This is a genomic window from Faecalibacterium intestinale, from assembly GCF_040096575.1.
Taxonomy (GTDB): Bacteria; Bacillota; Clostridia; order Oscillospirales; family Ruminococcaceae; genus Faecalibacterium; species Faecalibacterium intestinale.
The window spans coordinates 1-55736 of record NZ_JBBMEN010000008.1 but is presented as its reverse complement, the minus strand read 5'-3'; the positions used below and the strand labels follow the sequence as shown (position 1 = coordinate 55736).

Sequence of the window (55736 nt, the reverse complement as noted above, 5' to 3'; positions counted from 1 at the left end):
CAAGGCCTACCAGAACCTGATGGTGGACGTGCAGCAGACCAACGAAAAGCTGCACACCCGCGCCGAGAACATCGTCATCGACGCCACTGGCGTGGAGCGGGAAAAAGCCCGCGCCGCCATTGATGCAGCGGGCGGCAGCGTAAAGACTGCCATTACCATGCTGCTGGCAGACTGCGATGCCGCAGAAGCCGCCCGGCGGCTGGAACGGGCACACGGCCATGTGCGGGAAGCTATCCGGCTGGAAGTGCTGTAAGGCACATTTGCACACCCAAGTTCCTTAGCGGCACAGGCCGCATCGGATATACACCTGTTTTAAAGGAGGACCCACTTATGACGAATGAAGAACTGGTCCGCGCGGCGCTGGAGAAAGTCGGCGGAAAGAGCAACGTTCTCACCGCAACCAACTGCATGACCCGTCTGCGGGTGCGCGTTAAAGATGACGCCAAGATCGACGACGAGGGCCTGAAGGCCATCGAGGGCGTAATGGGCATCGTGCATGACCGTACCGGCTATGTAGAGATCGTGGTCGGCCCCGGCAAGTGCCGCAAGTGCGCAGATATCTGCCGCGACATGGGCATCCCGGCGGACGCCGCCGCTTCCACCGCCAACGACTGGCAGACCAACAAGGCCGCAGTCAAGGCCGGGCAGAAGCAGAGCAAGGTCAAGGAGCTGTTCAAGACCTTTGGCGATATCTTTATCCCCCTGATCCCGGGCGTTGTGGCTTCCGGTCTGTGCGCCGGCATCAACTCCCTGATCGGTCAGGTGGTGCCGAACTACGCCGACATCCCCGCACTGGCCCTTATCAGCACCCTGCTGGGCCTGATGAACACCTGCTTCCTTGGCTACCTGACCGCATGGGTCGGCTACCGCGCAGCCGAAAAGTTCGGCGGCACCCCCATTCTGGGCGGTATGCTGGGCATGATCACCGGTCTGGAGGGCATCAACAAGATCTCTTCCATTCTGGGTCTCTTCAACGAGGCTGTGCCGCTGGATTCCATCCTGCGTGCAGGCCGCGGCGGCGTGCTGGCCGTTGTGCTGGGCGCATGGTGCCTTGTCAAGATCGAGCGCTGGGTGCGCAAGTGGATGCCCGAATCTCTGGACATCGTGTTCACCCCGCTGATCACCATGATCCTGTGCCTTGTGCCTTATATCCTGATCATCATGCCCGCTACCGGCTATGTTTCCACCGCGCTGTGCTGGGTGGTTGAAAAGCTGTGCATGAGCGATATCCTGATCGTGCGCATCATTGCCGGTTATGTTTCCACCGCTCTGTTCCTGCCCATGGTCGCTATGGGTATGCACCACGGTCTGGTCGCTCTGTACTCCGTGCAGCTGGAGAGCTTTGGCTACGTTACCCTGTACCCCGCTCTGGCTATGGCCGGTGCAGGTCAGGTTGGCGCTGCTGTCGCTATCTACTTCAAGGCTAAGAAGTGCGGCAACACCCGCCTGAAGAACGTTATCACCGGCGCACTGCCCGCAGGTCTGCTGGGCATCGGCGAGCCGCTGATCTACGGCGTCACCCTGCCCATGGGCAAGCCCTTCATCAGTGCCGGTCTGGGCGCTGGTTTCGGCGGTGCCTTCGTCATGGCCATGCAGGTGGCTGCTACCGCTTGGGGCCCCTCCGGTCTGCTGGCTCTGTTCGTCATGACCGCCGGCCCTCACGGTGTGGCTGCTTCCGTTGGCTGCTACGCAGTGGGTCTGGTCATCTGCTACATCATGGGCTTTATCGTGACCAATGCAATGGTCTCTGTTGAGGACGTTGCCAATGCTTAAAACACTCGGACGGTCAGTGTATCTGACGCAGTTTGAGGAACAGCGTGCGTCGCTTTCCGCTTTTGCGGCAGGCGGCGCGCCTGTTTTTATCTCACTGCATATCAGCGAAGAATTTGATGCCGCTTACTGCGCCCGCGTGCAGGAAATGTGCGACTTTCTGGCGGCACAGGGCTGGCGCATTCTGGCAGACGTGTCGGAAAAGACCATCCGGCAGTTCGGCTGCGCCGACCTGACCGCGCTGGCAAAGCGGCTGCACCTGTGGGGTCTGCGGCTGGACTACGGCTTCTCGCTGGAGCGGATGTGCGCCCTTGCGCAGCAGCTGCCCGTTGCCGTCAACGCTTCTACCACCACCCCGGAGGTGGCACGGCAGCTGGCGGCAGGCGGCGGCACGGTCATCGCCATGCACAACTTCTACCCCCGCCCGGAGACCGGCCTTGACCCGGAATTTCTGCGCGAGAGCACCGCAGCTTTGCAGGCAGAGGGTTTGCAGGTGTACGGCTTTATCCCCGGCGACGCCCTGCTGCGCGGCCCGCTGTACAAGGGTCTGCCTACGCTGGAAGCCCACCGCACCGCCGCCCCCTCGGCGGCCTTTGCGGACTTGGCGCTGAACTACGGGCTGGATGGCATTTTTGCGGGCGACCCGGAGGTCAGCACCCGGGAGCAGGAGTATATCCGCCACTTCTGCACAACCGGCGAGCTCTGCCTGCCGGTCGCCCTGCGCCCCGGCTACGAGACGCTGTACGACCGCACCTTTACCTGCCGCCCGGATTCGCCCAAAACGCTTGTGCGGTATCAGGAATCCCGGCTCTACTCCTGCTTTGGCAGCACCGTGCAGCCGGACAACTGCACAGAGCGCCGCCGCCGCTGCGTGACCATGGATAACATCGGCTACGGGCGCTACTCCGGCGAGATTCAGCTCATGCGCACCGACCTGCCCGCAGACGAAAAGGTAAACGTCATCGGTGAAGTGCCCGCAGAGTACGACCTGCTGCTGGACTGCATTAAGCGCGGAAAGACCTTCCGCATGGTAAAAACATCATAAAAACAAGCACCGGAGCGTCTGCGGACGCTCCGGTGCTTGCGTTTGGGGGAAGGAACTCCCCCAGTCATCTCGCTGCGCTCGATGACAGCCCCCTCTGGGATGGGGCCTTTGGCATGGCGGTACGGTTTCCGGCTAAAGTGCAAAGTGTCCGGGCGCGCCAGAGGCTCCCTCTCCGAGGGAGCTGGCTTTGCGAAGCAAAGACTGAGGGAGTTCGTTCCAAACCTCTTCTGTGAAAAAAGGGGTTCTGAAAAGTCCGCAGACTTTTCAGAACCCCAAAATTCAAAATATATTTTCCGCTGAATATGCGCAAAGCGAACGCGGCGCGCATTCAGATGGTTTTCTTTCTCGGATACACAAAGGCATCGCGGCGGTACACTGCCACAAGATACGCCGCCATGAAGCACCAGATGATGGGCTCGCACAGGATAACGGCGTTGTAGGCGTAGCGCGGGATGAACACCAGCACAAAGATCACCTTGCCCACTAACTCGATGACGCTGGAAAACAGCGGCAGCACCTTCTGCCCAAGGCTCTGCAAAGCGTACCGGGTGCACAGCAGCACCCCCAGCACCGCGTAGAACGGCGCGTTCCACATCAGATACCGTGCGCCGTTTTCCAGCACGAGGGGCGCGGTGGAACCGGAGATCAGCTGCACCAGCTGCCGGGCAAAAAGCTGCATCAGCACGATGTCTGCCGCCATGATGACCACCGAGCACAGGTACATGGTGCGCATTCCCTTGCGCACCCGCTCCGGCTGAGCGGCGCCCCGGTTCTGGGAGACGAAGGTAGAACCGGCGTTTGCCATGGAGATCAGCGGCATACTGGTAAAGGAGAACAGCTTGCGCGCGGCGGTGTGCCCCGCAATGGTCAGCGTGCCCAGCCCGTTGATGCCGTATTGCAGCACCACCGACCCCGCCGACACGATGCTGCTCATCAGCCCCATGGAGATGCTTTGGCTGAACAGCTCCCAGTACAAATGCTGTCCCACCGCCCAGTGCTTGCGGGCGGGCAGCAGCAGCGGCACGCGGCGCATCACATACAGAATGCACAGCACCACCGAGATGCCCTGCGCAATGACGGTAGCCACCGCCGCGCCCTGCACGCCCATGCCCAGCCCGGCAATGAACCACAGATCCAGTGCCACGTTCAGCCCCGAGCTGATGAGCAAAAACACCAGCGGCATCACGCTATTGCCGATAGCGCGCAGCAGCCCGGCGCACAGGTTATAAAGGAACATCACTAAAACGCCCAAATCGATGACGATGATATACCGGTAGGCGTCCTCTAAAATTTCGGCGGGGGTGTCCAGCAGCTGCAACAGCGGCCGCAGGCCGAAAAAGCCCGCCGCAGTAATGACAAAGCTTGCGCAAAGCCCGATGACCAGCGACCCGGCCACCGTTTTTTTGAGCAGATCCTCGTCCTGCGCCCCGTAGGAACGCGCAGCCACGATGGAAAGCCCGTTGCCGATGCCGATGCCAAAGCCCACCAGCAGCTCGTAGATGGACCCGCAGGAGCCGATGGCGGCAAGTGCGCTATCGCCCAGCACGTTGCCCACGATCATGGTATCCACGGTATTGTACAGCTGCTGGAATAAATTGGACACCAGAATGGGCAGCATGAACAGAAAAAGGTTCTTGAAAATAGGCCCGTGCAGCAGGTCTGCATTCCGGTTGAAGAGGTTTGTTTTCAGGGGTCGCGTCTGGGTCATAGGGTTCCTCCGATTGGTGTTTTACCGCAAAAATTAGCCACAAGGGCGTTGTTTATGCGGGCAGCTGGCTCGCCCTCTCAGTCACCTGCGGTGACAGATTCCCCCTTTTGTCGCTGCGCGACATCTTCCCCCGGAGCGGGGGAAGTCTTTCCTCAAAGGGAGAGCCTCTGGCGAAACCGGAAACTTTGCCGTTATGCCAAGGCCTCTCCCTTTGGGAGAGGTGGATTTGCGAAGCAAAGACGGAGAGGGCGAGGTCGTGTGTCTTTTTGGAGACGGCTGTATGGTTTTAGCTTTTCTCGTGAAAATGCGGTTGGAGCAGCTTGCAGGCCGTTCCAACCGCATTTTTTTATTTTTATAGGGGCTGCTCTTCAAACCCGTTGACAGTCAGCACGGTCAGGGCGGTAAAGCCGGCGGCCTTGATGGCGGCGGCGGCTTCGTCAAAGCCGAAGGTCAGCGCGGCGGTGTCGTGGGCGTCGGCGGTGATGAGCACCCTGCCGCCCAGCTTGTTCCACTCGCCCAGCAGCCATGCGCCGGGGTAGAAGTCCTTGCGGTAGCCCCGGTATACGCCGCCGGTGTTCACTTCCAGAATGCAGTCGTTCTCCCGGGCGGCTTGCAGCGCCCTGAGCGCTGCGGCCTTGTAGCGGGGGGATTCCTCATCAAAGAAGCTGCCGTCCGCGTTCAGCTTTTTGACAAGGTCGATATGTCCCAGAATGTCCGGCTTTTTGGCGGCGATCTTCTCCACCTCGGCAAAATAGGCTTCTACCGCTGCCAGCGGGTCGCCGTCAAAATCGTTGTTGATGCAGTCCCGCAGATCCTCGGGGCGGAAATCGATCTCGTAGTATCTGCCGGTATTTTTGCCGTACAGGTGGTGTGCGCTGCCGATCCAGTAATCAAAGCCGGTGGGCGTGCCCTCGCTCAGCAGGTCCCACTCGATGCCGCACAGGATATCCACCTTGCCCCGGTACTCGTTTTTCAGCTTGGCGATGGTGGCGCGGTACTGCGCGGTGCGGCCGGGGGTCATGCAGTATTCGCGGTCGGGCTTTGTGTAGCTGTGGCCGCTGAAACCAAGGGTGGTCAGCCCCTGCGCACAGGCGGCACCCGCCATCTGCTGCAAGGTGTTCTTGCCGTCACACAGGGTAGAGTGGCAATGTACGCTGGATTTTCTGTAATCTGCCATAGGCTTCTCACTGCATCCTTTCCTGCTTGACCTTGTGGTCGATGACATGGCGCTTTTCCAGCTCCCGGGTCACATCCTCTACGGTGATGCCCGCGCTGACCATCAGCACCAGCACATGATAGGCAAGGTCGCTGATCTCGTAGACCGTCTCGGCCTTGTCCTCTTTTTCGCCCGCAATGATGACCTCGGTGCACTCCTCGCCCACCTTTTTCAGGATCTTCTCCTTGCCCTTTTCAAACAGGTAGGTGGTGTAGCTGCCTGCGGTGGGGGTATCCTTGCGGCCTTTAATAAGCTCGTACAGCCCCTGCCAGCTGAACTGCTTCAGCTCCGGGGAGACATATACCTTGTTAAAAAAGCAGCTTTCAGCTCCGGTGTGGCAGGCGGGGCCGTCCTTTACCACCTCTACCACCAGTGCGTCGGCGTCACAGTCGGCGGTAATGGACACCACCCGCTGCACATTGCCGCTGGTCTCGCCCTTGCGCCAGATCTCCTGACGGCTGCGGCTCCAGAATACGGTGCGCCCCTCGGCAATGGTCAGCGCCAGCGTTTCGGCGTTCATGTAGGCAAGGGTGAGCACCTGCTTTGTGTAGTGATCCTGCACGATGGCGGGGATCAGGCCTTTTTCATCAAATTTCAGTTCCATGACGGTTCTCCCTCCCCGGATGGGGATACTGTGTATTTTATCGTATTCAAGACAAAAATGCAAGGTGTTTTTGTGCTTTTTATAGCCGCATCTCCACGCCGTTGGCGTTCAGGTACTCTTTCAGCTCCCGGATGCCCAGCAGCTTCTGGTGGAAGATGCCCGCCGCCAGCCCGGCATCGATGCCCTTGTGGTGGAACAGCTCCAGAAAATCCTCTTTTTTGCCCGCGCCGCCGCTGGCAATGATGGGGATATTTACCCGGGCAGCCACCGCGTCCAGCATTTCAAGGTCGAAGCCGTTACGCACGCCGTCGGTGTCGATGCTGTTCAGGCATATTTCGCCCGCGCCGTGGGCAGCGCACCAGCTGATCCAGTCCAGCGCATCCCGGCCGGTATCCTCGCGCCCGCCCTTGGCGAACACCCGGAACTGTCCGTTCACCCGCTTCACGTCTGCGGAAAGCACCACGCACTGGTCGCCGTAGCGCTGCGCGGCGGCGGGGATCAGCCCGGGGTCCTTCAGCGCACCGGAGTTGACGCTTACCTTATCCGCGCCGCATTTCAGCACCCGGTCAAAATCCTCCAGTGTGTTGATGCCGCCGCCCACGGTCAGGGGAATAAAAATCTCTCCCGCCACCCGGGTCAGGATGTCGGTAAAGAGGGCGCGTCCCTCAAAGCTGGCGGTGATATCGTAAAACACCAGCTCGTCCGCCCCGGCGGCGTTGTACAGCCGTGCCATCTCCACCGGGTCGGCCACGTCCTTGATGCCCTCAAAGTTCGTGCCCTTGACCACCCGGCCGTTGCGCACGTCCAGACAGGGGATGATGCGTTTGGTTATCATAAAGCTCCCTCTTTCTCAGTCCTGCACCAGCTGCACGCAGCGGGCAAGATCCAGCGCACCGGTGTACAGGCTTTTGCCCAGAATCGCCGCTGCCGTGCCCATCTGCTGCAATTCCAGCAGCTCTGCCTCGGAGGAGATGCCGCCGCTGGCGGTAAAGGCTACCCCGGGCACCTCTGCCGCAAGCTGACGGTAAAGGCTCAGGTTTGTGCCCTGCATCGCGCCGTCACAGGCAATGTCGGTGTAGATGATGGCGGTGCAGCCGGCCTCTGCCAGCCGCTTGCAGAAGGCAACGCCCGGCTCGGCGCTGACCTCCTTCCAGCCGTGGATGGCCACATAGCCGTCCTTGGCATCCACGCCCACGGCAATTTTGTCGCCGTATTTTTGCAGCATCCGGGCGGTAAAGGCAAAATCTGTCACCGCCACGCTGCCCAGAATGCAGCGCCCCACCCCGAGGGAAAGGTATTTTTCAATGCGCTCCTCGGTGCGGATGCCGCCGCCTACCTCGATGTACAAACCGCCCTGCTTTGCCAGCGCGGCAATGGTGTCGTAGTTGGAAAGGGTGCCGTCCTTGGCACCGTCCAAGTCCACCACATGAAGATTTTTTGCCCCGGCGGCCACAAAGCTGCGTGCCTGTGCGCAGGGGTCCTGCCCGTAAACGGTCATGCGGTCGTAGTCGCCCTGTGTCAGGCGCACCACCTGCCCGCCGCGCAGGTCAATGGCTGGAAATAGCTGCATACATTATGACCCCTCTCGTGAAAATGCGTTTGGAGCGGCCCGCAGGCCGCGACAAACGCGAAATTAAAAATAATTTTTCCGCTGAATATGCCCAGAGTGCAACAACGATGACCGCCGCCAGTGGCGGAAGCAGGGAGGAGTTGTTGGGGCAGCGGCCAGCAAGACGCAAGTGCCGCCCAAGGCACGATGCGGATGCTGGGTGCCGCAACCCGATAGCGGAGGGCATTTAAAATCGTTTTGCTCGGTGCCTGAGAGGGCGTGCCCGCTCACAATTCGCTGAACGCCTTGAGGATCCGCAGACCGGTGTCGCCGCTCTTTTCCGGGTGGAACTGGGTGCCGTACACCCGCCCCGCCCGCACTGCGCCGGTGACCGGGATGGAATAATCGCTGACGGCAAGGGTGCTTTCGGCGCAGTTTTTGCCGTAGTAGCTGTGGACGTAGTACACATACTCGCCCTCGCGGATGTAGCGGAACAGCGGGTCATCCTTTACGATGTGCAAAGCGTTCCAGCCCATCTGCGGCACCTTCAGCCCTTTGTCCGTAAGGTCGGGCCCCAGCGGGCAGACCTTGCCTTTGATAAAGCCCAGCCCGGCGTGCTCGCCGTATTCGTAGCTTTTTTCAAACAGCAGCTGCATCCCAAGACAGATGCCCAGCAGGGGCTTTTCTTCTGCCTGCTCCTTCAGCACCGGCACAAGGCCGGTGGCGGTAAGCTTTGCCATGGCATCCCCGAATGCGCCTACCCCCGGCAGGATAAGCCGGTCGGCGGCGCGGATGGCATCGGCATCGGCGGTGACCACCGCCTGCAGCCCCAGCTGCTGCAAGCTGGAGCGCAGGCTGAACAGGTTGCCCACCCCGTAATCAAGAATGGCGATCATACCAGCAGTCCTTTCGTGGAGGGGATCTCGTCCCGGTGTGCCGCGTCGATGCGCACAGCTTCGGCCAGCGCGTGGCCCGCGCCCTTGAAGCAGGCTTCCAGAATGTGGTGGGTGTTCTCGCCCGCAAACTGCACAAAATGGACGGTGGCGGGCACGCTGCGGGCAAAGCCGTACCAGAACTCCTTGGCGCACTCCACGTCAAAATCGCCCACCTTTTCGGTCTGGCAGCGGATGTCCCAGTTCAGGGTGCATCGGCCGGAAAGATCCACCGCGCACAGCACCAGCGCTTCGTCCATGGGCAGGTAGAAGCTGCCGTAGCGGCAGATGCCGCGCATCTCGCCCAGCGCCCGGGCAAAGGCCTGTCCCAGCGCAATGCCTACATCCTCGGTGGTGTGGTGGTAGTCCACCTGCACATCGCCGTGGCAGGTGAGCACCAGATCAAACCGTCCGTGCCGGGCAAACAGTTCCAGCATATGGTTCAGAAAGCCGCATCCGGTGTCGATCTCGTAGCGGCCGGTGCCGTCCAGATCAAGGGTCAGCTCGATCTGGGTCTCGTTGGTGCTGCGTTCCAGCGTTACCATGCGCTCTGCCATTGTCACACCTCCAGTATCTTGTCCACGGCGTCCATCAGCGCCTGCATCTGCTCCGGCGTGCCGATGGTGATGCGCAGCCAGTTTTCAATGCGCGGCGCATCAAAATGCCGCACCAGAATGCCGTTTTCCTTTAACTTTTTGTATAGTATGCCGCCACTTATCCGTTCTGTGCTGGCAAATACAAAGTTTGCGCGGCTGTCCAGTACGGTAAAGCCCCGGTCAGTCAGCTGCTGCATCGTCCATGCGCGGGTGTCCATAATGGCGGCGCGGGTCTTATCAAAGTAGGCGGTATCTTCCAGCGCAGCCTGCCCGGCCTTCAAAGTCAGGCGGTTGATGTTGTAGGGGTTCAGGCTGAACTTGACCCGGTTCAGGTCAGCGATCAGCGCCGCGCTGCCCATGGCAAGCCCCAGCCGCGCACCCGCCAGCTGCCGGGATTTGGAGAAGGTCTGCACCACCAGCAGGTTGTCGTATTGGTCAATTAAAGGCACACAGCTCTCGCCGCCAAAGTCCACATAGGCTTCGTCCACAATGACCACGCTGTCCGGGTTCGATTGCAAAATGCCCTCGATGGCATCCCGGGGCAGGCACAGTCCGGTGGGGGCGTTGGGGTTTGCGATGACGATGGTCTCGTGCAGACCGTGGTAATCGGCGGGGTCAAGGGTGAAGTCCTCTTTTAACGGGATGATATGGGTGGGGATATGCAGCAGGCCGCACCACACGCCGTAGCAGCCGTAGGTGATATCCGCAAAGGCCAGCGGGTGATTTTCGTCACAGAAGGCCCGCAGCGCAAAGAACAGGTTCTCGTCGCTGCCGTTGCCGGGCATGACCTGGGAAGGCTGCAAGCCGAAATGCGCCGCCGCCGTGCGCAGCAGCTGGGCACAGGCGGGGTCGGAGTAAAGGCGCAGCTTTTCCACCTCGGCTTCGCTTACGGCTGCCACCACCCGGGGCGACGGCAGATAGGGACTTTCGTTGGTGTTTAGTTTGATGTATTGCTGATCCTGCGGCTGTTCTCCCGGCGTATAAGGGGTGACAGTGGACAGGGCAGGGGAAAGAAAACGGCTCATAATGGTTTCCTCTTACTTCTCATACCGGATGGTCACGCTGCGGGCGTGGGCGTGCAGACCCTCGCGCTCGGCAAAGTCTGCAATGCGGGGCGCAACGGCTTCCAACGCGTCCCGGGTGTAGTAGATGAAGCTGGACTTCTTGACGAAATCGTCCACGCCCAGCGGGCTGGAAAAGCGTGCGGTGCCGCTGGTGGGCAGGGTGTGGTTGGGGCCCGCAAAGTAATCGCCCAGCGCTTCCGGCACGTTGCGGCCAAGGAAGATGCTGCCCGCGTTGCGGATCTCGTTCAGCACCCCGAAGGGGTCCTCCACGCACACCTCCAAGTGCTCCGGTGCGATGATGTTGCAGGCTTCAATGGCCTTGTGCAGGTCGGTGCAGAGGATGATCTTGCCGTTGTCGTCCACGCTGGCGCGGGCAATGGCGGCGCGGGGCAGCTGCGGGATCTGTACTTCCAGCTCTGCCTGTACCGCCTTGGCAAGGGCTTCGCTGTCGGTGACAAGCACCGGGCTTGCCAGCCTGTCGTGCTCGGCCTGACTCAACAGGTCTGCCGCCACCCACGCGGGGTTGCAGCTGCCGTCTGCCAGCACCAGAATTTCGCTGGGGCCTGCGATCATATCAATGCCCACCTTGCCGAACACCTTGCGCTTGGCGGTGGCAACGTAGATGTTGCCGGGGCCAACGATCTTATCTACCGCCGGGATGCTCTGGGTGCCGTAGGCCAGTGCCGCCACAGCCTGTGCGCCGCCGGTCTTGAAAATTTTAGTTACTCCGGCGGTGGCGGCAGCGGCCAGAATGACCGGGTTCACCTTGCCGTCCTTCCCGGCGGGGGTGGTCATGACGATCTCGGACACCCCTGCCACCTTGGCGGGGATGACGTCCATGAGCACGGTGGAAGGGTACGCCGCCGTGCCGCCGGGCACATAGACACCGGCCTTTTCAATGGGAGTATATTTCTGCCCCAGTACAATGCCGGGGCGGTCATTCATCACAAAATTCTTGTGCACCTGCTGGCGGTGGAACTGCTCGATGTTCTCCGCCGCATGCCGCAGGGTCTCGAGGAAATAGGGGTCCATGCCCGCAAAGGCTTCGTCGATCTCCGCCTGCGTCACCTGTAAATTTTCGATAGTTGCACCGTCAAATTTCAGGGCGTAGTCCTTCAGGGCGTCGTCGCCCCGGGCGCGCACGTCCGCAATGATGGCGTCCACCACGTCCTCTACGTTCTTTTCGGCGCGGATGTCCCGGTTCAGAATCTCTTCCGGCTTCAGCTCGTCAAAATTATACAGCTTGATCATTTCTCTTCCTCCTGCTTGTGCAAGGTGTCGCGCAGCTTTTCCAGCATGGTGTCCATCTGCCGGTGCTTGAACTGGTAGCTGGCCTTGTTGGCGATGAACCGCGCCGAGATGGGCATGAACTCGGTGACCACCTGCAGGCCGTTCTCCCGCAGGGTGGTGCCGGTCTCCACGATGTCCACAATGACATCCGAAAGCCCAAGGATGGGTGCCAGCTCAATAGAGCCGTTCAGCTTGATGATATCGATATCCCGCCCCATGGAGGCGTAGTAGCGCTTTGCAATGTTGACGAACTTGGTGGCCACCCGCACCGGGCGGCTGGGGTCGTCCCGGTAGCCCGCCGGTGCGGCTACGCACATCCGGCAGCGGCCAAGGCCGGTGTCCAGCAGCTCGTACACATCGGCGGCGGCTTCGGTCAGGATATCCTTGCCCACGATGCCTACATCGGCAGCGCCGTGCTCCACATAGATAGCCACATCACTGGGCTTGACCAGAAAATACCGGATGCCCGCCGCAGGGTTCTCCACCACCAGCTTGCGGGTGGCGTTGTAGTCCTCCGGGCAGCCGTAGCCGATGCCCGCCAGCAAATTGTAGACCTTGTCGCCCAGCCGCCCCTTGGGCAGCGCCACGTTCAGCATCACCTTGCCGGTGTCCTGATGCTGTACCGGCGGCATCGCGTTCAGCCGGTCCAACTCGTCCAGATACACCGCAAAGCCGATAGCACCCGCCCCGGGGGTGAACTTTTGCAGCAGTAAATCGTACCGTCCGCCCTTCAGCAGCGGGCGGGGCAAAGCCTTGAGATAGCCCTGAAACACAAGGCCGTTGTAGTATTCCATCTCACCGGCTAAGGTCAAGTCCAGCCGGATGCTGCCGCCCGCCTTTCCCAGCGTGGGCGCCAGGGCGGTCAGCTCTGCCACAGCGGCGGTCATGGCGGGGTTGCGGCAGAGCGCCGCCGCCTTGGAAAGGGTAGCAGCGTAGCCGCCGGAAAGTTCCAGCACCCCGCACAAGGCGTCCGCCGCTGTTTCGGAAAGCCCCGCAGAAAGCGCGGCGGCACGCAGCTCGTGGGCATTTTTCTGCCGCAGCTTTTCCAGCAGCTGCGCCCGGGCGGCTTCCGGTACGCCCAGCGCATCGAACAGGCCGAACAGGTAGCCCATGTGGCTGACTTCCAGCACCCACTCTGCGCCCAGCGCCGCCAGCGACTGCGCCGCCAGACACACCGCCTGCTGCACCTCGGCTTCGCCCACAGCGCCCAGCAGCTCCAGCCCCATCTGGGAGATCTCTTTAAAGGTGTGGCTTTCGGCAGAGGGACGGTAGACGTTCTCGTGGTAGTAGTACCGCAGCGTCTCGCCCGGCACGGGCTGCGCCGTCTTGGCGATGGACAGGGTCACATCCGGCTTGAGCGCCAGCAGACGGCCGTCCAAATCGGTAAAGGTGATGACCTGCTCCGACGACAGAAAGCTGCGGTTCTCCTGATACAGGCTGTACTCCTCGAACCGTCCCATGTGGTACTTGCGGCAGCCTGCCGTCTCGTACAGGCTGCGCAGCGCAAAGGAGGCGTGCTCCTTTGGCTGCAGATGCTCCAGACTGAACTCCATCCTGCTCCCTCGTTTCTTTCCTTTTCCCGTGTTTCTTTCCCTGCACCGGCACAATTCCGGCGTCTCTATACACAAAAACATCCGGCGCGGCATCCTCCGCGCCCATAGTATGAAAGGCTTCTGTCCTTATTTTACTTTATCTAGGTAAAGTTGTAAAGCGTGAAAGTGAACGTCTTTTCCATTCTTATCCTACAATTTTTCAGTGCGTTTGTACAGAAAGGCGAAAATTTTTCACCCCACCATACGCACAGGTGATGGAAGGAAAAAACAAAAGGGGGATACAAACCCCTTCTGTGAAAAAAATAGTTCCGAAACGCCCACAGGCGTTTCGGAACTGCAAATAAAACTATTTTCTGCTCACCCCAGCTGGCTCTGGGTCAGGGACATCCGCTGGTAGGCAATGCGCGGCGTGCCGTCCGCCACATGAATGATGCCGCAGCGGGTAAAGCCCTCACTTTCCAGCAGATGCTGCATCACCTTGTTGTCGGCGTGGGTATCGGCGCGCAGGCTCTCGCAGTGCTCCAGACACCACTCCACCACTGCTTTGCCCACGCCCTTGCTCTCGCCCGCCGAAGCCAGCCGGTGCAGTGTGCCATAGGGCAGGGTGTCGTTGAGCCACTGTCCGTCCTCGATGGTCTGATAGGTGGGGTCCTCGCCAAGGACAAAGGCAAACACCGCCTGCATCCGGCCATTGATCATGTACACGAACAGCCGGTTGGTGTCGATATCCTCCTCCAGCAGCTCCGGGGTAGGGTAGTTGTCCCCCCACTGGGTGGGGTTGCCGTTTTTCGCCATGAAATCCCGCGCACGGGCATAGACTTCAAGGATCTTTGCCATATCCGCTCTTACTGCTCCGCGAAACATATCCACTCATCCTCTCTTGCCCGCGCCCTGCCGCGCGGGGTGCATTTTATTCAGTATAACACAATTTTCCATAAAGCACCAGATTTTTCTCCATTTTGCGGCAAAGACAGACCGCCGTGCGCGGGGCGGCAGCACGGCGGTCGGGGGCAGCAAACCAAGAGGGGATTCATGCGCTGGGGCGGCGGGGAGCAGTGCCGGTGCGCACCATACGGTACTCCCGGGGGCTCAGGCCGTAGCGCTCGTGGAACAGGCGGTAGAAGTAGCTGGTGTTCTCGTACCCCACCTGCGCAATGATCTGCTGGATATTCAGGTCGCTGCGGCGCAGCAGCCGCGCGGCAGTCTCCATGCGGTGCTTTTGCAGCAGCTCTTTGTAGGTGCGCCCGGTCTGGGCGCGCACGCACTCGCTGACATACGCCAGCGAAACACCATAAGCCCTTGCCACGTTGGAAAGGCTGGCCTCACGATAATTTTGGGTGATCTCCTGCAGCGCCGCCTGCACCAGTGCATCGCGGCTCACGGCCTCCATGCGGGCGGGCTGCGTGGAGCGTTCAAGCTTTGCCATCATTGTATCTGTCCTCCGTAACGGTGCGGCTGGCGGGGGACTGGGGGGAAGCCGGACCACCCGCCGCACGATAACTGCGGAGCCCTTTCCGGGCTCTTATACCCTGAATACGAATCACCCGCCGCAAACATTGCAGAAAAGATAAAAATTTTTTAGTCAATTTTCGTTGTAGAGAGGGCGGACGATTTGGAATGCGCTCCGCGTTCGCTTTGCGCATCTTCAGCGGAAGAATTATTTTAAATTTCGCGTTTGTCGCGCTCTGCGGAGCGCTCCAAACGCATTTTCACGGGAGGGGTCGTAACGGCAAGCGGCATTTGCAGCGCCGCTTTCTGCGAAAGCGCGGCGCTGCGGGAAAGCTTCCTCGCCCTCTCAGGCGCTAACGCGCCAGATTCCCCTTTTTGTCGCTGCGCGACATCTTCCCCCGGCGCGGGGGAAGTCTTTCCTCAAGGGGAGAGCCCTTGGCATGGCGGTACAGTTTCCGGCTAAAGTGCAAAGTATACGGTCTCGCCAGAGCCTCTCCCTTTGGGAGAGGTGGCACGGCGTAAGCCGTGACGGAGAGGGCGAGCCCGTTTGAAAATTTTCCCACAGAAAAAGGCTGCCTGCCGGGTGGCAGACAGCCTTTTCCAGAAGAAAATAAGGAAAACACGCGCCCAAAAGGGCAGAGTGAGTATCAGAACATACTTTCGTCCTTGTAGCGCCCGGTGCGCACGAACTGCACCCACTCGGCCACGTTCACGGCGTGGTCGCCGATGCGCTCCAGATACTTGATGACCATCAAAAGATCCAGCGCGGCGTCCACCTTGGCGGGGTCGGCGGCGATCTCCTGTGCCAGCGTATGCTTGATGGCGTTGAAGTCGTAGTCCACGGCGTCGTCTGCGGCGATGACGCGGCGGGCGGCGATCTCGTCCTCGGCGGTCAGGGCGTCCATGGCGTCTATGATCATCTGGTAGGCCTTGCGTCCCATGGCAATAGCCTGACTGACGGCGGGGTCTCTCTCCTTACGCACGGTGACGAGATGTGGGATGATCTCGGCGATATCCGAAGCGTGGTCGCCCATGCGCTCGATATCGGTGACCACCTTCATGGCGGTGGAAATGTGGCGCAGGTCGCCCGCTACCGGCTGCTGACGCAGCAGCAGAGCCATGCAGCGGTGCTCAATGTCCCGCTCCATGTTGTTGATGCGGTCATCCCCCTGCACGATCTTCTGGGCGGCTACGGTGTCGGCGGTGCACAGCGCTTCCAGCGCGTTCTCCACGGCCTCGGCGGCGTTCTGCCCCATCTCCACCAGCGCGGTCCTGAGGGCTTCCAGATCGCTGTCGTATTGTTTGCGAATGCTCATTGCTTTGTTCCTCCCTGCATTAACCGAACCGGCCGGAGATGTAGTCCTCGGTGCGCTTGTCCCGGGGCGTGCTGAAGATCTGGTTCGTGGGGCCAACCTCCACCAGCTCCCCCAGCAGGAAGAAGGCGGTGCGGTCGCTGATACGGGCAGCCTGCTGCATATTGTGGGTGACGATGACCACGGTGTAGTTCTTTTTCAGCTCGTTCATCAGCTCCTCCACCTTCATGGTAGAGCCGGGGTCCAGTGCGCTGGTGGGCTCGTCCATCAGCAGCACCTCGGGCTTGACCGCCAGTGCCCGGGCGATGCAAAGACGCTGCTGCTGCCCGCCGGAAAGGCCAAGGGCGCTCTTTTTCAGGCGGTCCTTTACCTCGTCCCACAGGGCGGCGCCCCGCAGCGAACTTTCCACCAGTTCGTCCAGCTCGGCCTTATTGCGCACGCCGTGCAGCTTGGGGCCGTAAGTGATGTTGTCGTAGATGCTCATGGGGAAGGGGTTCGCCTTCTGGAATACCATGCCCACGCGGCGGCGCAGGTCGGTCAGCTCCATCTCGCGGGCAAAGATATCCGCGCCCTTCAGCCGTACATCGCCCTCGATGCGCACGCCCGGCACAAGGTCGTTCATGCGGTTGAGGGTCTTTAAAAAGGTGGACTTGCCGCAGCCGGAGGGGCCGATGAGTGCGGTGATCTCCCGCTCGCCCACGTCCAGCGAAATGCTCTTCAGCGCCTTGAAGTCGCCGTACCAGAGGTTCAGATCCTTTGCCGATATCACCGGCACATTCGTGTTTTCCATAGAGTACCTCATATTTTATAGGACGATCGCGTTTTTTCAGCATCCTCGCCCTCTCCGTCATTGCTTGCGCAATGCCACCTCTCCCAAAGTGAGAGGCCTTGGCAGTCCATGCGAAGCTTTCGGTTTCGCCAGAGGCTCTCCCTTTGGGAGAGCTGTCGAGACACGAAGTGCCGAGACTGAGAGGGCGAGGCCGCTATCAAATATCTGCAATCTTTTACTGCTTCTGTTTCAGTTTCGTTTTCGCCAGACGTGCTGCCAGATTGATCAGCAGCACCAGCACCAGCAGCACTGCGCCGATGCCCCATGCGGAGGTGAAATCGCCGTCCTCAAAGGCGCGCAGATACAGCAGCACCGACAGGGTAGCGCCGTTGGAGGTGTAGGCTTTGAACACGCTCTTGGCGATCACCTCTGCCGCACCGGCGGTGAACAGCAGCGCGGCGCTTTCGCCCACGATGCGTCCTACCGCCAGAATGCAGCCGGTGACGATGCCGTCAATGCTGCAGGGCAGCACAATGGTGCGGATGATGTGCCACTTGCCCGCACCCAGACCCATGGCACCCTCACGGTAGCCCTGCGGCACCGTTTTGAGGGATTCCTGTGTGGTGCGGATGATGGTGGGCAGGTTCATCACTACCAGTGTCAGGCTGCCGGACAAAAGACAGGTCTGGAAGCCCAGCGCCTGACTGAACACCAGCATACCCACCAAGCCGTAGATGATGCTGGGGATACCCGCCAGCGTTTCGTTGGTGAACTCGATGACCTCGATGAGCCGCCGGTTGGAAGCATATTCGGTCAGGTAGACCGCCGCACCCACGCCCAGCGGCAATACGATGAGTAATGTCAGCAGGATGACATACAGGGTGTTGAGGATGGCGGGCAGAATGCCGTCCGTCTTTTTCAGCACACTGGCGGTAGTGGAAAGAAACTTCCAGCTGATGTGGGGGATGCCCCGCACCAGCACCATGCCGATGATACCGGCAACCAGTACCATCACCAGCACTGCGCTGGCCCAGACCAGCACGGTCATCACCCGGTTCCATGCCCGGCGGGAGGGCGAAAAGCCGTTATTCATCGCGGTTTCCTCCCTTCAGTACCACATTCAGCACAACATTGATGAGCATGATGAACACGAACAGCACCAGCGCGATGCTGAACAGTGCCTGCCGCTGCAAGCCGCCGGCATAGCTCATTTCCTTGGCGATGGCGGTGGTCAGCAAAGTAACGCTGCGGAACAGGCTGTCCGGCATATTGGGGCTGTTGCCCGCCACCATCATCACGGCCATGGCTTCGCCAATGGCGCGGCCAATGCCCAGCACAACGCCTGCGGCAATGCCGCTTTTCGCCGCCGGAATGCTGATCTTGAACCATGTTTCGGTATCGGTAGCGCCCAGCGCCAGACTTCCCTGCTCATACTCCGGCGGCACGGCGTTGAGCGCCGTCACCGACACGGACACGATGCTGGGCAGGATCATGATGGAAAGCACCACGATGGCGCTGAGCAGGCAGGCACCGGAAGCCTTGCCGAAAGCTTTTGCCACGGCGGGCACCAGCACCTGCATACCCAAAAGGCCGAACACCACGCTGGGGATGCCGGACAGCAGCTCGATGGCGGTGACCACCACGGTGCGCAGCTTTGGGTCTGCGGCCTTGGAGAGGAACACTGCCGTCAGCAGGCCGATGGGCACGCCGATGATGGTAGCGCCCAGCGTGCCGTAGACACTGGACAGGATGAAGGGCAGGATGCCGAACAGCGGCTCTGCCGCAGTGGACGCCCATTTTGTGCCGAACAGGAACTTGCAAATGCCGATTTTATGGATAGCCGGCACGCCGGAGACCACCATGTACACCGAGATGAGCACCACACAGCACACCGCCAGCATTCCGCACAGGAAGAAGATGAAATTCATCACCGCTTCCAGCAAGTCGGCGGGGGTGCGGGGCAGCCGCACCCGGCGCAGAGAAGAGGTTGTATTTTTCATAACGTGATCCTATAAAAAGCCGCACCAGCCCAGCCTTTTAGGGCAGGCCGGCGCGGCGGGGTATTTTGTGAACGGCCTCGCCCTCTCAGTCTCGGCACTTCGTGTCTCGACAGCTCTCCCAAAGGGAGAGCCTCTGGCGAAACCGGAGACTTTGCATGGACTGCCAAGGCCTCTCACTTTGGGAGAGGTGGCATTGCGCAAGCAATGACGGAGAGGGCGAGCCCGCTAACCGTTACTCGTTCACGGGCACAGCGCCTGCGGTGCGGATGAGGTCGGCAGCGTCCTTGCTGGTGGCAAAGTCCACAAAGGCCTGTGCCTGCTCAGACAGGGCAACGCTCTTGTTGGTAACGAACACGAAGGGACGCTGGATCTTGTAGCTGCCATCTTTCACGGTGTCCTCGCTGCACTCCACACCCTCCACGGTGACCATGGCGACAGTATCGCCCACAGCGGACAGAGAAGCGTAGCCGATGGCCAGCGGGTTTGCTTCCACGGCGCTGATGACAGCGCCGGTAGCGGTCAGCTCCTGTGCGTACTTGCAGCTGTCCTTCACGTCCACGATGCTCTCAAAGCCATCGCGGGTGCCGGAACCGGCCTCACGACCCACCAGAACGATCTCGCCGTCGTCGCCGCCGACATCCTTCCAGTTGGTGATCTCGCCGGTGAACATCTTCTTGAGCTGCTCCACGCTCAGGTCAGCGACCTTGCTGTCCTTGCTCACGATGATGGCGATGCCGTCCAGCGCCACAATGGTGCCGTCCACATCGTTCTTCTCATCGTCCTTCAGGGCGCGGGAGGACAGGCCGATGTCCAGCGTCTTGTCGGTAGCGCCGGTGATGCCAGCGCCGGAACCGGTGGGGTCGTAGCTGACGGTAACGCCCGGCTCGACCTCGGCAAAGCCCTCGGTCAGGGCAGCAATGACGTTCTTCATGGAAGTAGAACCGCCGGTCGCAACGTTGCCGCTCAGGGTGCCGGCTGCCTGCCCGGCAGCGGAAGAAGCGGTGGTGGAAGCAGAAGCAGCGGTGCTGGATGCGGAAGAAGCAGAACCGCCGCAGGCAGTCAGAGCAGCAGCCGCAGCAGCTGCACCGCAAACGGTCAGGAACGAACGACGAGAGATCTTTTTCATGATAGAATTTCCTCCATTAAAAACCCGGGCGCCCGCCCGGCACTGTCTTTTTGTGTTTTCCTTGGGAACGGCCTTATTCTACCGCTTTGCCGCCCTTGCCGCGACCATGGACGTGCAAAAAGTGCGTAAAACTTTGTGCACAATGCCAGCCCCAATGTAAAGAACAGGTAATGCGGCACAAAACAAAAGCCGCCGGGCACTCCTGTTTCCAGAAGTGCCCGGCGGCGGGATGTATTGGGTTTTACTCTACGCGGCCTGTTACGTTTTTGCCGTTGTTCCCGTAGAGGAACACAGCGGTTTTGCCATTGTAGCGCACGCGCAGCTCATAGGTGCCGGGACTGTTCTTTTCCGGGATGCGCTCCTTGGTCTCCAGATAGAACTTCTGCGAGCCATTGTAGACGACCGTCTGTCCCGGCGCTGCGATCAGCTCGTTCCGCTTGAAATACAGCGTTTCCTCTGTATCTGACTCGCGGAAGATGCAGGTGATGTCCTCCGGCTTGATGACCACCTTTTCAGCGCTGTTGTTCTGGACGGTGAACTCTGTGCAATAGGTCAGTGCAAAATTATCGCCGCCGCCCAGAAACGGTGTTGCACAGATAAAGGTGACATCACCGATCTTGGCTACGCCGCTGGTCTTGTCGACTACGGTATCCCCGCAGCCGGTCAAAGCCCCTGCGGCGGTCAGCACCAGTGCCCCGGCGCTGAGCTTGAGAAATGTTCTGCGGTTGATCATAGCGATGCACCTCCTGTATTAGGCAGCTTGCGTTCAATTACGCAAGCTTGGAATCCTTCTTAAAAGTATAGCCTTCGTAAACACCGGTATAGGTCTCGGTGGGGTCAACGCCAACCGTAAGCTTGATCTCTGCGGTATGTGCTTCCATTGCCTGATAGAGATTTTTCTGGCTCTCATCCAGACGGAAGGTCAGAATGCCCGTTCTACGCTCACCCTTTTTCATGACCAGCGTGATATTGCTCAGCAAATCTCCACCCTGCAACGCGACTTTCTGACCGTTGATCTTAAGCATAAATACGGATTTTGCAGGGAAACTAAAGCCATTGGAATTATCCAGATTATGAACACGCACAGTCACTGCGAAATCTGCATACCAAGATTTCCCGGTACCTATACCCTGATCATAAGGGACGGCGCTCCATTCGCCCACAGCAACCGTAAAGCCACCCAGATCAGTGCCATCGTCACCGCCACTGCAGCCGCCCAGCAGTCCGGTCATAGATACTGCCGCTGCCACCGCAGCAGAGGTCTTTAAAAAGGAACGGCGATCCATCTTCATAGCCATAATAAAAACCCTCCTCAAAAGCTTTTTTGTACCCTAAGAGTACCACATTTTACCACGTTGTCAACTATCGGAATTTAGGTTTCACCATTTTATCGTACCTTAAATATAATAGCGGGACACTGCCGCTCCGCACTGCTTTTTCTGCCCGACGGGAGCGTGCGCCGCCGGGTATGCTCCGCACGCCGGTTTTGGGGCAGAGCACTGCCGGCTGCAAACGCTGCACAGCAGCACCCAGTCATAGGCGGCGCGCACCGGCTTCCGCCGAATGCTGTGCGCCGGAAAATCTCTCCCGCCGCAAATCCGGGCGCTTGCGCGGGAATTTCCGCTTTTTTCGGCGCTGCTCTTGCTTTTTGCAGTCAATTGTGGTAATATTATTCGGCAGTATTGTTTTGCTGCGGAATATGCGCTCGTAGCTCAGCCGGTAGAGCATCTGACTTTTAATCAGAGGGCCAGGGATTCGAGTTCCCTCGAGCGCACCAAAATCCCACGAAGAATCGTAAGATTCCTCGTGGGATTTTTCATTTTCTGGGGCTCTGCACACTTTTGCACACCGGCGGGAAGTTTAAATTCCGTCAACCTGCCCAAAATACGCCCTGAAAAGTTTACTTGACGTGATTTTAAAATCAATATATAATTGGGTTAGAAACCAATTATGGAAAAGGATGATTTCCAATGGCGCGCAGATACGACAGCAAAGAAGCAAAACGGCGGATACTGACCGCCTGTGTCCGGCTTTTTCTGGAAAAAGGCTACACGAACACCAAGGTTGCAGAAATTTTAAAGGAAGCAGATGTTTCTGCCGGGTCGTTCCAGAATATTTTCCGCACCAAGGACGGTGTGCTGACCGAGCTGATCGGCATGATGTTCAGCAGGCAGTTCGGCGCGGTAAGGCCGCTGGCGGCAAACGCCCCCTCGCCGGTGTACCTCTACGCGGTGGAAACGGCTTTGCAGCTGGCGATGACCGAGCTGAGCGAGAATCTGCGGGATATCTATGTGGAAGCGTACACCTTCCCCGCCACGGCGGAGATCATTCACCGCAGCACCACGGCCGAGCTGCAGGCGGCGTTCAGCGCGTATCTGCCCGGGTGCGCCGAGTGCGATTTCTACGAGATGGAGCTGGGCACGGCTGGCATGATGCGCGGCTACATGGCACGGCGGTGCGACCCCTACTTTACGCTGGAGCGCAAAATACGGCGGTTCCTGAGCATGAGCCTGAGTGCGCTGCAGGTCCCCGCGCAGGAGCGCGAGCAGGTCATCGCTTTTGTGGCGGAGATCGATATGCTTGCCCAGGCGCGGAAGGTGGTAGATGCCGTGCTTGCATCGCTGTCCGTGCAGTTTGATCTGAAAGGATAACAAGGTTTGATGACAAGGAGGGAGCAACATGAAAAAATGGCTGATCCGGTGTTTGACGGTGCTGGCAATGGTGTGCCTGATACCGGGGATCGTGTTAAAAGCGGCGGCAGAAACAGTCCCGGTGTACTGCGCCTTCTGTGGGATTAGGGAAGAACGTGAGGTTCGCAGATACGAAAAATATGATTCGGCCTATCATAAGGTTTGTGTAGATGCATGCCAGAACTGCCACAAGGATGGCAATGTTACGCATTTACAGGTACATACCGGCGGTACCCAAGGTCCCACCTGCACCGAGGGCAAAATCTGTGAAGATTGCGGCGCGGAATACGACATCCCCGGTCACGCATGGGGCGAGTGGAATCCTAACGGCGACGGCACGCACACCCGCATATGCACGAACCCCAACTGCGACGCAAAAGAAGAGAACGTACCCTGCGGCGGCGACCCCAACGCGACCTGCATCACGAAGGGAAAGTGCACCACTTGCAAAGGGCAGTACGACGGCGGTCACGACTTGGTGCATCACGAAGCGAAAGCCGCCACCTGTACGGAGATCGGCTGGAAGGCTTACGACACCTGCTCCCGCTCCGGCTGCAACTATACCACTTATCGAGAAATCCCCGCACTGAAACATGATTTTGTGTACCACCAAGCAAAACCCGCCACCTGTAAGGAAATCGGCTGGGATGCTTACAAAACCTGTTCCCGCTGCGACTATAACACCTATGCAGAGGTGCCCGCACTGAACCATGATTTGGTGCCTCACGAAGCGAAAGCCGCCACCTGTACGAAACCCGGCTGGAACGCTTACGACACCTGCTCCCGTTGCAACTATACCACCTATGCGGAGCAGCCCGCACTGAACCATGATTTGAAGCAGCACGCAGCAAAAGCCCCCACCTGTACGGAAAAGGGCTGGAACGCTTACGAAACCTGCTCCCGTTGTGACTATACCACCTACGCGGAGCAGCCAGCGCTGAAACATGATTTGAAGCAGCACGCAGCAAAAGCCCCCACCTGCACGGAAAAGGGCTGGGACGCTTACAAAACCTGCTCCCGTTGTGACTATACCACCTATGCGGAGCAGCCCGCACTGAACCATAATCTGGTGAATCACGATGCAAAAGCCCCTACCTGTACGGAAATCGGCTGGGACGCTTACGAAACCTGCTCTCGTTGTGACTATACCACCTATGCAGAGCAGCCCGCACTGAACCATGCTCTGGAGCAGCACGCAGCAAAAGCCCCTACCTGCACGGAAAAGGGCTGGGATGCTTACGACACCTGTTCTCGTTGTGACTATACCACCTATGCGGAGCAGCCCGCACTGAACCATGATTTGGTGAATCACGATGCAAAAGCCCCTACCTGCACGGAAATCGGCTGGAACGCTTACGACACCTGTTCCCGCTGCGATTATACCACCTATGCGGAACTGCCCGCGCTGAATCATGATTATCAGGCTGTTACCGTAGAGCCTACCTGTGAAACAGACGGCTATACTGTTTTTACATGCTCCCGCTGCAAAGACAGCTACACCGCAGACCCGACCGATAAGCTGGGACACCAGTTCGGTGCATGGTCCCCGAACGGAACCGGCGCTCAGAGCGCCGATTGTCTGCGGCAGGGCTGCGCGCACACCGGCAGCACTGATTGCCGGAAGTTTACTTTCCGCACTGCGGAAGGCGAAACGCTGACCTTCTGCCCCGTGTGCGGGCAGGCAGAAAACGCCGCGCAGCTGGAAAAGATCGAAGCCGCAACGGCGTGGACTATCAGCGGCAGTCTTTCTGCGGAGGATGTGACCGCACGGACGAACGGGGAATACCTGAGTGTGGCATTTGAGACTGCCGGCAGTCTGACGCAGCCCACCGGTCTGGTAAGGCTTGCGCTGCCCGCCGGACTGCTGGAAGGCAAAAAGCTTGTGCGCATTGCCCCGGACGGCACGCAGACGGAGATGCCTTTTGAAGCAAAGAACGGCAAACTCATCTTTACGCTGGATTTTGCAAACAGCGGGCTTCCCGTAATGCTCTTCCGCCTGCTCCCCCAGACCGCCGCCCTCTGAGCGCTTTTACAGCGCACAAACGATAAACCGCAAAATGCCCGCCCACCTGTGGGAAACCACGGTGGGCGGGCATTCTTTTATGTTATGGTTATGTGCGTTTTGCCCTCAGCCGCACACGCTGCCATCCGGGGCAAAGAACTGCACGTGCTTTTGCCACTGGGTAGGGCTGATGGTGCGGCGGTAGCAGTCGGTCAGGGCTTCCACTGCAGTCTCCGGGGCAAGGGGCGCGCAGCCCGGGCAGTCCAGCACCAGAATGCGGAACCACGCGTCAAAAAGATGCTCGGTGTAGTGGGTGTCCCACGCGCCGCAGCGGGCGTAAAAGCCCAGCCGCCGCACTGCCATGGCTGCGTCCTCGGCCTTTTCCGGCATTTCGGCTTCAATTAAAATGGCCTCGGCGGTGTCCTCGTGGGCGGGCAGCTGCGCCAGCAGCTGCGCCCCAATGCCGTGGGCGCGGTAGGCGGGCACTACGGCAAAATAATCCAGCTGGCTCATCCGGCAGCCCTCGGGACGCACCATCAGCAGATAGGCGGCAAGGGTGTCCCCGTCAAACACGCCCCATGTGTGGGCAGTGCCATCCGCTTCGCTGTTCAGGATCATGCTCAGGGGCTTCAGCTCCCCGGCAGGAAAGTCCCGGCGCATCTCGTTCAGATACACATCGGTCAGCTCCGGGCCGGTGAGCAGCCGCCAGATAAACGCAGGCTCTCTCATACGATCCGGTTTCCTTTCTGGATGACAGCCTTGATGTTCAGCTCCTTGTCCGCAAGGATCACGTTGCCGTAGCGTCCGGCGGCAAGGCTGCCGTAGTCGTTGTCCACGCCAATGCTCTTGGCGGGGTTCTCGCTGGCGGCGCGGACGGCGCTTTCCAGCGGCACGTTCATCTCCAGCACGGCGCGCTTCATGCAGTCGTACAGACAGGTGTTGCTGCCCGCAATGGTGTCCGGGTGCTCGGTCAGGGTGGCGCGGGGCCCCTTGACCGTGATGGCCTGTCCGCCCAGACTGTATTGACCGTCCGGCAGGCCGCAGGACATAGCGCTGTCTGCAATCAGGCAGACGCGGTCGTCCCCGAAGGTGTTGAAGGTGAACCGCACCACGGCGGGGTGGATGTGCACGTTATCGGTGATGAGCTCCACCTCGGCATCGTGCTCCATGGCCGCAATGATGGGACCGGGCGCACGGTGGGTGATGCCGGGCATGGCATTGTACAAGTGGGTCATGTGGGTGGCACCGGCTTCAAAGGCCTTGACGGCGGTGTCGTAGTCGGTGCAGGTGTGGGCGATGGAGATGCGCACCTCGTTATGGCACTCCTTGATAAAGTCCAGATTGCCCGGCTCTTCGGGTGCAACGTCCACCAGCTTGATCAGACCGTTTGCACGCTTCTGCAAACGGCGGAACATGGCGGCGTCTGCGCCCTGCACATACTCCGGGTTCTGTGCGCCCACCTTTTTGGGGCTGATGAAGGGGCCTTCCATGTTGATGCCCACAAGGTCGGCACCCTTGCCGTTTTTATGGGCGGCAGCGGCGTCCATTACCTTGTTCAGGATCTCCTCGGGGTAGGTCATGGTGGCGGGGCAGATGGCCAGCACGCCCTTGCTGGCCTCAAAATCCGCCAGCGTCTGGATGGCCTCCTCGGTGCCATCGCAGAAATCCTTGCCCATCGCCCCGTGGAAGTGGATATCCACAAGGCCCGGCAGGGCGTACAGCCCCTCGGCGTCCAGCACCTCTTCGCCCTCTTCCGGGGCGGCAAAGGGCACGATACGGCCATCGTGGATGATGATGGTGCCGCGCTCAAAGGTGTGGCGCGGGGTATAGACCAGTGCATTCTGAAGGATCATACAAAACACCTCGTTCTTTCCTTGAAGCCGTTTTCATAAGCATTGCACCCCGCTTACGAAAACAGCTTTTTGCTTTTCACCCAGTATAGCACGCCGGGTGTTTTTACAAAAGTCCTTTTGTGTGAACATTGTACCGCCGTGCAAAAAGAGCGGGCCGCCGGGAGGGGGCGCTGTGCACCCCGCCCCCGGCGGCCCGGTTCATACTGCAAAATCAACCAGACTTTTGCAGTTCATTCTTTTCAGAAGTGCAGGATCACAGCATCTTCTTCAGCTCGTCGTACACGAACTGCACCTTGGTGCCGATGATGACCTGGCAAGCGTTCTTGCTGGGACGGATAACACCGGCAGCACCGGCAGCCTTGACAGCCTTCTCGTCGACCTTGGCGTTATCCTTCACCTCAAAACGCAGACGGGTTGCGCAGTAACCAACGTCCTTCACGTTCTCCTTGCCGCCGACAGCAGCCAGAACAGCAGAAGCGACTTCGGTGTAGTTGTTGTTAGCCAGAACGACCTTCTTCTCAGCTTCCTCGTCGTCATCCTCACGGCCGGGGGTCTTCAGGTCGAACTTGGTGATAGCGAAGTAGAACACGAAGTAGAACACCAGGAATGCTGCGATGCCCAGAGGAATGATCATCCAAGTCTTAGCAGCTGCGGGCAGGGATGCAGAGAAGATCAGGTCGGTAGCGCCTGCGGAGAAGCAGAAGCCAGCACGGAAACCGGTGTAGTAGGTGATGATGGTGAAGATGCCGTACAGAGCGGAGTACACAACGTACAGCGGGAAGCACAGGAACATGAAGCCGAACTCGAAGGGCTCGGTAACGCCGCAGACGAATGCGCAAATTGCAGCGGACAGAACCAGACCAATAGCGGCCTTCTTGTTCTTAGCGGTCTTGACCATAGCCAGAGCAGCGCCCATGATACCGAACATCATGCAGGGGAAGAAGCCGGACATATACATACCAAGGCTCCAGTCCACATCAGCGGAAGTCTCGCCAGCCCAGAAGTGGCTCAGGTCGCCCAAACCGATGGTATCGAACCAGAACACGTTGTTCAGAGCGTGGTGCAGGCCGGTGGGGATGAGCAGACGGTTCAGGAAGGCGTAGATGCCGGCGCCGATGCCGTCCATGCCAGCGATGCCCTTGCCCAGAGCGACCAGTGCGTCGAAGATGACGGGCCAGACGAACAGCAGAACCACGGACACCAGAATGGAGATCAGGCCGGTAGCAATTGCAACGAAGCGCTTGCCGGAGAAGAATGCCAGCCAGTCAGGCAGCTGGATATTCTTGAACTTGTTGTAGCAGGCAGCACCCACAACAGCGGCCAGAATGCCGATGAAGGAGTTGCCGGCGACCTTCTGGAAGGCGATGTAGGTAGCGGTGCCCTCTTCCAGAGTGCGCACCATGCTGACCACGCTGGGGTTCAGCAGCTGCTGCATCATCAGGAAGCTGACCAGACCGGCCAGACCTGCGGTGCCATCGTTGTCAGCAAGGCCGACAGCGGCACCAATGGCAAACAGCCATGCCATGTTATCGATCAGAGCGCCGCCTGCCTTGACCAGCAGGAAGCCGACGGTGTATGCTGCACCGGAAGTCGGTGCACCGGGAACGCCCATAACGCCCGGAGCGAGGGCATAACCAAGACCCATCAGGATGCCGCAGATCGGCAGCACAGCGACGGGAAGCATCAGAGCTTTGCCCAGTTTCTGGAGATACTTCATCATAAGACACATTCCTCCTTAAAGAATGTTTGTGTTTACAGACAGTCTCTGGTTGCAGGCTGTCCATAGTTCCGTAACAGAATAGTAACATATTTTTGCAAAAAAAGAAAGTGGTTTTTTCTTTTTTCTATTAAAATGCACCAAAAGTCCTTGTTTAACGGTACGCTTGTCAGTATTTTTTGTTTTTTCTGCACGCGTTCTGATTTAAGTGCTGAAAAATCTTTTCTTTTTATGTCTATTTTGTCCAAATGCTTGCATCCCAGCGCAGAATCGGGTACTATACAGATAAGAGAACTTTTTTCCATCTGCCCCGCCGGGCGGCATGGATACAACGTAAAAGGAGAATGCCTTATGGAATGGACCGATATCCGCCTGACTGTGGCCAAGGCTGATGCCGAAAACGCCGAAGCCGTTGCTACCCTGATCGCCGAGGGCGGCATCTACATCGAGGATTACAGCGACATCGAGCAGCAGGTGGCCGAGATCGCCCACGTGGATCTGATCGAGCAGGAGCTGCTGGACAAGCCCCGGGATACCGTGATCATCCATCTGTATCTGGAGCCGGGCGCTTCTCAGGTGGAAACGCTGGCGCTTATCGCCGCCCGCATGGAAGCCGCCGGCATCCCCTACACCGTGGAGACTGAGGGCGTGGAGCAGGAGGACTGGCAGAACGGCTGGCGCAAATACTACCACCCCATGGAGATCGGCAGCCGTCTGGCTGTGGTGCCCTCGTGGCAGCAGTACGACACCGACCGGGTCAAGCTGATCCTTGACCCCGGCCTTGCCTTCGGCACCGGCGGTCACGAGACCACCAGCCTTTGCCTTGAAGCGCTGGACGAGCAGGTGCGCGGCGGCGAGCGGGTGCTGGATATCGGCACCGGCAGCGGCATCCTTGCCATTGCCGCCCTCAAGCTGGGTGCCGCCAGCGCCGAGGGCGTGGACATCGACCCTGTGGCGGTGCGCACCGCCGGGGAGAACGCAGCCCTGAACGGCGTGCAGGATAAGCTCACCGTGCTGGTGGGCGACCTGTCCGATAAAGCCAGCGGCACTTATGATATCATCACTGCCAACATCGTGGCAAACGCCATCCTCAGCCTTGCACCCGCCGTGCCCGGCCTGATGGCGGAGGGTGCCACCTTTATTGCCAGCGGCATCATCGACAGCCGCAAGGACGAGGTGATCGCCGGGCTGGAAAAGGCTGGGCTTGCCATTGTGGAAGTGAAGGAAAAGCGCGGCTGGGAGTGCATCGTCTGCAAAAAGGCCTGATATCCATACATTATGAGAAGGAGCGCACAGTATGCCGCACCGCTACTTTACCACCGAGATCTCTGACGGCACCGCCACCCTGCGGGGTGCGGACGCCCATCACCTTGCCCGGGTGATGCGGGCAAAGCCGGGGGATACCGTCATCCTCTGCGACGGCAGCGCCGTAGAGTACACCGCCACCATCACCGGCTTTGGGGAGGACAGGGTAGACTTTGCCGTAGAGCCGGGCTACCCCAGCGCCGCCGAGCCCACCGTGGAGGTGACGTTGCTGGCGGGCTACCCCAAGCAGGACAAGCTGGAACAGATCATCAAGCACGGGGTCGAGCTGGGCGCGGCGCATATCGTGCCCTTTTTCAGCCGCTACTGCGTGGCCGCCCCCAAAAAAGAGGAGCAGAAGAACGAGCGCTACAACCGCATTGCGCTGGAAGCCGCCAAGCAGTGCGGCCGGGGCGTTCTGCCGGACGTAGCCCTGCCGCTGCCAAACTTCGGGGCGGTGTGCCGCAGCTTTGACCAGTACGACCTTGTGCTGTTCTGCTACGAGTGCGGCGGCGCACCCCTGCGCCAGCTGCTGGCCGAAGCAAAGCCCGCCGACGGGCAGAAGCTGCGCCTTGCCATCGTTACCGGCGCAGAGGGCGGCTTTGCCGCCGAGGAAGCCGAAATGGCTGCCAAGGCCGGGGCAAAAACGGTAGGCCTTGGCCCCCGCATCCTCCGCTGCGAGACCGCCCCGCTGGCGGTGCTCTCCGCCGTCATGACCCTGACGGGGAATCTGGAGTAATTGCTGCACGCGGTCAGCGTCCTCGCCCTCTCAGTCATCGCTGCGCGATGCCAGATTCCCCCTTTTGTCGCTGCACGACATCTTCCCCCGGCCGGGGGAAGTCGGCCCTCAAAGTGAGAGCCCTTGGCAGTCCACGCAGACTTCATCTCTTTGCCAAGGCCTCTCCCTTTGGGAGAGGTGGATGCGAACAAAGTGAGCAGACGGAGAGGGCGAGCCCGCTAAAGTTAAAAACACAACGCCAAAAAGGCTGCTGCACAGGGATTTGTGCAACAGCCTCTTATTATTTCACATTATATTACGCTTTGTAAAGTGCTTTCAGTCCTTTTCCCCTGCATCCGGGTGGGCATCGGTGTCCAGCAGGGCTTGCTTTACCTTGAGCAGGTTCTGGGGGCTTACCGAGAAGCTGCGCAGACCAAGGTGCAGGTACTGCGCCGTGTTGGCGGGGTTGCCCACGGCAAGGCCGCAGATGGTCACCGGGACGTGGTGCGCGCTGGCGGCATCCATCACCATGGTGATCAGCTTTTTCATGGCCGGGCTGGCGGGGCGGTAGTAGTGCTCTGCGCTGGCAAGCTCCCGGTCGGCGGCGTGGGTGTACTGGGTCAGGTCGTTGGTGCCGATGACCAGAAAATCGCAGCCGTGGGCTATAAAGTCTTCCACGGTCAGGCAGGCGGCGGGGATGCTCAGCATCACGCCGAACTGGGTGTTCTCGTTAAAGGGCACGCCCCGCTCCCGCAGACTCTGGCGGCAGTGCTCCACGATGCTCATGGCGGCGTCCCAGTCCTCCACCTCGGTCACCATGGGGAACATCACCCGCAGCGGGCCCCGGGCGGCTGCGCGCAGCAAAGCGCAGATCTGGGTCTGGAACTGCTGGGGCTGGCGCAGGCTGTTGCGGATGCCGCGCAGACCGAGTTTGGAGGACTGCGGCCCCTGATTGGCATCGGCCACGGTGCGGTCGGAGCCAAAGTCGAAGGTGCGCACGGTCACCGGGCAGCCGTTTGCCGCTGCCAGACAGGAGCAATAGAAAAAGTACTGCTCCTGCTCGTCCAGAATGCGCCCGGGCAGCATCATGTAGCCGCTGCGCAGCAGCCCAACGCCCTTTGCACCGGACTGCATGGCGGTGTCGATATCCTCCGGGCCGAAGCAGTTGGCCAGCAGCTCAAAGGGTTCGCCGTCCCTTGTCTCATCCGGCAGGCTGTGCAGCTGCTTCATCTCCGCGTCCTCGCGCTGGAGCTGGCAGATGCTGGCTTCTGCCTGCTGGCGGGCGACGGCGTCCGGGTCGAGGATGCAGTTGCCGTTGGTTGCATCCAGAATGACGGTGCGTCCGTCGCAGTCGTCCAGAAAATCCTTGCCCACCTGCACGATACCCGGGATGTTCATTGCCCGGGCAATGATGGCGGCATGGCTCTGGCCGCTGCCCTCTGCGGTGATGACGCCCAAGATCATGCCGGAGGGCACGCTGAACAGGTCGGTGGGCATCAGCCGGTCGGCGGCAAGGATCACCGGATGATCCAGCGCCAGCCACACCCGGGGGCGGTTGGTCAGGATATTGATCACCCGGCGGGTGGCGTCCAGAATATCCACGCTGCGCAGCTGCATATAGGGGTTATCCTTCATGTTGGCAAGCTGGTCGGCGTAGCGCTGCCCCACCTGATGCATCGCCGCCGAAGCGCTGATGCCCGCATTGATGCAAAAGCGCACCTCGTTCATCATGCCCTCGTCGTCCAGCATCATGCTCTGGAACAAAAAGATGGCCTGCTCGGTGGGCGCGGCGCGCTCCGCCATGGAGTCCAGCTCATTCTGCGCCGTGTGCACGGCGTTTGCCAGCAGCCGCAGCTCCCGCTCCGGGTTGAAAGGGCCGTGGCTGAAGGTCTCCACATGATGTTCCAGTCGGCTCACCTGTCCCAGCACCAACCCCGGGGAAGCGGATACGCCTTTATAAACCTTCATCTTCTGTCACCTCCGGCAAAGCCGATGCGGTCAAAGTGCGCCACACCAGCGCCTGTAAGAATGTATTGGGCAGCAACGCGGCCAGCGCTGCCTGCCCAGGGGTGCTGCTGCCCGTAAACAGCGGGGCAAAGCTTTCCATGCGGTCTTTGTCGCACGCCGCCAGAAACGCCTGGGCCAGCGTCCGGGTGGTATAAAAGTGGGTGGGGTCTACCCCGGCGTCCTCGGCGGCGGCTTCCAGCGGGGCAAGCTGGGCGTCCTTCATCCGTGCCAGCAGCAAAGCGGCATCTGCGGTCAGGGTGACGGGGTACTTCTCCCGCACCTCCTTCTGCACCGCGTCAAAGGCGGCACGGAAGGCTTCGGCATCGGCGCTGCTGTCCGCACCGCTGTCCACCGCGTAGGCACAGCCCCGGATGCGGCCAAAGGCGCGCAGGGTGTCGTAATAGCCCAGCTCCATGTTGCGCTTGGCGGTGTCAGGGTCGAAGTGCAGGATATCGCCCAGTTCCCAGTAGCTGCGGATCATGGTGGTGGGCAGACCGGTCAGGTTGGGGCGGGTGATGCCCACGCCCTCAAGGTCCACACAGACCAGCTCCTCTGCACCCATGGTCTTGGCAAGGCCGGTGGGCATATTATCGCTGTACCCGCCGTCCAGAAACTTTACCCCGTCGATCTGCCGCGCCCGCAGGGCGGGGAAGCAGGCCGCCGAAGCCATCAGGTAGTCCCGTACCTGCCCGGCGGGGATATCCTCCAACGTCAACTCCCGGGGGCGCAGCCCCCGCTGCTCCACCGTCACGATGCCGAACCGGATGGGCGCTGCCCGCAGCGCGTCCTCGTCCAGCACCCGCTCCACGATCTCCTCCAGCGGGGTCACGTCCATGCCGCCTTCCTTTACCACCCGGCGCAGAAACTGGTGCAGGGCGGAAAGGTCGGCGTTTTCCTCCGGCAGCTCCATCACATCCCGGCTGCGGATGGTCAGCCACATATCCCGGGCAGTCTCGTACAGATCCAGCACGAACATGGCGCCGTTCAGCCCGCCCACGCTGGTGCCAGTGATGATCTGCGGGTGCCAGTCCAGCTCCATCAAAGCCCGCCAGACGCCCACCTGATAGCTGCCGCGCGCGCCGCCGCCTGCCAGCACCAGCGCCTTTTGCGTGGGATCTCTGCGTTCCATATCAAACCCTCCCGTGCACGTTCCCGGTATTTTCTAAAATTGTTATAATTATACCATACTTTCGGATAAAATTCTCCCGAATTTTCAGAGATCATGCCTTTTTCCTGTGAAAGTTTCGTGCTATACTAGCCAGAGACGTGTATCACTGCGGCCCGGAGGGGCGCACAACAGGAGGAAAGTATGCACTGCAAACAATGGATCTTTGATATGGACGGTACCCTGACCGACAGCATGGTGGTGGTATGGGAGGGTGCCCCGGAGGCGCTGCTGGCGCGCTTTGGCCGCACCCCGAAGGCAGACCTGCACGAGACCCTGCTGACCATGGGCATGGAGGACGGCGCACAGTACCTTATCCGGGAATATGCGCTGCCGCTGGACAGGAACGGCTATCTGGACGTGATGCGCGAGGTGATCGCCCAATTGTACGAGAAGGTGGAACTGAAGCCCGGCGTGCGGGACACCCTTGCCCGGCTGCGGGCCGAGGGCGCGCGGATGTGCATTTGCTCCAACACATGGAGCAGCCAGTGCCGCGCCGTGCTGACCCGCCTTGGCATCGACGAATACTTTGATTTTTACATCGAAGCACGGGGCGCGATGAGCAAAAGCAGCCCCGCCCCCTTTATGGAGGCGCTGCACCGCCTTGGCGGCACAAGCCCTGCCGGGTGCGCCGTGTGCGAGGACGCCATTTACGCCGCCCAGACTGCCCACGATGCCGGCTTCTATCTGGTGGGCATTCAGGACGTCTCCAGCGCCGCCGATGCCCCTGCTCTGCGCCGGGTATGCGACCAGTTCCTGCCGGACTGGACCGCGCTGGACTGGGCGCAGGTGTAATATTTCCCAGCGCAGCGCTCTTGTAATCCGGGCGGCGCAGGAGTATGATAATAATAATACTCAAATCCTGTCGTGAAAAAGGAGGCCCTGTCATGACGAATCCGCTCGTCAGCATCATCGTGCCCGTGTACAACGCCCAGAAGGGGCTTTCCCGCTGTCTGGAAAGCATCTGCAGCCAGACCTATCAGGAGCTGGAGATCATCGTGCTGAATGATGGCTCTACGGACGACAGCCTTGCCATCTGCGAGCAGTTCCGGGCAAAGGATCCCCGTCTCGTGGTGGTGGATAAGGAGAACGAGGGCGTTTCCCGCACGCGGAACGCCGGGCTTGCCCTTGCGCAGGGCGACTATATCCAGTTTGCGGACAGCGATGATGTTCTGGACCCCGATTACACCCAGAACCTTGTGCAGGCCGCCTTGCAGCACAGCGCGGATCTAGTGATCGCCCCGTACTGGATGGTGATCCCCTCCAACTCCAGCAAGACCGGGCACGCGCTGGAAACATTGCAGGAATCGCTGGGCATCGAGCCGGAAGCGCCCAAGACCGAGGTGCACAAGTACGGCTTTCTGCCGCAGGGCGTTTACAGCCGGGAGGACTACGCCCGCCGCCTGATGCAGCAGCCCGCTTCCTTTTACTACGGCGTGCTGTGGAACAAACTCTACCGCCGGGAGATCATCGCGGAAAACCAGCTTGGCTTTGCGCCCGATGTCCATTGGGCGGAGGATCTGCTCTTCAACATGGGGTATCTCGAACACGCGGAGGTGTTCGTTTCCATCCCCGATGCCGGGTATCACTATATCCAGAACCCCAAAAGCATCTGCCACACCCAGATCGACCTGCGCGGGATCGTGGAGAACAAAACGCAGGTCTTTCAGCTGTTCAAGGAGGTGTACACCCGCCTTGGACTGTACGAGGAGCTGCAGCCCCAGATCTACAAATTCCTGTTCGCCTTTTCGGAAAGCGGTGTGCCCTCGGACAGCCTGCAGGGCGCTTTGCTGGATGCCGTGTCCCGCCTGAACGATGTCTCTGTCCAGCCCGAGCCCTCCCGCAAAAAGCCCCGGCGAAAGCCCAAAAAGCACGCCCGCCGCAAAAAGCCCCGGGATAAGGAAGAATAAATCATTAAGCAAAAAGCCGCTGCACGAATGTGCAGCGGCTTTTTACTTTTTACCCTACCCGGGCGCAGAAGGCTTCCCGGACGGCGGTTTCCCGTCCGCGGGGGATGGGAATGCGTGCCCCGCTGCGCATCCGTACCTCGCCGGGTGCCAGCAGCTGTACTGCTTCCAGATTGACCACATAGGAGCGGTGCGGCTGCACAAAGCGTCCGTCTGCCAATAGCGGCTGCGCCACGGCGGAAAAGGGTACCCGCAGCGAGAGGGAAGCCACATCCTCCCCGGTGGTCAGGTGGAAGTGCACGATATGGTGGGTGCACTCCAGATATTCAAGCTCGGCATAGGCCAGCGCCCGCACGCCGTCTGCAGTGGTCACGGTAAGGGTGGGACCGTATTCCGGCTCCACCGCCCGCTTGAGCAGGGCAGAGACCTCCGTCTGGTGCACCGGCTGCAGCAGATACTGCATGGCGTCCACCCGGTAGGCGCTGTATGCGTGGGCCGGGGTGCGCGCCACAAAGGCCAGCGGCGCGCGGCGGCCCCGGCGGCGCAGCTCTGCCGCCGCCGCAAGTCCTTCGGGCCGGGCTATCGCCGCAAGCTCGATGAGGTACAGCTCGTACCGCAGCCCGGCGGCATCCTGCTGCAAAAGCGCTTCCGGGCTTTGCAGCTGCTCCACGATGCAGGCGTCCTCCCGCCGGGCAAAGAACTCCATGCACTGGTGCTCCAGCCTGCTGCGCAGCGCCCCGTCCGGGCTGCAGATCGCAATGTGAAAGATCATGGTTCGGTTTCCTTTGCAGGGTAGACGATCTACCGCAATTTTCAAAAACAATGTCTGTCAAAACGGAAACGTGTCCGCAGCTCAGTGGGCGCTTGTGACAGGCTTGAACTCAACCTGAAGGATCATTCCCATGCCTGCCGCCAGACGCTGCAAGGTCTTGATGGAAGGGTTGCCGCCGCCTGTTTCGAATTTGCTGATGTCGGATTGAGAGATGCCGGTTTTTTCTGCCAGCTGCTGCTGCGTCATGCCGGTGCGTTTGCGTGCATCGATCATGGCCTGAACCAGTGCGCGTTCCGGCTGCAAAGCGTCCCATTCGGCCTTGAACTCCGGGTCCTCAAGCTGTTCATCAAGGAATTTTCTAAAATCACTCATGAGAGACTCTCCTTTCGCTCTATGTATTCCGCACGGTATTTTTTCGCGGTCGCTATCTCAGCGCGGGGTGTTTTCTGGGTTTTCTTTGTGAATCCGTTTGTAAGGACGATTTTCTTTCCTACAAAAAAGAAGTACAGCACGCGCGTGATGTCCGACCCCTGCTTTGCCCGGAGCTCAAAGATCCCGTCCTCAAGATGCTTTGAATAGGGCTCTCTGAGCTGGGGACCGTTTTCTTCCAGCAGGTCGAGTTCCACCAAAAGCTTTGCCCGCATCTTTTTGTCAAGGGAGAGCAAAAACTCTTTTACCGGGCAATCGCCATTCTCCCTTATGAAGAAGTCAACATCATATCCCCGCATTTTTACATCCTCATACCGAATCTTTCTATCTATATTTTATCGGATAAAACCGATAATGTCAAGGAACGTTTTGCCGTAAAGAGATATTTTACAAAAAAACGGTCTGAACCCTGTGCCATATAGGATTCAGACCGTTCGGATTTTTTATAGCAGTTTACACTTCAACGCACAAGCGGCAGCTGCTTTCAGCAGCCGATGGCGGCGCACTTCTCAGCCAGCCATGCGCGCTCGTCCTCGGTCAGGCGGGGTGCCAGCTGCTCGAACACCTTGCGGTGGTAGTCGTTCAGCCAAGCGATCTGCTCCTTGTCCAGCACGCCGGGCACGATGGGGGAGGTGGCAATGGGCACAAAGGTGATGGGACGGAAGGCAAGGAAGGTGCCGTACTGGTTGTCGGCCTTGTGGTAGCACTCGATCTCGTTTTCAATGCGGATGCCCACTTCTCCGGCCTCGTACACGCCGGGCTCGTCGGTGACGATCATGCCCGGGCGCATCAGGGTGGTGTTGCGGCCGTTCAGAGCGTGGGGGCCCTCATGGACGTTGCCCACAAAGCTGACGCTGTGGCCGGTGCCGCAGCGGTAGTTGATGAGGTGACGCCACAGCGGCTCGCGGGCGATGGTGTCCAGCATATGGCAGTCGCAGTAATCCAGCCAGACGGCCTTGGCGATGTCGATGTGGCACTGCAGCGTCCAAGTATAGAACAGCCGCTCGTCCTCGGTCAGCTCGCCCAGCGGGTAAGTGCGGGTGATGTCGGTGGTGCCGTCCATGTAGGTAGCGCCGCTGTCCACCAGCAAAAAGCCCTTGCGCTGCAAGACGGCGTGATCCTCCGGGGTGGCGTGGTAGTGCATCATGGCTGCGTTACCGCCGTAGGCTGCAATGGTACCAAAGCTTTCCACAAGGAACTTGTCGTCCGCGCTGCGGTACTTGTGCAAGATCTCGTCCACGGTCAGCTCGGTCAGCTGTTCGCCGGAAGCCAGACGGTTCTCCAGCTCGATCTGGAACCGCACCATGGCAACGGCGTCCCGCAGATGGGACTCGCGCAGGTGTGCCAGCTCCACCTCGTTCTTCACGCCCTTCATGGCCAGCAGGGGGTCGGCGGCGTCCTTCACGGTCAGGGCGGGGTTGTTTTCCAACACCTGATACACGGCGTAGTTCACGGTAGCGCTCTCCGCTAGAACAGTCTGCGGCTCGGTCTCGGCGGCCATCACGTCCAGAATGCTGTCGTAGTCGGCCAGCGTCACGCCGTTGGCTTCCAGCTCTGCCTTTGCCTCCGGGGTGACCCGCGCCTGATTGATGAACAGCACGGCGCGGCTGGGGGTAACATAGCAGTAGGCCATGGCGTAGGGGGTGCACTCGATATCCATGGCGCGCAGGTTCAGAAGCCAAGCCAGATTATCCAGCTTGCCAACCAGCTGGGCGGTGCAGCCCTGCTCCTTCAGCTTTGCGCGCAGCTGCTCCAGCTTTTCTGCCGGGGAGAAGCCTGCGTACTCCTTGGGCAGGATCCATGCCGGGGTAGCCGGGCGGGCAGGGCGTCCCTCCACCCACAGCTCGTCCTCCAAGAACAGGGTCTTGATGCTGCCGTGCTTGGGCTCCAGCTCCTTTTTCAGGTTGTTGACCAGTGCACAGTTGGCGGTCAGGCCGCACAGACCCAGCGTGCCGCCCTCGGGCAGCACCTTGCCGCAGTATTCCTCGGCGGTGGGCACGCCCGGCTCGCCCATGCGCATCAGCTGGATCTCGGTGCCGGCGATCTCTTTCTCTGCCTGCACAAAGTACCGGCCGTCTGCCCAGACGGCGCTCTCGGTCATAGTGACCACAAAGTTGGAGTTCTCACCGTGGAAGCCGGAAAAGTAGGTCAGGGAGGTGTAGTGGTCGGGCAGATACTCGCTGGAATGCGGGTCGCCCACCGGGATCAGATAGACGTCCACGCCGTTTGCCTTCATAGCGGCACGCAGCGCAGCCAGACGCTCGGGAACTGTGTTCATACTCATAACAAAAGCCCTCTTTCTGTCATTTGCCGGAAAAACGTCCGGCGGCGATGGTTTGCTGCTGCTATTGTATCATTCTGCGGGGAAGAATGCAATGCGGGGGAGGGTTTAGGAGCAAACTCCCCCAGTCGCCTACGGCGACAGCCCCCTCTGAGATGGGGCCTTTGGCATAGCGGTACAGTTTCCGGCTAAAGCGCAAAGTTTGCGGGTGCGCCAGAGACTCCCTCCCAGAGGGAGCTGTCAAAACCGTCAGGTTTTGACTGAGGGAGTTCGTTCCCGCTCCAAAACGCCGTCAATTTGCAAAAAAAGTTACAATTTTTTCTTGAAAAAGGCCGGTTTCCCATTGACAGCCTTGTTATAATAGAGGTGTAGTATTTTTATGGGTCAGCACTCTGCGGCCCTTTGCGCTAACAATTGCGAATATTGCGATAAAAAGAAAGAGGCATTTGGAACATGACTAAAATCGATATCTTCTCCGGCTTCCTTGGTGCCGGCAAAACCACTCTGATCAAAAAGCTGATCACCGAGGCCTTTGCAGGCCAGCAGGTGGTGCTGATCGAGAACGAGTTCGGCGAGATCGGCATTGACGGCGGTTTCCTGAAGGAAAGCGGCATCCAGATCAACGAGCTGAACGCCGGCTGCATCTGCTGCTCTCTGGTGGGCGATTTCCGCACCGCTCTGCAGCAGGTGGTGGAGCAGTACCACCCCGACCGCATCGTCATCGAGCCGTCCGGCGTGGGCAAGCTGAGCGATGTGACCCGCGCCGTGGAGGGCGTGGCAGAGCATCTGGACGTGCAGCTGAACAGCTTTGTCACCGTGGCCGATGTGAACAAGGTCAAGATGTATATGAAGAACTTCGGCGAGTTCTACGATGACCAGATCAGCCATGCAAGCTGCATCCTGCTCAGCCGCACCCAGACCGCCAGCGAGGAAAAGATCGCCGCTGCCGTGGCAATGCTGCGGGAAAAGAACCCCACTGCCACCATCGTGACCACAGCATGGGATCACCTGACCGGTGAGCAGATCCTGAAGGCCATGTCCACCAAGGACGACTTCAAGGCCGAGCTGATCGCCATGGCTGCCAAGGCCAACGAGGAGCACGCCCACGAGGACGAGGAAGAAGAGCACGAGCATCACCATCATCACTACGATGAGAACGGTGTGTGCAGCTGCGGTCATCATCATGACCATGACGACGATGACGACGATGAGGATGAGCACGAGCATCATCACCACGACGAGCATGACCATGATCACGATGACCACTGCTGCTGCGGCCACCACCACGATCATGACCATGACGAAGATGATGACGAGCACGAGCATGAGCATCATCACCATGATCATGACGAGCATGACCACGAGCACGGCGACCACTGCTGCTGCGGTCATCATCATCACGACCACCACGCCGATGAAGTGTTCACCAGCTGGGGCGTGGAGACTGCCCGCAAGTTCACCAAGGCTGAAGTGGAGCACGCCCTCACCGAGCTGGATACCGGCAATTACGGCATGATCCTGCGCAGCAAGGGCATCGTGGACGGCGGCGCAGACGGCTGGCTGGAGTTCGACTATGTGCCCGGCGAGTGGGAAGTGCGCAGCCGCAGCGCAGACGTGGGCGGCAAGCTGGTGGTCATCGGCTCCAAGCTGAACGAGACCGCCATCGCCCAGCTGTTCGGCTGCTGACCCCTTCAGTCAATGCCTGACGGCATTGCCAGCTCCCCCAAGGGGGCGCCTATCATCGATAAAAGGAGCAACCATTTATTATGGCAAAAGAGATCCCGGTCTACCTGTTTGTGGGCTTTCTGGAAAGCGGCAAGACCAAGTTTATTCAGGAGACCTTTGAAGACCCCAATTTTGACTCCGGCGACAAGACCCTGCTGCTGATCTGCGAGGAGGGCGAAGAGGAGTACAACGAGAAAAAGTTCGCCTTCCCCGGCGTGACCGTGAAGGTGCTGGAGGATAAGTCCGAGCTGAACCCCCAGAACCTTGCAAAGCTGGGCAAGGAAGCGGACGCAGGCCGCGTGGTCATCGAGTACAACGGAATGTGGCTGCTGCAGGACTTGGCCGAGGCACTGCCCGAGAACTGGCTGGTGTACCAGTGCATCGCCACTGCCGACGGCACCACCGCCCTGACCTACGCCCGCGACAACTCCATGCGCAGTCTGATGCTGGATAAGATCGCCCGCAGCGAGCTGATCGTGTTCAACCGCGCCGAAGCCGTGAACAACGATGACGCCCGGCAGGAGCTGCACAAGCTGGTGCGGCAGGCCTCCCGCAAGTGCGATATCGCCTACGAGTTCAAGGACGGCAGCGTAGCCTACGATGATATCCCCGACCCGCTGCCCTTTGATATCAACGCCGACCCCATCGACATCCCGGATGACGATTTCGGCATCTGGTACATGGATTGTCAGGACGAGCCCCAGAAGTACACCGGCAAGACGGTGCGTTTTCTGGCACAGGTCTGCCAGACCAACCGCGCCGGCAAAAACAGCTTTGTGCCCGGCCGCTTTGCCATGACCTGCTGCGTGCAGGACATCCAGTTTGTGGGCTTCCCCTGCAGCTACGATGGCTACAAGGCGCTGGAGCAGCGCGCATGGGTGCGGGTGACCGCCAAGGTGGGGTACAAGTTCCACAACATCTACCGGGGCAAGGGCCCGGTGCTGACCGCCGTGTCGGTGGAGCCCGCCGAAAAGCCCCTGGAAGAGGTCGTAACGTTCTCTTAACGTTTCTTTATAACAAGGAGGTTCTGGTATGAAAACTCTGTTCCGTATTCTTGGCACGGCTGCTGCCGTGGCCGTCACCGGCGCTGCCATCGTGGTGCTGGACAAGATCCTGAACCAGAAAGACCCGCTCCATGTGGAGGAGGTCGAGTTCCCGGAGGAAGCCGAAAAGGACGCCGAGGAGGCCGAAAAGACCGCCGATGCCTACGCGGAAGCCGAAGCCAAGGAAGAAGCAAAGGCTGCCGATGCCGCCGCAGAAGCTGCCGAGGAAGCCGCACCGGAAGCACCTGCCCCTGCTGAGAACGCACCCCAGACCCAGCCGGAGACCGCTGCCCAGCGCCCCGCCTACGACCCCGAAGCCCCGAACACCAACCCCGTGGAGGCCGGCCCCGCCGTTGCCCCCAAGGACGAGAGCGGAAAGTTCGACGCCACCAAGATCGCCGATGCCAACGATTTCGGCGACTGGGAGGAACAGGGCTGCAAGGGCTGAAAACCAGAGAACCACAAAAAGGCTGCTGCACTTTTGTGCAGCAGCCTTTTTTCAGGAAGTATCTCCGGGAATGTCACATGGTAAACTGGATGGCGCAGAAGGCGGCGTAGATGCACAGCAGGATAATGCCCTGCGCACGGGACAGCTTGCCGCGCTTCAGTGCGGGAAGGGTCATGATCATCATGACAGCCAGCATGACCGGGATCTCCAGCACAAGGCTGGAATTGATGCCGAACAGGGTGGAACTCTGCGGCACGGTGAAGGGTGCCAGCGTGACGGACATACCGCTGACCAGCACCAGATTGAACACGTTTGCGCCCACGATGTTGCCAAGGGACAGATCGCTGCAGCCCTTGACCAGCGAGGTGATGGCAGTGACCAGCTCCGGCAGGGAGGTGCCAAGCGCCACAAAGGTCAGCGCAATGACCGACTCCGGCACGCCCAGTGCCTGTGCGATGAGGGTGCCGTTATCCACCAGCAGGTTTGCGCCCAGTGCGATCAGCACAGCGCCCAGCACCAGCAGCACCAGCGTTTTGGTAAGGGACATCTCTTCCCCGGCATTTTCGGCCTCGGCCTCCGCTTCGGCGGCGGCAGGGGCTTTTTTCATCTGCAATACGTTTGCCACCATGTAAGCCACGAACATGGCCAGCATCACAAAGCCCAGCGGGCGGGTGAACTCGCCCATGGCGTAGGCAGCCACGCAGTAGATGGCGGCTGCGGCAAAGAAGAAGGCTACCGGCACCCGCAGGGTCTTGGGGTCTACCTTGCCCGGACGGACAGCGATGGTGATGGCGGCGATCAGGGCAGAGTTGCAGATGACCGAGCCGATGGCGTTGCCGTAGGCGATCTCACCATGGCCGGAGACAGCGGACATGGTGGATACCATGACCTCCGGCAGGGTGGTGCCGATGGACACCACCGTTGCACCGATGAGCAGCTCCGGCAGGTGGAACCGCCGTGCCAGTGCCGAAGCACCGTCCACGAACCAGTCGCCGCCCTTGATCAGGAACAGCAGACCGATAATAAATAACAATACAGGAACCAGCATAATTTTTCTCCTCTGAATTTTCGCGGGGCATGAACCTGCAGAACCGGGAACGGATCGCTCCATCCCCGGTTCTGCACAAGATCGGTCAGTTGGCGTTATTTCTGCATGATGTGGATGGCAAAGCCGCCGTACTCGCCGTCAAGATATACGTTCTTGATGCGGCCGTCCTCAAAATAGGCAGCAGTCTCCATGCGGAAGCTAAAGCCATTTTCCTCCAGCTCCTCCATCGCAGCCTTCAGGTCGGGGGTGCGCATTGCGATGTGGCCGTTCTTGCCCAGAAATGGGCTCTTCATGCACTCGAAATAATTGCCGGCAAACTCGGACTTCTGTCCGTGGCGGGGCTCTAAGTTGAACAGCTTGCACAGCAGCAGCGCCAGCTGCTCGGCCTCGCCTGCGTTGTCGGTGTTGATGCCGACGTGCTCCAGCTCAAACGTGTTTTTCATTTGGTGTTTCTCCTGTTACTTCATGGGGAAGATCAGCACAGCGCCCACCGTCAGCGCCAGCAGACGGATGAAGTACTGCGGAATGGTGAACTTCCAGAACTCGGTGATCTTGTAGTCACCGGCGCCCATGATCATGGCGGGCATACCGTCAATGGGCAGGAAGTGTCCGCACCAGCCGGAGACCACGATAGCGGCAGCGGCTGCGGTGGGGTCCAGACCCAGATTGACGCAGGTGGCAATGGCCATGGGAGCAAAGACGTACACGGTGCCGATGGTGGAACCGGTCAGGGTTGCCAGCAGGCTGGTCAGGATGCAGAAAGCGAAGATCAGCACGAAGGGGTTGACGTTGGTGCCCAGCATCTTGGCAACGGTCTCGCCCACCAGACTGGTCAGGCCGGTGTTGCCCAGAGCATCGGCAATGCCGATGACGCCTGCGGACATCAGGATGATGGGTGCGCTGATGGAGTTGCGGATCTCGTTGAAGTCCATAACGCCGGAGATCAGGATGACGCCCACGGCCAGACCGGTGATGGCGTAGCCTGCGTCACCGATCTTGCTCTGCAGGATCATGCCCACAACGGCGAGCACAAAGCTGAAGTAGGTGATGAGCTCCTGATTCTTGGTCAGAGCAACCTTCTGCTCACCGGCGTGGAGAGCCTCTTCCTTGGCCTCGGCAATGGGGTGGTCAGGCATGATCTTGTAAGCCAGGATGCACCACACCAGGAAGCCGATGGACAGGCACAGGTTGACCAGAGAGAACTTGACCAGATTGACGTTTGCCGCAACGCCTGCGCTTTCCAGAACGGCGATGACGATGCCGTACTGCAGCGCGGTGTTGAAGGGCAGCAGCGGATGGTTTGCTGCAAAGCCCGCAGGCATCAGCACCTTGGACGGGGGCAGCTGCTTGGAGTAGGGCAGAGTGGACAGCAGGCCGATGACCAGCACATAGTAGGCGGTGGAACCGGTGCCGAACAGGCTGCAGCCCAGCATAACAATGAGGATCAGCAGGACGTATGCCTTAAAGCCGCCCTTGCTGGCCATGTTGAACATGGTCTGCTTGAACTTGACGATGAAGCTGGTCTTCTGCAGAGCCGCGATGATGGCCATGAAGGATGCCAGCATGACGATGGTGGGGTTTGCGAAGCCGCCGAAAGCGGTCTTGATGTCGGTAACGCCGAACACCACCAGCAGCAGCAGCGCCAGCAGCGGGGGTGCGCCGAAGGGCAGTTTATCCACCATGATCAGGATGATCATGAGGACAGTCACTGCCAGAGCAATGATCATGGGAAGTGTCATAGAACGTGTCCTCCTTTTTTGTGTCCGCAGTACCTGTTGCGCAAGAGCCCGACCCTTTGCACAATTCCGATGCGGCTTTCTTGATTAAAAGTATATAGTTTCCCGCTGTGCGTCACAATCATTTTTCGGCTTGTTGCGTTCTTTTTTGAAACATATTCAGAATTTGTTCAATTTTCTTGTCGCAATATGTTACTTCTTGAAACACATTGCGGTTAGTTTTGGCTGATTCGTCGCTTTTTGAAACGGACAGCAGAAAGATCCCCCCCTGCGCGGCTGCTTCTGTTAAAAAAAGAGGTCCAGAAAAGTCCGCAGACCTTCCTGAACCTCAAAAAATATTCTTTTTGCTAAGGATGTGCAGCTTAGACCATTACTTTCCGGCAAGGTCTTTGGTATATAGGGCGCGGGTGGCGTTGAGCACGGCAATGACCATCACGCCCACGTCCGCAAAGATGGCTGCCCACATTCCGGCAATGCCCAGTGCACCCAGCAGCAGGCACAGCGCCTTGATGCCCAGCGCGAACACGATGTTCTGGTGCACGATGCGCAGGGTGCGGCGGGCAATGCGCATGGCAAGCGCGATTTTGGCGGGGTCGTCATCCATCAGCACCACGTCTGCGGCTTCGATGGCGGCGTCCGAACCCAGCGCACCCATGGCGATGCCCACGTCTGCGCGGGACAGCACCGGTGCATCGTTGATGCCGTCACCCACAAAGGCAAGGTTTTCTTTGGGCTGCTTTGCGGCAAGCAGCTTTTCGATCTGGTCCACCTTGTCGCCGGGCAAAAGACCGGCGTGGTACTCGTCCAGACCCAGCTGCTGCGCCACCGCCTGCGCCACCGGCTGTGCATCGCCAGTCAGCATGACCGTCTTGCGCACGCCGGAAGCCTTCAAAGCGCGGATGGCATCGGCGCTGTGGGGCTTTACCACGTCCGCAATCAGCAGATAGCCCGCATAGCGGCCCTCTACGGCAACGTGCACGATGGTGCCCACGCCCTCTACGGCGGGCACGGTGATGCCCAGCTTTTCCATCAGGCGGGCGTTACCGGCGGCAACGGTCCTGCCATCTACCTTCGCGGTCACGCCATGACCGCCAAGCTCCTGCACGTCTGTGACCCGGGCGGCGTCGATGGGCTTGCCATAGGCAGCCTTGATGCTCAGGGAGATGGGGTGCTTGGACCAGCTTTCCGCCAGCGCAGCGGCTTCCACCAGTGCAGCGTCGGTCACGCCCTCGGCGGGGTGGATGCCGGTGACCTTAAAGGTGCCCTGCGTCAGGGTGCCGGTCTTATCGAACACCACAACGCCGGTGCTTGCCAGCTCCTCCAGATAGGTAGAGCCCTTGATGAGGATGCCGCAGGAGGAAGCGCCGCCGATGCCGCCGAAGAAGCTCAGCGGGATGGAGATGACCAACGCACAGGGGCAGCTGATGACAAGGAAGGTCAAAGCGCGGTAGACCCAATCGCCAAAGCGGGCGGGCTGTCCCATAAGCAGCAGCACCACCGGCGGCAGGAAAGCCAGCGCCAGTGCGCCGTAGCAGACGGCGGGGGTGTACACCCGGGCAAAGCGGGTGATAAAGTTTTCCGCCCGGGCCTTTTTCATGCTGGAATTTTCCACAAGGTCGAGAATTTTAGAGACGGTGGATTCGCCGAATTCCTTGGTGGTGCGCACCTTCAACAGGCCGGTCATGTTCACGCAGCCGCTGATGACCTCGTCCCCGGCGTTCACGTCACGGGGCAGGCTTTCGCCGGTCAGGGCGGCAGTGTTCAGGGCAGAACTGCCCTCCACGATGACGCCGTCAATGGGCACCCGCTCGCCGGGCTGCACCACGATGACGGTGCCCACCTCGACCTCATCCGGGTCCACCTGTTCCAGCTTGCCGTCCTCGCCTTCGATGTTGGCGTAGTCCGGGCGGATGTCCATCAGGCTGGCAATGCTCTGGCGGCTTTTGCCCACGGCGACGCTCTGGAACAGCTCACCGATCTGGTAGAAGATGATAACGGCGCAGCCCTCCACATAATCGCCCAGCGCAAACGCGCCCACGGTGGCGACCGCCATCAGGAAGCACTCGTCAAAGGGCTGACGGTTCTTGATGCCCTTCAGCGCCTTGCGCAGCACGTCCCAGCCTACTATAAGGTAGGGGATGCAGTAGAGCGCCAGCTCAACCGGCATGGGCAAGGCGGGCAAAAGCTTGAGCACGATCACCAGCGCCACGGCGATCAGGATCCGCTCAAGGGTCTTTTTTTGTTTCTTGTTCATAAGCAACGCTCCTCGTTTTGCGGTGCAGTGGGTGAAAAACGGGTGGTTTTCCACAGGTTTTTCGGCAAAAAAATGGGTATTCCACAGTTTTACCCGGGTTTTCCACACAGTTTTCCGGCAGAAAAGCACTTTTTCACGCTTCTTTTTTGTTTTTCTCACGAAATCTGTTGAAAACCCGGTGGAAATTGTTGAAAAGTGGCGGATTTTTCCACAGAAAAAGTTGTTACACAACGTAATCACACACAAAGTAAAAAGCATCTGCTGCATTCGTTTTGGGGTTCCAGAAAAATCTACGAATTCTTGCTGCAGATGCTTTTTTCTTTAGCGTCCTCGCCCTCTCAGTCATCGCTGCGCGATGCCAGCTCCCCCAAAGTGGGAGCCCTTGGCAGTCCACGCAGACTGCATCTCTTTGCCAAGGCCTCTCCCTTTGGGAGAGGTGTCACCGCAGGTGACGGAGAGGGCGAGGCTGTTGACCGTGTGCAGCAACCTGCCGCACATCAGATATCAAAGATCTCGCAGTCGTCCTCTACCTTCTTGCAGGCAGACAACACGTTCTCCATGGTGGCGTGGGGGTCGGCACCCTCGGCAAACTCCACCTTCATCTTCTGGGTCATAAAGCTGACGGTCGCCTTTTCCACACCGGCTACGGTGTTGGCGGCATCCTCCATCTTCTGGGCGCAGTTGGCGCAGTCCACTTCGATCTTGTAGGTCTTTTTCATAATAAGTACCAGCCTTTCTTTTTGTGCGGGCGTGTGCCCGGTCATTCTTCGATATGGTCCATCCCCATGGAGAGGATGCTGCGCACATGGTCATCGTCCAGTGCGTAGAAAACAGTTTTGCCTTCCCGCCGGAAGCGCACAAGCTTGGAGTCCTTGAGCACCCGCAGCTGGTGGCTGACGGCAGACTGGCTCAGCTGCACGGCGTCCGCGATATCCTGCACGCAAAGTTCGCTGTCATGTAAGGCATACAAAATTTTGATGCGGGTGGAATCGCCGAACACGCGGAACAGATCTGCCAGTTCGTACAGCACCTCGTCATCCGGCATCTCCACCGGCTGCTTTTCCTTTTCTGGTGCGGCTTGTTCTAGCCCGGTCATGCTGTCCTCTCCCTTCGCTTCGATATATGAGCATCTGTTCATGTGTTCATGATAACACGCAGACAGCCCCCTGTCAAGCAAAATCCGCAAAGTTTTTTACATTGCCGCAAAATTGCTGAAAATCGCCGTAAAACGCAAAAAAGATGCAATTTAAATTTGCAAACAGGGTGCGGGTTTACCCCTTCCGTCTGCTCCCTTTGGTCGCAGCCACCTTCCCCAAGGGGACGGCTTCAGTAGTGGCGGGAAAGTCTCCGGTTTCGCCAGAGGCTCCCTCCCCGAGGGAGCTGGCGCGGCGCAAGCCGCGACTGAGGGAGTTTTTCCCCCTGAAAAAATATGCAAAAAATAGTGCATTCCGGCGCGTTTTGTGATATCTTATAAAGGTGTATGACCACAAATAACACAACTGCGTCCAAAGGACGCATAAGGAGGAACTGTATATGAAGCTGGAAACCGGTATCTGCGGCGAGCAGAGCGTGCGCGTGAGCGCAGAGAATACCGCAAAGACCATGGGCAGCGGCACGTTGGACGTGTTTGCCACCCCCGCACTGGTGGCACTGGCCGAAAAGACCTGCTGGCAGAGCGTTGCCCCTGCACTGGAAGCAGGCAGCGGCACGGTGGGCACCAAGCTGGAGCTGGAGCACACCGCACCCACCCCTGTGGGCATGACCGTGACCTGCCGCAGCGAGCTGGTGGCAGTGGAGGGCCGCAAGCTGACCTTTAAGGTGACGCTTGCGGATGAGAAAGGCCCTGTGGGCGGCGGCACCCACGAGCGCTTTGTCATCTTTGAGGAAAAGTTTGCTGCTAAGGCCGAGGCCAAAAAGGGCTAAGAGTCGCTTTTGTCTGTTTCGTCCAGCCGCAGCGGCGGCAAGTCTGCGGCCAGCAGCTGCTGCTCGGCGCGGGTTTGCGCGTCCTGCAAAAGCTGCACAGCCTGCACACTGGCGCGGAACAGCTCAAAGTACATGGCCTTGTAATCCGGCACGGTGCACACCCCCTTTGCGTTTCTGTGGGTAGTCTGCCCCGCAGCCTGCGCCCCGATACGCCGGACGAACCCCGCAGACAATGATTGACACCTGATATGAGGAGCTTATGAAAAACAAAAACTTATCCTGGGTGGGGGCGCTGTTCGTCTTTGCCCTGCTGCTGTGGTGCACGGCGGTGACCCCCGGCAAGGTGGCCGACCCCGCCACCTACACCTGTGCGGTGTACAGCACCTTCTTTTCCCTGCTGCCGCCGGTCATTGCCATCGTGCTGGCGCTGAACACCAAGGAGGTGTACACCTCGCTGCTGGTGGGCATTGCTTCCGGTGCGCTGCTGTATGCCAACGGCAACCTTGAACTGGCGCTGAACACCCTGTTCTTCAACGAGGACGGCGGCATGATCACCAAGCTGTCGGACTCCGGCAACGTGGGCATTCTGGCCTTTCTGGTGATGCTGGGCATTCTGGTGGCGCTGATGAACAAGGCGGGCGGCTCGGCAGCCTTCGGGCGCTGGGCGTCCACCCACATCCACAGCCGGGCGGGCGCACAGTTTGCCACCCTGCTGCTGGGCGTGATGATCTTTGTGGACGACTACTTCAACTGCCTGACCGTGGGCTCGGTGATGCGCCCGGTGACCGACCGGCAGAAGGTGTCCCGCGCAAAGCTGGCTTACCTGATCGATTCCACCGCCGCGCCCATTTGCATCATTGCGCCGGTGTCCAGCTGGGCGGCTGCGGTCACTTCCAGCGTCCCGGCGGGCTCTGGCATCAACGGCTTTACCATGTTCCTGCGCACCATTCCTTATAACTATTACGCCGTCATGACCGTTGTGATGAGCCTGTTCCTCATCTTTACCGGGGCGGAGTTCGGCCCCATGAAGCTGAACGAGGACAACGCCCAAAACGGCGACCTGTTTACCACCGCCGACCGCCCCTACGGCGATGATGTGGACGATGGGAATGATACCAACGGCCATGTCATCGACCTGATCGCACCGGTGCTGGTGCTGATCGCGGCCTGCATCTTCGGCATGGTGTACACCGGCGGCTTCTTTGAGGGCGTGGACTTCATCACCGCCTTTGCGGACTGCAACGCTTCGGCGGGTCTGGTGCTGGGCAGTAGCATCGCCCTGCTGTTCACCTTTGTATTCTACCGGGTACGCGGCGTGATGACCTTTCAGGACTTTGCCGCCTGCATCCCCGAGGGCTTCAAGGCTATGGTCAGCCCCATGCTGATTTTGTCCCTTGCATGGACGCTGTCCGGCATGACCGGCCTGCTGGGTGCAAAGTATTATGTGGCAAACCTGCTGGGCAGCTCTGCGGCGGCTTTGCAGTATCTGCTGCCGTTCATCATCTTCCTTGTGGCGGTGTTCCTTGCCTTTGCCACCGGCACTTCCTGGGGCACCTTCTCCATCCTGATCCCCATCGTCTGTCAGGCGTTCCCGGACGGCGAGATGCTGGTGGTTTCCATTGCCGCCTGCCTGTCCGGTGCGGTGTGCGGCGACCACTGCTCTCCCATCTCGGATACCACCATTATGGCTTCGGCGGGCGCACATTGCAGCCATGTGAACCACGTTTCCACCCAGCTGCCCTACGCCATTACGGCGGCAGCCTGCTCGGCGGTGTGCTACGTCATCACCGGCCTTGCACAAGCGGTGCTGGGCAGCCGCGCAAGCCTGCTCACCTCGCTGGTGCTGCTGGTGGTGGCCATCGTGCTGGAACTGGCGGTGCTCAGCGTCATCCGCGCCCGCACTCGGGCAAAAACTTCCGGGGATGCTGCGTAAAATTCCGCTATGCAGCGGGGCATTTTCGTGGTATACTGAACGTATAGCAAGAAAACTAAAGCATCGGAGGCGCATGACCCATGCTGGAAAAAGCTTTTCAGGACGTCTACACCAAATTCAAGCTGCATTTTTATCAGAACGTGTTCCAGCGCTTTGCCACCCGTGAGGCTACCCTGACCACGGTGGAGTCCTTCTGCATGGAGGGCATCATGGCGATGGGCGAGCCCACGATCGCGGAGTTTTCCCGCATGATGCAGATCTCTACCCCCAATGCGGCGTACAAGATCGGCAGTCTGGTGAAAAAGGGCTATGTGGAAAAGATCCAGTCCACCACCGACCGGCGGGAGTACCACCTGCGCCCCACCCAGAAGTATATCGATTACTACAACATCAGCTACTCGTATCTGCACACCGTAGTGGAGCGTGCCCGGCAGCGCTTTACCCCTGCGGAATGCGCTAAGCTGGAGCAGATGCTTACCATCGTGAGCACCGAGCTGATGCCGGAACTGGATATACTGAAAAAAGGCGAGGAATAAAAACGATAAAACGGCTGCTGCACAAGAACGTGCAGCAGCCGTTTTGCGTTGGGAGAATTTGGAATGCGCACGCTTCGCAGGGAAAGTTCCTGCTTGCCAGCAGCGGGCAGGGACGCTCCGCTGGGCCAGAGGCAGGGAGGGGTGTTCCGAGTCCCCCCTCCCTACCTCTGGACTCCACCCACCCCGCAACGGGCCAAGGGCTGCTCGCCCTTGACAATCCTAAAGAAGAAGTCGAAGCACAAAAAAGCTAGCGCTGCGCCAGTCGGCGCTATCGCTTTAACGCTTTTTTCGCTTCTCCATTTATAGCCCCTCAGTCGCTGCGCGACAGCTCCCCCGAGGGGGAGCGAGCGTGCCCGCAAGCTTTGCGGTTTAACCGCAACCCTTCCCGTCATGCCAAAGGCTCCCTCCCAGAGGGAGCTGGCAAAACCGATAGGTTTTGACTGAGGGAGTTCAGGCGCCCCCTTGGGGGAGCTGCCGAACGGAGTGAGGCTGAAGGGGTCACAAAAAGGAAAATCCCCCGCAGTTTTCACGAAACTACGAGGAATTTTCTTGGCGGAGTAGGAGGGATTTGAACCCTCGCGCCGTTGTTTAGACGACCTACGCCCTTAGCAGGGGCGCCTCTTCGGCCTCTTGAGTACTACTCCAGAGCAAAGTGCATTACACTTATTCAATAAAAAATGGCGGAGAGAGTGGGATTCGAACCCACGGTACGTTGCCGTACGGCAGTTTTCAAGACTGCTTCCTTAAACCACTCGGACATCTCTCCTTGTGGACACTCGCGTTACGCCGTGTCGAATGCCTATTTACTTTACCAGATTTACGCTGTTCTGTCAAGCCCTTATGCAAATTTTTTCTTTTTTCTGTCCGATAGCTGCACAGCAGCCCCATTTACCACAACCTTTATTCGAAGTTTTTTTGGAATTTCTCTTTACAGAAACACCTTTTTGTTGTATAATAAAACCAACATAAACCACCCATCGGGAAAAGGAGCATCATTATGTCGTTTTCAGAGCTATTGAAGGAGTGCCGCAAAAAGCAGGGCGTCAGCCAAGCGGAGCTTGCCGCCAGACTGGGGGTCACCCAGCAGGCTGTCGGCAAGTGGGAAAGCGGCAAGTCCTCCCCCGACCCCTCCACTGTGGCTCGCATTGCGGAGCTGCTGAACACCACGGCGGACTATCTGCTGGGGCTGTACCGCCCGGTCAGCAATGTTTCTGCCCCCGAGGAGCGCTTTTTCGGCAGCTACACCGAGAGCCTGATCCCGGTCATCGGCACAGTGAAGGCAGGCTACGGCGCACTGGCCTTTGAAGAGGACTACGGGCAGGAGTACGCCCGGGTGAAGGACCCCGCAAACTATTTTTATCTGGTGGTGCGCGGCGACAGCATGGAGCCCCGCATTCAGGACGGCGACCTTGCGCTGGTGCACAAGCAGGACACGCTGGAAAACGGCGACCTGGGCGTGCTGATCTACGGCGACGAGGGCGAGGGCACTTTGAAGCGCTACATCCAGCGCGGCAACTGCGTGGTATTGCAGCCCTTCAACCCCGCCTATCATGAGATGGTCATCAAGGGCGAGGACCTGAACCACCTGCACATTGCAGGCCGCGTGGTGGAGACCAAGGCCAAGTGGTAAGCCGGATGATTTAAGCTTTCGTGGCTGAAGGCTTCCCCCCTGTTTTTCATAAAGCCATCTGCTGTTTTGCGTATGGCTTTATTTTTTGACCCTTTTTCCCGATTTTATCCTCTTTGGAGGTGTTTTTTGCATGGAACAGACCCTGATGGACAAGCTGACCATTCTGGCGGACAGCGCCAAATATGACGTTGCCTGCACCTCCAGCGGGGCGTCCCGCACCGCGCGCCCGGGCACAGTAGGCAGCTGCTATGCCCCGGGCTGCTGCCACGCCTTTACCGCCGATGGTCGCTGCGTCAGCCTGCTCAAGGTGCTCATGTCCAACTGCTGCTCCTTCGACTGCGGCTACTGCGTCAACCGCCGCTCCAACGATATCCCCCGCGCCACCTTTGCGCCCCGGGAGCTGGCAGAGCTGACCATGGAGTTCTACCGCCGCAACTACATCGAGGGGCTGTTTTTGTCCAGCGCGGTGCTGGGCACCCCGGACTACACCACCGAGCGGATGCTGGCGGTGCTGCGGCTGCTGCGGGGTGAATACCGCTTCGGGGGCTACATCCACGCCAAGGCCATTCCGGGCACAAGCCCGGAGCTTTTGCAGCAGCTGGGGTATCTGGCCGACCGTCTGAGCGTAAATGTGGAGCTGCCCAGTGAGCGCAGCCTGAACCTGCTGGCCCCGGACAAGGGACGGCACTCTATCTTCCGCCCCATGAAGCAGATCGCAGTGTCCGGCGCTGCCAGCCGGGAGGAGCTTACCCTTTACCGTCACGCGCCCAAATTCGCCCCCGCCGGGCAGAGCACCCAGATGATCGTAGGCGCTTCGCCGGAGACGGACTACCATATCTTAAAACTGACCGAGGGGATGTACCAGAAATACGGGCTGAAACGGGTGTTCTACTCCGCTTACATCCCGGTAGCCGAGGACACCCGCCTGCCCGCACTGGACACCAAGCCGCCCCTTCTGCGGGAGCACCGGCTGTATCAGGCCGACTGGCTGCTGCGGTTCTACCAGTTCGAGGCGGACGAGATTTTAGATAAGGACAACCCCAACTTCAACCCCTATCTGGACCCCAAATGCAACTGGGCGGTGCAGCACTACGGGCTGTTCCCGGTGGACGTGAACCGCGCTCCCTTCGAGATGCTGCTGCGGGTGCCGGGCATCGGCCCAAAAAGCGCCCGGCGCATCTGGCGCGCCCGCAAGCAGGCGGCGCTGGGTCTGGACGAGCTCAAGCGCATGGGCGTGGTGCTCAAGCGGGCGCAGTATTTTATCACCTGCCGGGGCTTTTCCGGGGCGCACCCGGGGCGCGGCACCGCTGGGCGGGAGCGCATTACCCGGGCGCTCATCGATCCCAACGTATTCAGCGGCAGCTGTGAGCAGCTGAGCCTGTTCAGCCCGCCCGCCGTGGACAACCTCATCGGGCAGGGCGTGCCGCCCCGGGCGGCTGTCCGAATGGTACGAGAGGAGGCCGTGCAATGTCTTGCCAAGGCGCTGTAACCCCCAAGGGGGCGCGCAAGCTGCACGATGCCGATGTGGTCTACCTGTATGACGGCAGCTTTGAGGGCTTTCTGTGCTGCGTATACGAAAGCTTTGCCCAGCACGAACTTCCCTTTGCGGTGTGGACGCCCCAGCGGGAGACCGCCACCCTCTACCCGGTCAAGGAGATTGCCACCGACCCCGCCGTTGCCCGGCGGGTATTTGCCAGCTTTGGCAAAAAGCTGGGCGCAGAGACCGAGTACCTTGTCAGCCGGGATTTTCTCTCCGGGCAGGAGGACAAGGAGCTGCTGTTGCTCCGCTTTCTGCATCTGGCCTTTGCGCTGGGCCCGGGCACGGTCAAGCGGGAGGGACACCCGGTGGTCGCGCCCCTCTACGCCATGAAAAAAAGTCTGGACTGGGAGGTAGACAAGTTTCAGGGCTTTGTGCGGTTCGAGGAGCACGACGGGATGCTGGGCGCGGTCATCCACCCCAAAAATTATATCCTCCCCCTGCTGCGCCCGCACTTCTGCGGACGCTTTCCGGAGGAGGACTTCATGATCTACGATGCCGTCCATCAGGCAGTGCTGCTGCACGAGGGGCACAGCACCCGGCTGCTGGAGCTGGCAGCGCCCTTGGAGCTGCCGCCGTCCAGTGCGCGGGAGCAGCAGTTTCAGGCGCTGTGGACGCAGTTCTACAAAACGCTGGAAATCAAGGCGCGCCACAACGAAAAAGGCCGCATGACCCATTGCCCCAAGCGCTTCTGGGCGGATATGGTGGAGATGCAGGGGGAATTGTAGAACCCCTTCCGTCTGCTCACGCAATGCGAACTCCCCCAGTCTCGCTGCGCTCGACAGCCCCCTCGGAGATGGGGCCTTTGGCAAAACCGGAAACTTTGCCGTACTGCCAAAGGCTCCCTCCCAGAGGGAGCTGGCAAAACCGTCAGGTTTTGACTGAGGGAGTTCAGGCGACTGAAGGGGTCATTTCCCTTCCGCTTCCAATGCGCTTTCCACGCCCTTGAGCAGATCCTCTGCCGGGATGCCGTACAGCCTTGCCAGTGCCATCAGGTTAGAGGTGTTCGGCTCCGAGGTGCCCGTCTCCCTTAATTAAAGATATTGTTGGGTAAAAAAGAAAGGTCAGTCGATTTTGCCGATGAAGCGGTAGTAGA

General features: G+C 59.6%; 53 protein-coding genes and 3 tRNA genes (1 of these 56 running past the window's edge). 19 read left to right on the top strand and 37 right to left on the bottom strand.

From position 1 onward, the window contains the following. The 3 genes from murQ to WMO20_RS07895 all read left to right on the top strand — a co-directional run. On the top strand, positions 1-253 hold the end of the coding sequence (gene murQ, locus WMO20_RS07905; RefSeq protein WP_316539975.1) for an N-acetylmuramic acid 6-phosphate etherase. 656 nt of this gene lie to the left of the window's left edge; 253 of the gene's 909 nt are visible here — the last part of the coding sequence; its start codon lies beyond the left edge, outside the window; it ends in the stop codon at positions 251-253. A 77-nt stretch (positions 254-330) separates the two neighbouring features. Next, positions 331-1773, top strand: a complete 1443-nt coding sequence (locus tag WMO20_RS07900; RefSeq protein WP_055186210.1) for a PTS transporter subunit EIIC — start codon at positions 331-333, stop codon at positions 1771-1773. After that, positions 1766-2815 carry a MupG family TIM beta-alpha barrel fold protein gene (locus tag WMO20_RS07895; protein WP_349186416.1) on the top strand — a complete coding sequence of 350 codons (1050 nt, stop codon included), beginning with the start codon at positions 1766-1768 and terminating at the stop codon, positions 2813-2815. The genes WMO20_RS07900 and WMO20_RS07895 overlap by 8 nt, the downstream gene beginning before the upstream one ends. Before the next feature lie 328 nt (positions 2816-3143). Here WMO20_RS07895 and WMO20_RS07890 read toward each other — a convergent pair whose 3' ends face one another. The 19 genes from WMO20_RS07890 to WMO20_RS07800 all read right to left on the bottom strand — a co-directional run bounded on the left by WMO20_RS07890 (position 3144) and on the right by WMO20_RS07800 (position 21282). Then, a complete protein-coding gene (locus WMO20_RS07890) occupies positions 3144-4523 on the bottom strand; it encodes an MATE family efflux transporter (protein WP_349186415.1) in 1380 nt (459 codons plus the stop codon). A 352-nt stretch (positions 4524-4875) separates the two neighbouring features. Beyond that, positions 4876-5700, bottom strand: coding sequence for a histidinol-phosphatase HisJ family protein (locus WMO20_RS07885; protein WP_349186414.1), 825 nt, complete (start codon positions 5698-5700; stop codon positions 4876-4878). A 7-nt stretch (positions 5701-5707) separates the two neighbouring features. Continuing rightward, positions 5708-6343, bottom strand: a complete 636-nt coding sequence (gene hisIE / locus WMO20_RS07880) for a bifunctional phosphoribosyl-AMP cyclohydrolase/phosphoribosyl-ATP diphosphatase HisIE (RefSeq protein ID WP_349186413.1) — start codon at positions 6341-6343, stop codon at positions 5708-5710. 79 nt (positions 6344-6422) lie between these two features. Beyond that, positions 6423-7178 carry an imidazole glycerol phosphate synthase subunit HisF gene (gene hisF / locus WMO20_RS07875; protein WP_349186412.1) on the bottom strand — a complete coding sequence of 252 codons (756 nt, stop codon included), beginning with the start codon at positions 7176-7178 and terminating at the stop codon, positions 6423-6425. A 15-nt stretch (positions 7179-7193) separates the two neighbouring features. Continuing rightward, positions 7194-7913, bottom strand: a complete 720-nt coding sequence (gene hisA, locus WMO20_RS07870; protein ID WP_005922612.1) for a 1-(5-phosphoribosyl)-5-[(5-phosphoribosylamino)methylideneamino]imidazole-4-carboxamide isomerase — start codon at positions 7911-7913, stop codon at positions 7194-7196. A 266-nt stretch (positions 7914-8179) separates the two neighbouring features. Continuing rightward, positions 8180-8788 carry an imidazole glycerol phosphate synthase subunit HisH gene (gene hisH / locus WMO20_RS07865; RefSeq protein ID WP_349186411.1) on the bottom strand — a complete coding sequence of 203 codons (609 nt, stop codon included), beginning with the start codon at positions 8786-8788 and terminating at the stop codon, positions 8180-8182. Then, the gene (gene hisB, locus WMO20_RS07860) at positions 8785-9381 is read right to left on the bottom strand and encodes an imidazoleglycerol-phosphate dehydratase HisB (protein WP_097779006.1); all 597 of its coding nucleotides are present in this window, start codon (positions 9379-9381) and stop codon (positions 8785-8787) included. The genes hisH and hisB overlap by 4 nt, the downstream gene beginning before the upstream one ends. A gap of 2 nt (positions 9382-9383) precedes the next feature. Continuing rightward, positions 9384-10445 carry a histidinol-phosphate transaminase gene (hisC, locus tag WMO20_RS07855; protein WP_349186410.1) on the bottom strand — a complete coding sequence of 354 codons (1062 nt, stop codon included), beginning with the start codon at positions 10443-10445 and terminating at the stop codon, positions 9384-9386. A 12-nt stretch (positions 10446-10457) separates the two neighbouring features. Further along, positions 10458-11735, bottom strand: coding sequence for a histidinol dehydrogenase (hisD, locus tag WMO20_RS07850; RefSeq protein WP_349186409.1), 1278 nt, complete (start codon positions 11733-11735; stop codon positions 10458-10460). Beyond that, a complete protein-coding gene (gene hisG, locus WMO20_RS07845; RefSeq protein WP_349186408.1) occupies positions 11732-13327 on the bottom strand; it encodes an ATP phosphoribosyltransferase in 1596 nt (531 codons plus the stop codon). The genes hisD and hisG overlap by 4 nt, the downstream gene beginning before the upstream one ends. Before the next feature lie 357 nt (positions 13328-13684). Beyond that, complete coding sequence (locus WMO20_RS07840) at positions 13685-14164, bottom strand: GNAT family N-acetyltransferase (protein ID WP_349186407.1); 480 nt, start codon at positions 14162-14164, stop codon at positions 13685-13687. 193 nt (positions 14165-14357) lie between these two features. Continuing rightward, a complete protein-coding gene (locus WMO20_RS07835; protein WP_349186406.1) occupies positions 14358-14756 on the bottom strand; it encodes a helix-turn-helix transcriptional regulator in 399 nt (132 codons plus the stop codon). A gap of 667 nt (positions 14757-15423) precedes the next feature. Then, positions 15424-16092 carry a phosphate signaling complex protein PhoU gene (gene phoU, locus WMO20_RS07830; protein WP_349186405.1) on the bottom strand — a complete coding sequence of 223 codons (669 nt, stop codon included), beginning with the start codon at positions 16090-16092 and terminating at the stop codon, positions 15424-15426. Between the two features lie 19 nt (positions 16093-16111). Continuing rightward, positions 16112-16879 carry a phosphate ABC transporter ATP-binding protein PstB gene (pstB, locus tag WMO20_RS07825; RefSeq protein ID WP_316544986.1) on the bottom strand — a complete coding sequence of 256 codons (768 nt, stop codon included), beginning with the start codon at positions 16877-16879 and terminating at the stop codon, positions 16112-16114. Positions 16880-17093: 214 nt separating this feature from the next. Then, on the bottom strand, positions 17094-17951 hold the full coding sequence (gene pstA, locus WMO20_RS07820; protein ID WP_055186861.1) for a phosphate ABC transporter permease PstA: 858 nt from the start codon (positions 17949-17951) through the stop codon (positions 17094-17096). Beyond that, entirely contained in the window at positions 17944-18858 is a 915-nt protein-coding gene (pstC, locus tag WMO20_RS07815) for a phosphate ABC transporter permease subunit PstC (RefSeq protein WP_349186404.1), read from the bottom strand. Before pstC ends, pstA begins: the two co-directional genes overlap by 8 nt. Positions 18859-19090: 232 nt before the next feature. Further along, positions 19091-19984: a phosphate ABC transporter substrate-binding protein gene (locus tag WMO20_RS07810; protein ID WP_349186403.1), complete on the bottom strand. Its 894-nt coding sequence runs from the start codon at positions 19982-19984 to the stop codon at positions 19091-19093. Positions 19985-20225: 241 nt separating this feature from the next. Then, entirely contained in the window at positions 20226-20717 is a 492-nt protein-coding gene (locus WMO20_RS07805) for a twin-arginine translocation signal domain-containing protein (protein ID WP_349186402.1), read from the bottom strand. Positions 20718-20754: 37 nt separating this feature from the next. After that, on the bottom strand, positions 20755-21282 hold the full coding sequence (locus WMO20_RS07800; protein WP_349186401.1) for a twin-arginine translocation signal domain-containing protein: 528 nt from the start codon (positions 21280-21282) through the stop codon (positions 20755-20757). A 403-nt stretch (positions 21283-21685) separates the two neighbouring features. Between WMO20_RS07800 and WMO20_RS07795 the strand changes: the two genes are divergently transcribed. The 3 genes from WMO20_RS07795 to WMO20_RS07785 all read left to right on the top strand — a co-directional run bounded on the left by WMO20_RS07795 (position 21686) and on the right by WMO20_RS07785 (position 24697). Continuing rightward, positions 21686-21761: transfer RNA gene (locus WMO20_RS07795), tRNA-Lys, on the top strand. Between the two features lie 193 nt (positions 21762-21954). After that, positions 21955-22635 (top strand): TetR/AcrR family transcriptional regulator, encoded by a 681-nt coding sequence (locus tag WMO20_RS07790; RefSeq protein WP_112091680.1) that lies wholly within the window; start codon positions 21955-21957, stop codon positions 22633-22635. Between the two features lie 28 nt (positions 22636-22663). Further along, positions 22664-24697: a hypothetical protein gene (locus tag WMO20_RS07785; RefSeq protein ID WP_349186400.1), complete on the top strand. Its 2034-nt coding sequence runs from the start codon at positions 22664-22666 to the stop codon at positions 24695-24697. A 105-nt stretch (positions 24698-24802) separates the two neighbouring features. On the opposite strand, the gene WMO20_RS07780 is transcribed toward WMO20_RS07785, so the two are convergent. From WMO20_RS07780 to WMO20_RS07770, 3 genes are all read right to left on the bottom strand, one after another. Continuing rightward, complete coding sequence (locus WMO20_RS07780) at positions 24803-25405, bottom strand: GNAT family N-acetyltransferase (protein WP_112091678.1); 603 nt, start codon at positions 25403-25405, stop codon at positions 24803-24805. Next, positions 25402-26529, bottom strand: coding sequence for an N-acetylglucosamine-6-phosphate deacetylase (gene nagA, locus WMO20_RS07775; RefSeq protein ID WP_316539994.1), 1128 nt, complete (start codon positions 26527-26529; stop codon positions 25402-25404). The genes WMO20_RS07780 and nagA overlap by 4 nt, the downstream gene beginning before the upstream one ends. A gap of 253 nt (positions 26530-26782) precedes the next feature. After that, the gene (locus WMO20_RS07770) at positions 26783-28249 is read right to left on the bottom strand and encodes a PTS transporter subunit EIIC (RefSeq protein ID WP_349186399.1); all 1467 of its coding nucleotides are present in this window, start codon (positions 28247-28249) and stop codon (positions 26783-26785) included. Between the two features lie 348 nt (positions 28250-28597). Between WMO20_RS07770 and prmA the strand changes: the two genes are divergently transcribed. After that, positions 28598-29512, top strand: coding sequence for a 50S ribosomal protein L11 methyltransferase (prmA, locus tag WMO20_RS07765; protein ID WP_112091675.1), 915 nt, complete (start codon positions 28598-28600; stop codon positions 29510-29512). 31 nt (positions 29513-29543) lie between these two features. Then, a complete protein-coding gene (locus tag WMO20_RS07760; protein ID WP_316537922.1) occupies positions 29544-30287 on the top strand; it encodes an RsmE family RNA methyltransferase in 744 nt (247 codons plus the stop codon). 315 nt (positions 30288-30602) lie between these two features. On the opposite strand, the gene WMO20_RS07755 is transcribed toward WMO20_RS07760, so the two are convergent. Beyond that, the gene (locus WMO20_RS07755; protein ID WP_349186398.1) at positions 30603-32234 is read right to left on the bottom strand and encodes a phosphoenolpyruvate--protein phosphotransferase; all 1632 of its coding nucleotides are present in this window, start codon (positions 32232-32234) and stop codon (positions 30603-30605) included. Further along, on the bottom strand, positions 32221-33402 hold the full coding sequence (locus WMO20_RS07750) for a patatin-like phospholipase family protein (protein ID WP_349186397.1): 1182 nt from the start codon (positions 33400-33402) through the stop codon (positions 32221-32223). Before WMO20_RS07750 ends, WMO20_RS07755 begins: the two co-directional genes overlap by 14 nt. Positions 33403-33582: 180 nt before the next feature. Between WMO20_RS07750 and WMO20_RS07745 the strand changes: the two genes are divergently transcribed. Further along, a complete protein-coding gene (locus WMO20_RS07745; RefSeq protein ID WP_308563609.1) occupies positions 33583-34233 on the top strand; it encodes an HAD family hydrolase in 651 nt (216 codons plus the stop codon). A gap of 44 nt (positions 34234-34277) precedes the next feature. After that, entirely contained in the window at positions 34278-35348 is a 1071-nt protein-coding gene (locus WMO20_RS07740; protein WP_494337717.1) for a glycosyltransferase, read from the top strand. A 49-nt stretch (positions 35349-35397) separates the two neighbouring features. On the opposite strand, the gene WMO20_RS07735 is transcribed toward WMO20_RS07740, so the two are convergent. The 4 genes from WMO20_RS07735 to WMO20_RS07720 form a co-directional block, all read right to left on the bottom strand. Continuing rightward, on the bottom strand, positions 35398-36117 hold the full coding sequence (locus WMO20_RS07735) for a LytR/AlgR family response regulator transcription factor (protein ID WP_349186395.1): 720 nt from the start codon (positions 36115-36117) through the stop codon (positions 35398-35400). An 81-nt stretch (positions 36118-36198) separates the two neighbouring features. Continuing rightward, positions 36199-36489 carry a helix-turn-helix domain-containing protein gene (locus tag WMO20_RS07730; protein WP_112091669.1) on the bottom strand — a complete coding sequence of 97 codons (291 nt, stop codon included), beginning with the start codon at positions 36487-36489 and terminating at the stop codon, positions 36199-36201. Continuing rightward, entirely contained in the window at positions 36486-36845 is a 360-nt protein-coding gene (locus tag WMO20_RS07725; RefSeq protein ID WP_113991796.1) for a type II toxin-antitoxin system RelE/ParE family toxin, read from the bottom strand. The genes WMO20_RS07730 and WMO20_RS07725 overlap by 4 nt, the downstream gene beginning before the upstream one ends. Positions 36846-37030: 185 nt before the next feature. Then, positions 37031-38830, bottom strand: a complete 1800-nt coding sequence (locus WMO20_RS07720; RefSeq protein ID WP_112091667.1) for an aminopeptidase P family N-terminal domain-containing protein — start codon at positions 38828-38830, stop codon at positions 37031-37033. A 450-nt stretch (positions 38831-39280) separates the two neighbouring features. On the opposite strand from WMO20_RS07720, the gene WMO20_RS07715 reads away from it, so the two are divergent. The 3 genes from WMO20_RS07715 (at position 39281) to WMO20_RS07705 (ending at position 42043) form a co-directional block, all read left to right on the top strand. Next, positions 39281-40513, top strand: a complete 1233-nt coding sequence (locus WMO20_RS07715) for a CobW family GTP-binding protein (protein ID WP_349186394.1) — start codon at positions 39281-39283, stop codon at positions 40511-40513. Positions 40514-40593: 80 nt separating this feature from the next. Beyond that, the gene (locus tag WMO20_RS07710) at positions 40594-41556 is read left to right on the top strand and encodes a TIGR03943 family putative permease subunit (protein WP_349186393.1); all 963 of its coding nucleotides are present in this window, start codon (positions 40594-40596) and stop codon (positions 41554-41556) included. 28 nt (positions 41557-41584) lie between these two features. Beyond that, positions 41585-42043: a hypothetical protein gene (locus WMO20_RS07705; RefSeq protein WP_349186392.1), complete on the top strand. Its 459-nt coding sequence runs from the start codon at positions 41585-41587 to the stop codon at positions 42041-42043. A gap of 73 nt (positions 42044-42116) precedes the next feature. Here WMO20_RS07705 and WMO20_RS07700 read toward each other — a convergent pair whose 3' ends face one another. From WMO20_RS07700 to WMO20_RS07675, 6 genes are all read right to left on the bottom strand, one after another. After that, the gene (locus WMO20_RS07700; protein ID WP_349186391.1) at positions 42117-43091 is read right to left on the bottom strand and encodes a calcium/sodium antiporter; all 975 of its coding nucleotides are present in this window, start codon (positions 43089-43091) and stop codon (positions 42117-42119) included. Positions 43092-43186: 95 nt separating this feature from the next. Beyond that, the gene (locus tag WMO20_RS07695; RefSeq protein ID WP_112091663.1) at positions 43187-43534 is read right to left on the bottom strand and encodes a VOC family protein; all 348 of its coding nucleotides are present in this window, start codon (positions 43532-43534) and stop codon (positions 43187-43189) included. A gap of 15 nt (positions 43535-43549) precedes the next feature. Next, positions 43550-44830: an SLC13 family permease gene (locus WMO20_RS07690; RefSeq protein ID WP_349186390.1), complete on the bottom strand. Its 1281-nt coding sequence runs from the start codon at positions 44828-44830 to the stop codon at positions 43550-43552. Positions 44831-45197: 367 nt separating this feature from the next. Beyond that, complete coding sequence (locus WMO20_RS07685) at positions 45198-47081, bottom strand: heavy metal translocating P-type ATPase (protein ID WP_349186389.1); 1884 nt, start codon at positions 47079-47081, stop codon at positions 45198-45200. A gap of 497 nt (positions 47082-47578) precedes the next feature. Continuing rightward, on the bottom strand, positions 47579-47800 hold the full coding sequence (locus tag WMO20_RS07680; RefSeq protein WP_015537588.1) for a cation transporter: 222 nt from the start codon (positions 47798-47800) through the stop codon (positions 47579-47581). Between the two features lie 41 nt (positions 47801-47841). Next, complete coding sequence (locus WMO20_RS07675; protein ID WP_112091660.1) at positions 47842-48177, bottom strand: ArsR/SmtB family transcription factor; 336 nt, start codon at positions 48175-48177, stop codon at positions 47842-47844. Between the two features lie 437 nt (positions 48178-48614). On the opposite strand from WMO20_RS07675, the gene WMO20_RS07670 reads away from it, so the two are divergent. Beyond that, positions 48615-49004, top strand: coding sequence for a thioesterase family protein (locus WMO20_RS07670; protein WP_113992506.1), 390 nt, complete (start codon positions 48615-48617; stop codon positions 49002-49004). Here WMO20_RS07670 and WMO20_RS07665 read toward each other — a convergent pair. Continuing rightward, positions 49001-49156 carry a hypothetical protein gene (locus WMO20_RS07665; RefSeq protein ID WP_154251355.1) on the bottom strand — a complete coding sequence of 52 codons (156 nt, stop codon included), beginning with the start codon at positions 49154-49156 and terminating at the stop codon, positions 49001-49003. The two genes, WMO20_RS07670 and WMO20_RS07665, sit on opposite strands and share 4 nt — an antisense overlap. A 107-nt stretch (positions 49157-49263) precedes the next feature. Between WMO20_RS07665 and WMO20_RS07660 the strand changes: the two genes are divergently transcribed. Then, the gene (locus WMO20_RS07660; protein WP_349186388.1) at positions 49264-50937 is read left to right on the top strand and encodes a Na+/H+ antiporter NhaC family protein; all 1674 of its coding nucleotides are present in this window, start codon (positions 49264-49266) and stop codon (positions 50935-50937) included. An 80-nt stretch (positions 50938-51017) separates the two neighbouring features. After that, positions 51018-51473 carry a MarR family winged helix-turn-helix transcriptional regulator gene (locus WMO20_RS07655; RefSeq protein WP_112091658.1) on the top strand — a complete coding sequence of 152 codons (456 nt, stop codon included), beginning with the start codon at positions 51018-51020 and terminating at the stop codon, positions 51471-51473. Between the two features lie 550 nt (positions 51474-52023). On the opposite strand, the gene WMO20_RS07650 is transcribed toward WMO20_RS07655, so the two are convergent. After that, positions 52024-52117, bottom strand: a tRNA-Ser gene (locus WMO20_RS07650). Positions 52118-52151: 34 nt separating this feature from the next. Then, a tRNA-Ser gene (locus tag WMO20_RS07645) sits at positions 52152-52239 on the bottom strand. A gap of 231 nt (positions 52240-52470) precedes the next feature. On the opposite strand from WMO20_RS07645, the gene WMO20_RS07640 reads away from it, so the two are divergent. The 3 genes from WMO20_RS07640 (at position 52471) to WMO20_RS07630 (ending at position 55368) form a co-directional block, all read left to right on the top strand. After that, positions 52471-53103 carry a LexA family protein gene (locus WMO20_RS07640; RefSeq protein WP_112090979.1) on the top strand — a complete coding sequence of 211 codons (633 nt, stop codon included), beginning with the start codon at positions 52471-52473 and terminating at the stop codon, positions 53101-53103. Between the two features lie 130 nt (positions 53104-53233). After that, positions 53234-54592, top strand: a complete 1359-nt coding sequence (locus WMO20_RS07635) for a putative DNA modification/repair radical SAM protein (protein ID WP_112090980.1) — start codon at positions 53234-53236, stop codon at positions 54590-54592. Then, positions 54571-55368, top strand: coding sequence for a TIGR03915 family putative DNA repair protein (locus WMO20_RS07630; protein WP_349186387.1), 798 nt, complete (start codon positions 54571-54573; stop codon positions 55366-55368). Before WMO20_RS07635 ends, WMO20_RS07630 begins: the two co-directional genes overlap by 22 nt. Positions 55369-55736 lie beyond the last annotated feature (368 nt).

What these genes read in the sequence shown, in the direction of transcription:
- WMO20_RS07900 (WP_055186210.1), top strand. Translation starts at nt 331, where the DNA reads ATGACGAATGAAGAACTGGTCCGCGCGGCGCTGGAGAAAGTCGGCGGA.
- WMO20_RS07895 (WP_349186416.1), top strand. Translation starts at nt 1,766, where the DNA reads ATGCTTAAAACACTCGGACGGTCAGTGTATCTGACGCAGTTTGAGGAA.
- WMO20_RS07890 (WP_349186415.1), bottom strand. Translation starts at nt 4,523, where the DNA reads ATGACCCAGACGCGACCCCTGAAAACAAACCTCTTCAACCGGAATGCA.
- WMO20_RS07885 (WP_349186414.1), bottom strand. Translation starts at nt 5,700, where the DNA reads ATGGCAGATTACAGAAAATCCAGCGTACATTGCCACTCTACCCTGTGT.
- hisIE (WP_349186413.1), bottom strand. Translation starts at nt 6,343, where the DNA reads ATGGAACTGAAATTTGATGAAAAAGGCCTGATCCCCGCCATCGTGCAG.
- hisF (WP_349186412.1), bottom strand. Translation starts at nt 7,178, where the DNA reads ATGATAACCAAACGCATCATCCCCTGTCTGGACGTGCGCAACGGCCGG.
- hisA (WP_005922612.1), bottom strand. Translation starts at nt 7,913, where the DNA reads ATGCAGCTATTTCCAGCCATTGACCTGCGCGGCGGGCAGGTGGTGCGC.
- hisH (WP_349186411.1), bottom strand. Translation starts at nt 8,788, where the DNA reads ATGATCGCCATTCTTGATTACGGGGTGGGCAACCTGTTCAGCCTGCGC.
- hisB (WP_097779006.1), bottom strand. Translation starts at nt 9,381, where the DNA reads ATGGCAGAGCGCATGGTAACGCTGGAACGCAGCACCAACGAGACCCAG.
- hisC (WP_349186410.1), bottom strand. Translation starts at nt 10,445, where the DNA reads ATGAGCCGTTTTCTTTCCCCTGCCCTGTCCACTGTCACCCCTTATACG.
- hisD (WP_349186409.1), bottom strand. Translation starts at nt 11,735, where the DNA reads ATGATCAAGCTGTATAATTTTGACGAGCTGAAGCCGGAAGAGATTCTG.
- hisG (WP_349186408.1), bottom strand. Translation starts at nt 13,327, where the DNA reads ATGGAGTTCAGTCTGGAGCATCTGCAGCCAAAGGAGCACGCCTCCTTT.
- WMO20_RS07840 (WP_349186407.1), bottom strand. Translation starts at nt 14,164, where the DNA reads ATGGCAAAGATCCTTGAAGTCTATGCCCGTGCGCGGGATTTCATGGCG.
- WMO20_RS07835 (WP_349186406.1), bottom strand. Translation starts at nt 14,756, where the DNA reads ATGATGGCAAAGCTTGAACGCTCCACGCAGCCCGCCCGCATGGAGGCC.
- phoU (WP_349186405.1), bottom strand. Translation starts at nt 16,092, where the DNA reads ATGAGCATTCGCAAACAATACGACAGCGATCTGGAAGCCCTCAGGACC.
- pstB (WP_316544986.1), bottom strand. Translation starts at nt 16,879, where the DNA reads ATGGAAAACACGAATGTGCCGGTGATATCGGCAAAGGATCTGAACCTC.
- pstA (WP_055186861.1), bottom strand. Translation starts at nt 17,951, where the DNA reads ATGAATAACGGCTTTTCGCCCTCCCGCCGGGCATGGAACCGGGTGATG.
- pstC (WP_349186404.1), bottom strand. Translation starts at nt 18,858, where the DNA reads ATGAAAAATACAACCTCTTCTCTGCGCCGGGTGCGGCTGCCCCGCACC.
- WMO20_RS07810 (WP_349186403.1), bottom strand. Translation starts at nt 19,984, where the DNA reads ATGAAAAAGATCTCTCGTCGTTCGTTCCTGACCGTTTGCGGTGCAGCT.
- WMO20_RS07805 (WP_349186402.1), bottom strand. Translation starts at nt 20,717, where the DNA reads ATGATCAACCGCAGAACATTTCTCAAGCTCAGCGCCGGGGCACTGGTG.
- WMO20_RS07800 (WP_349186401.1), bottom strand. Translation starts at nt 21,282, where the DNA reads ATGGCTATGAAGATGGATCGCCGTTCCTTTTTAAAGACCTCTGCTGCG.
- WMO20_RS07790 (WP_112091680.1), top strand. Translation starts at nt 21,955, where the DNA reads ATGGCGCGCAGATACGACAGCAAAGAAGCAAAACGGCGGATACTGACC.
- WMO20_RS07785 (WP_349186400.1), top strand. Translation starts at nt 22,664, where the DNA reads ATGAAAAAATGGCTGATCCGGTGTTTGACGGTGCTGGCAATGGTGTGC.
- WMO20_RS07780 (WP_112091678.1), bottom strand. Translation starts at nt 25,405, where the DNA reads ATGAGAGAGCCTGCGTTTATCTGGCGGCTGCTCACCGGCCCGGAGCTG.
- nagA (WP_316539994.1), bottom strand. Translation starts at nt 26,529, where the DNA reads ATGATCCTTCAGAATGCACTGGTCTATACCCCGCGCCACACCTTTGAG.
- WMO20_RS07770 (WP_349186399.1), bottom strand. Translation starts at nt 28,249, where the DNA reads ATGATGAAGTATCTCCAGAAACTGGGCAAAGCTCTGATGCTTCCCGTC.
- prmA (WP_112091675.1), top strand. Translation starts at nt 28,598, where the DNA reads ATGGAATGGACCGATATCCGCCTGACTGTGGCCAAGGCTGATGCCGAA.
- WMO20_RS07760 (WP_316537922.1), top strand. Translation starts at nt 29,544, where the DNA reads ATGCCGCACCGCTACTTTACCACCGAGATCTCTGACGGCACCGCCACC.
- WMO20_RS07755 (WP_349186398.1), bottom strand. Translation starts at nt 32,234, where the DNA reads ATGAAGGTTTATAAAGGCGTATCCGCTTCCCCGGGGTTGGTGCTGGGA.
- WMO20_RS07750 (WP_349186397.1), bottom strand. Translation starts at nt 33,402, where the DNA reads ATGGAACGCAGAGATCCCACGCAAAAGGCGCTGGTGCTGGCAGGCGGC.
- WMO20_RS07745 (WP_308563609.1), top strand. Translation starts at nt 33,583, where the DNA reads ATGCACTGCAAACAATGGATCTTTGATATGGACGGTACCCTGACCGAC.
- WMO20_RS07740 (WP_494337717.1), top strand. Translation starts at nt 34,278, where the DNA reads ATGATAATAATAATACTCAAATCCTGTCGTGAAAAAGGAGGCCCTGTC.
- WMO20_RS07735 (WP_349186395.1), bottom strand. Translation starts at nt 36,117, where the DNA reads ATGATCTTTCACATTGCGATCTGCAGCCCGGACGGGGCGCTGCGCAGC.
- WMO20_RS07730 (WP_112091669.1), bottom strand. Translation starts at nt 36,489, where the DNA reads ATGAGTGATTTTAGAAAATTCCTTGATGAACAGCTTGAGGACCCGGAG.
- WMO20_RS07725 (WP_113991796.1), bottom strand. Translation starts at nt 36,845, where the DNA reads ATGCGGGGATATGATGTTGACTTCTTCATAAGGGAGAATGGCGATTGC.
- WMO20_RS07720 (WP_112091667.1), bottom strand. Translation starts at nt 38,830, where the DNA reads ATGAGTATGAACACAGTTCCCGAGCGTCTGGCTGCGCTGCGTGCCGCT.
- WMO20_RS07715 (WP_349186394.1), top strand. Translation starts at nt 39,281, where the DNA reads ATGACTAAAATCGATATCTTCTCCGGCTTCCTTGGTGCCGGCAAAACC.
- WMO20_RS07710 (WP_349186393.1), top strand. Translation starts at nt 40,594, where the DNA reads ATGGCAAAAGAGATCCCGGTCTACCTGTTTGTGGGCTTTCTGGAAAGC.
- WMO20_RS07705 (WP_349186392.1), top strand. Translation starts at nt 41,585, where the DNA reads ATGAAAACTCTGTTCCGTATTCTTGGCACGGCTGCTGCCGTGGCCGTC.
- WMO20_RS07700 (WP_349186391.1), bottom strand. Translation starts at nt 43,091, where the DNA reads ATGCTGGTTCCTGTATTGTTATTTATTATCGGTCTGCTGTTCCTGATC.
- WMO20_RS07695 (WP_112091663.1), bottom strand. Translation starts at nt 43,534, where the DNA reads ATGAAAAACACGTTTGAGCTGGAGCACGTCGGCATCAACACCGACAAC.
- WMO20_RS07690 (WP_349186390.1), bottom strand. Translation starts at nt 44,830, where the DNA reads ATGACACTTCCCATGATCATTGCTCTGGCAGTGACTGTCCTCATGATC.
- WMO20_RS07685 (WP_349186389.1), bottom strand. Translation starts at nt 47,081, where the DNA reads ATGAACAAGAAACAAAAAAAGACCCTTGAGCGGATCCTGATCGCCGTG.
- WMO20_RS07680 (WP_015537588.1), bottom strand. Translation starts at nt 47,800, where the DNA reads ATGAAAAAGACCTACAAGATCGAAGTGGACTGCGCCAACTGCGCCCAG.
- WMO20_RS07675 (WP_112091660.1), bottom strand. Translation starts at nt 48,177, where the DNA reads ATGACCGGGCTAGAACAAGCCGCACCAGAAAAGGAAAAGCAGCCGGTG.
- WMO20_RS07670 (WP_113992506.1), top strand. Translation starts at nt 48,615, where the DNA reads ATGAAGCTGGAAACCGGTATCTGCGGCGAGCAGAGCGTGCGCGTGAGC.
- WMO20_RS07660 (WP_349186388.1), top strand. Translation starts at nt 49,264, where the DNA reads ATGAAAAACAAAAACTTATCCTGGGTGGGGGCGCTGTTCGTCTTTGCC.
- WMO20_RS07655 (WP_112091658.1), top strand. Translation starts at nt 51,018, where the DNA reads ATGCTGGAAAAAGCTTTTCAGGACGTCTACACCAAATTCAAGCTGCAT.
- WMO20_RS07640 (WP_112090979.1), top strand. Translation starts at nt 52,471, where the DNA reads ATGTCGTTTTCAGAGCTATTGAAGGAGTGCCGCAAAAAGCAGGGCGTC.
- WMO20_RS07635 (WP_112090980.1), top strand. Translation starts at nt 53,234, where the DNA reads ATGGAACAGACCCTGATGGACAAGCTGACCATTCTGGCGGACAGCGCC.
- WMO20_RS07630 (WP_349186387.1), top strand. Translation starts at nt 54,571, where the DNA reads ATGTCTTGCCAAGGCGCTGTAACCCCCAAGGGGGCGCGCAAGCTGCAC.